Annotated in this window: 58 protein-coding genes and 2 pseudogenes; 44 read left to right on the top strand and 16 right to left on the bottom strand. The window is 70.9% G+C overall.

Annotation, left to right across the window (positions count from 1 at the left end; all coding sequences use genetic code 11):
• Positions 1-220, bottom strand: a pseudogene (locus F5972_RS24535) (Fe-S oxidoreductase); the annotation flags it as partial.
• Between the two features lie 330 nt (positions 221-550).
• On the opposite strand from F5972_RS24535, the gene F5972_RS24540 reads away from it, so the two are divergent.
• The 19 genes from F5972_RS24540 to F5972_RS24630 all read left to right on the top strand — a co-directional run bounded on the left by F5972_RS24540 (position 551) and on the right by F5972_RS24630 (position 20,588).
• Positions 551-1,567, top strand: coding sequence for an acyl-CoA dehydrogenase family protein (locus F5972_RS24540; protein ID WP_225311818.1), 1,017 nt, complete (start codon positions 551-553; stop codon positions 1,565-1,567).
• Between the two features lie 2 nt (positions 1,568-1,569).
• A complete protein-coding gene (locus F5972_RS24545; protein ID WP_150936326.1) occupies positions 1,570-2,697 on the top strand; it encodes an acyl-CoA dehydrogenase family protein in 1,128 nt (375 codons plus the stop codon).
• A gap of 164 nt (positions 2,698-2,861) precedes the next feature.
• The gene (locus F5972_RS24550) at positions 2,862-4,103 is read left to right on the top strand and encodes an ABC transporter substrate-binding protein (protein WP_150936328.1); all 1,242 of its coding nucleotides are present in this window, start codon (positions 2,862-2,864) and stop codon (positions 4,101-4,103) included.
• Between the two features lie 7 nt (positions 4,104-4,110).
• Positions 4,111-4,977 carry a branched-chain amino acid ABC transporter permease gene (locus F5972_RS24555; protein WP_150936330.1) on the top strand — a complete coding sequence of 289 codons (867 nt, stop codon included), beginning with the start codon at positions 4,111-4,113 and terminating at the stop codon, positions 4,975-4,977.
• 2 nt (positions 4,978-4,979) lie between these two features.
• The gene (locus tag F5972_RS24560) at positions 4,980-6,854 is read left to right on the top strand and encodes a branched-chain amino acid ABC transporter ATP-binding protein/permease (protein ID WP_150936332.1); all 1,875 of its coding nucleotides are present in this window, start codon (positions 4,980-4,982) and stop codon (positions 6,852-6,854) included.
• Positions 6,854-7,615: an ABC transporter ATP-binding protein gene (locus tag F5972_RS24565; RefSeq protein ID WP_150936333.1), complete on the top strand. Its 762-nt coding sequence runs from the start codon at positions 6,854-6,856 to the stop codon at positions 7,613-7,615. Before F5972_RS24560 ends, F5972_RS24565 begins: the two co-directional genes overlap by 1 nt.
• A gap of 5 nt (positions 7,616-7,620) precedes the next feature.
• Positions 7,621-8,367: an SDR family NAD(P)-dependent oxidoreductase gene (locus F5972_RS24570; protein WP_150936335.1), complete on the top strand. Its 747-nt coding sequence runs from the start codon at positions 7,621-7,623 to the stop codon at positions 8,365-8,367.
• 2 nt (positions 8,368-8,369) lie between these two features.
• Positions 8,370-9,518, top strand: a complete 1,149-nt coding sequence (locus F5972_RS24575) for a CaiB/BaiF CoA transferase family protein (protein WP_225311820.1) — start codon at positions 8,370-8,372, stop codon at positions 9,516-9,518.
• Positions 9,515-11,623 carry an acetate--CoA ligase family protein gene (locus tag F5972_RS24580; RefSeq protein ID WP_150936339.1) on the top strand — a complete coding sequence of 703 codons (2,109 nt, stop codon included), beginning with the start codon at positions 9,515-9,517 and terminating at the stop codon, positions 11,621-11,623. Before F5972_RS24575 ends, F5972_RS24580 begins: the two co-directional genes overlap by 4 nt.
• The gene (locus F5972_RS24585; protein WP_150936342.1) at positions 11,616-12,062 is read left to right on the top strand and encodes an FAS1-like dehydratase domain-containing protein; all 447 of its coding nucleotides are present in this window, start codon (positions 11,616-11,618) and stop codon (positions 12,060-12,062) included. Before F5972_RS24580 ends, F5972_RS24585 begins: the two co-directional genes overlap by 8 nt.
• Complete coding sequence (locus F5972_RS24590) at positions 12,059-12,520, top strand: MaoC/PaaZ C-terminal domain-containing protein (RefSeq protein ID WP_150936344.1); 462 nt, start codon at positions 12,059-12,061, stop codon at positions 12,518-12,520. Before F5972_RS24585 ends, F5972_RS24590 begins: the two co-directional genes overlap by 4 nt.
• The gene (locus tag F5972_RS24595; protein WP_150936345.1) at positions 12,517-12,909 is read left to right on the top strand and encodes a Zn-ribbon domain-containing OB-fold protein; all 393 of its coding nucleotides are present in this window, start codon (positions 12,517-12,519) and stop codon (positions 12,907-12,909) included. Before F5972_RS24590 ends, F5972_RS24595 begins: the two co-directional genes overlap by 4 nt.
• The gene (locus F5972_RS24600; protein ID WP_150936347.1) at positions 12,896-14,062 is read left to right on the top strand and encodes an acetyl-CoA acetyltransferase; all 1,167 of its coding nucleotides are present in this window, start codon (positions 12,896-12,898) and stop codon (positions 14,060-14,062) included. The genes F5972_RS24595 and F5972_RS24600 overlap by 14 nt, the downstream gene beginning before the upstream one ends.
• Positions 14,059-14,838: an enoyl-CoA hydratase/isomerase family protein gene (locus tag F5972_RS24605; protein ID WP_150936349.1), complete on the top strand. Its 780-nt coding sequence runs from the start codon at positions 14,059-14,061 to the stop codon at positions 14,836-14,838. Before F5972_RS24600 ends, F5972_RS24605 begins: the two co-directional genes overlap by 4 nt.
• A complete protein-coding gene (locus F5972_RS24610; protein WP_150936351.1) occupies positions 14,835-15,638 on the top strand; it encodes an enoyl-CoA hydratase/isomerase family protein in 804 nt (267 codons plus the stop codon). Before F5972_RS24605 ends, F5972_RS24610 begins: the two co-directional genes overlap by 4 nt.
• Positions 15,639-15,642: 4 nt before the next feature.
• On the top strand, positions 15,643-16,416 hold the full coding sequence (locus tag F5972_RS24615; protein ID WP_150936353.1) for an electron transfer flavoprotein subunit beta/FixA family protein: 774 nt from the start codon (positions 15,643-15,645) through the stop codon (positions 16,414-16,416).
• 13 nt (positions 16,417-16,429) lie between these two features.
• Positions 16,430-17,389 carry an electron transfer flavoprotein subunit alpha/FixB family protein gene (locus F5972_RS24620; protein WP_150936355.1) on the top strand — a complete coding sequence of 320 codons (960 nt, stop codon included), beginning with the start codon at positions 16,430-16,432 and terminating at the stop codon, positions 17,387-17,389.
• Positions 17,390-18,565 carry an MFS transporter gene (locus F5972_RS24625; RefSeq protein ID WP_150936357.1) on the top strand — a complete coding sequence of 392 codons (1,176 nt, stop codon included), beginning with the start codon at positions 17,390-17,392 and terminating at the stop codon, positions 18,563-18,565. It begins immediately after the preceding gene.
• 193 nt (positions 18,566-18,758) lie between these two features.
• A complete protein-coding gene (locus F5972_RS24630) occupies positions 18,759-20,588 on the top strand; it encodes an ABC transporter ATP-binding protein (protein WP_150936359.1) in 1,830 nt (609 codons plus the stop codon).
• Positions 20,589-20,628: 40 nt separating this feature from the next.
• Here the strand turns inward: F5972_RS24630 and F5972_RS24635 are convergent, their stop codons facing one another.
• Both F5972_RS24635 and dnaE read right to left on the bottom strand, forming a co-directional pair.
• The gene (locus F5972_RS24635; protein ID WP_150936361.1) at positions 20,629-22,119 is read right to left on the bottom strand and encodes a cobyric acid synthase; all 1,491 of its coding nucleotides are present in this window, start codon (positions 22,117-22,119) and stop codon (positions 20,629-20,631) included.
• Between the two features lie 43 nt (positions 22,120-22,162).
• Entirely contained in the window at positions 22,163-25,747 is a 3,585-nt protein-coding gene (gene dnaE / locus F5972_RS24640; protein ID WP_150936363.1) for a DNA polymerase III subunit alpha, read from the bottom strand.
• A gap of 273 nt (positions 25,748-26,020) precedes the next feature.
• Here dnaE and F5972_RS24645 point away from each other — a divergent pair, with 273 nt between their 5' ends.
• From F5972_RS24645 to F5972_RS24655, 3 genes are all read left to right on the top strand, one after another.
• Entirely contained in the window at positions 26,021-26,680 is a 660-nt protein-coding gene (locus F5972_RS24645) for a DUF998 domain-containing protein (RefSeq protein ID WP_150936365.1), read from the top strand.
• 37 nt (positions 26,681-26,717) lie between these two features.
• Positions 26,718-27,092 (top strand): YciI family protein, encoded by a 375-nt coding sequence (locus F5972_RS24650; RefSeq protein WP_150936367.1) that lies wholly within the window; start codon positions 26,718-26,720, stop codon positions 27,090-27,092.
• An 82-nt stretch (positions 27,093-27,174) separates the two neighbouring features.
• Positions 27,175-28,434 carry an RNA polymerase sigma factor gene (locus tag F5972_RS24655; RefSeq protein ID WP_150936369.1) on the top strand — a complete coding sequence of 420 codons (1,260 nt, stop codon included), beginning with the start codon at positions 27,175-27,177 and terminating at the stop codon, positions 28,432-28,434.
• A 62-nt stretch (positions 28,435-28,496) separates the two neighbouring features.
• Here the strand turns inward: F5972_RS24655 and F5972_RS24660 are convergent, their stop codons facing one another.
• The 8 genes from F5972_RS24660 to F5972_RS24690 form a co-directional block, all read right to left on the bottom strand.
• Positions 28,497-28,985: a GNAT family N-acetyltransferase gene (locus F5972_RS24660; protein WP_150936371.1), complete on the bottom strand. Its 489-nt coding sequence runs from the start codon at positions 28,983-28,985 to the stop codon at positions 28,497-28,499.
• A 273-nt stretch (positions 28,986-29,258) separates the two neighbouring features.
• Entirely contained in the window at positions 29,259-29,495 is a 237-nt protein-coding gene (locus F5972_RS24665; RefSeq protein ID WP_225311821.1) for an NmrA family NAD(P)-binding protein, read from the bottom strand.
• The gene (locus F5972_RS24670) at positions 29,438-29,953 is read right to left on the bottom strand and encodes a hypothetical protein (RefSeq protein WP_150936373.1); all 516 of its coding nucleotides are present in this window, start codon (positions 29,951-29,953) and stop codon (positions 29,438-29,440) included. The genes F5972_RS24665 and F5972_RS24670 overlap by 58 nt, the downstream gene beginning before the upstream one ends.
• Before the next feature lie 23 nt (positions 29,954-29,976).
• Positions 29,977-30,618, bottom strand: a complete 642-nt coding sequence (locus F5972_RS24675; protein ID WP_150936375.1) for a response regulator — start codon at positions 30,616-30,618, stop codon at positions 29,977-29,979.
• Complete coding sequence (locus tag F5972_RS38350; protein ID WP_225311862.1) at positions 30,609-31,169, bottom strand: sensor histidine kinase; 561 nt, start codon at positions 31,167-31,169, stop codon at positions 30,609-30,611. The genes F5972_RS24675 and F5972_RS38350 overlap by 10 nt, the downstream gene beginning before the upstream one ends.
• 24 nt (positions 31,170-31,193) lie before the next feature.
• Positions 31,194-31,835: a sensor domain-containing protein gene (locus tag F5972_RS38355; protein WP_225311822.1), complete on the bottom strand. Its 642-nt coding sequence runs from the start codon at positions 31,833-31,835 to the stop codon at positions 31,194-31,196.
• 136 nt (positions 31,836-31,971) lie between these two features.
• Positions 31,972-32,349 carry a hypothetical protein gene (locus tag F5972_RS24685; protein ID WP_150936377.1) on the bottom strand — a complete coding sequence of 126 codons (378 nt, stop codon included), beginning with the start codon at positions 32,347-32,349 and terminating at the stop codon, positions 31,972-31,974.
• Positions 32,350-32,528: 179 nt separating this feature from the next.
• Complete coding sequence (locus tag F5972_RS24690) at positions 32,529-33,236, bottom strand: helix-turn-helix transcriptional regulator (protein WP_225311823.1); 708 nt, start codon at positions 33,234-33,236, stop codon at positions 32,529-32,531.
• Positions 33,237-33,403: 167 nt separating this feature from the next.
• Between F5972_RS24690 and F5972_RS38940 the strand changes: the two genes are divergently transcribed.
• The 4 genes from F5972_RS38940 to F5972_RS24705 are packed head-to-tail and all read left to right on the top strand — an operon-like array spanning position 33,404 to position 35,862.
• On the top strand, positions 33,404-33,538 hold the full coding sequence (locus F5972_RS38940; protein ID WP_263641860.1) for a hypothetical protein: 135 nt from the start codon (positions 33,404-33,406) through the stop codon (positions 33,536-33,538).
• Between the two features lies 1 nt (position 33,539).
• Complete coding sequence (gene folE, locus F5972_RS24695; protein ID WP_150936382.1) at positions 33,540-34,139, top strand: GTP cyclohydrolase I FolE; 600 nt, start codon at positions 33,540-33,542, stop codon at positions 34,137-34,139.
• Between the two features lie 17 nt (positions 34,140-34,156).
• Positions 34,157-35,425: an NAD(P)/FAD-dependent oxidoreductase gene (locus F5972_RS24700; RefSeq protein WP_225311825.1), complete on the top strand. Its 1,269-nt coding sequence runs from the start codon at positions 34,157-34,159 to the stop codon at positions 35,423-35,425.
• On the top strand, positions 35,425-35,862 hold the full coding sequence (locus tag F5972_RS24705) for a YkvA family protein (RefSeq protein ID WP_150936384.1): 438 nt from the start codon (positions 35,425-35,427) through the stop codon (positions 35,860-35,862). Before F5972_RS24700 ends, F5972_RS24705 begins: the two co-directional genes overlap by 1 nt.
• 32 nt (positions 35,863-35,894) lie before the next feature.
• Here the strand turns inward: F5972_RS24705 and F5972_RS24710 are convergent, their stop codons facing one another.
• Positions 35,895-36,260, bottom strand: a complete 366-nt coding sequence (locus tag F5972_RS24710; protein WP_150936386.1) for a DUF5997 family protein — start codon at positions 36,258-36,260, stop codon at positions 35,895-35,897.
• Between the two features lie 54 nt (positions 36,261-36,314).
• Here F5972_RS24710 and F5972_RS24715 point away from each other — a divergent pair, with 54 nt between their 5' ends.
• The 13 genes from F5972_RS24715 (at position 36,315) to F5972_RS24775 (ending at position 47,033) form a co-directional block, all read left to right on the top strand.
• Positions 36,315-37,028, top strand: coding sequence for a LysR family substrate-binding domain-containing protein (locus tag F5972_RS24715; protein WP_225311826.1), 714 nt, complete (start codon positions 36,315-36,317; stop codon positions 37,026-37,028).
• A gap of 599 nt (positions 37,029-37,627) precedes the next feature.
• A complete protein-coding gene (locus tag F5972_RS24720) occupies positions 37,628-37,867 on the top strand; it encodes a hypothetical protein (protein ID WP_150936390.1) in 240 nt (79 codons plus the stop codon).
• The gene (locus F5972_RS24725; RefSeq protein ID WP_150936392.1) at positions 37,857-39,359 is read left to right on the top strand and encodes an AMP-binding protein; all 1,503 of its coding nucleotides are present in this window, start codon (positions 37,857-37,859) and stop codon (positions 39,357-39,359) included. Before F5972_RS24720 ends, F5972_RS24725 begins: the two co-directional genes overlap by 11 nt.
• Positions 39,356-39,586, top strand: coding sequence for an acyl carrier protein (locus F5972_RS24730; RefSeq protein WP_191910301.1), 231 nt, complete (start codon positions 39,356-39,358; stop codon positions 39,584-39,586). Before F5972_RS24725 ends, F5972_RS24730 begins: the two co-directional genes overlap by 4 nt.
• Positions 39,583-40,506 carry an amidohydrolase family protein gene (locus F5972_RS24735; protein ID WP_150936397.1) on the top strand — a complete coding sequence of 308 codons (924 nt, stop codon included), beginning with the start codon at positions 39,583-39,585 and terminating at the stop codon, positions 40,504-40,506. Before F5972_RS24730 ends, F5972_RS24735 begins: the two co-directional genes overlap by 4 nt.
• A complete protein-coding gene (locus F5972_RS24740; protein WP_150936399.1) occupies positions 40,503-41,411 on the top strand; it encodes a chlorinating enzyme in 909 nt (302 codons plus the stop codon). The genes F5972_RS24735 and F5972_RS24740 overlap by 4 nt, the downstream gene beginning before the upstream one ends.
• Positions 41,404-41,682 carry a hypothetical protein gene (locus F5972_RS24745; protein ID WP_150936401.1) on the top strand — a complete coding sequence of 93 codons (279 nt, stop codon included), beginning with the start codon at positions 41,404-41,406 and terminating at the stop codon, positions 41,680-41,682. The genes F5972_RS24740 and F5972_RS24745 overlap by 8 nt, the downstream gene beginning before the upstream one ends.
• Entirely contained in the window at positions 41,683-42,588 is a 906-nt protein-coding gene (locus F5972_RS24750) for a beta-ketoacyl-[acyl-carrier-protein] synthase family protein (protein WP_150936404.1), read from the top strand. It begins immediately after the preceding gene.
• Positions 42,585-43,040 carry a GNAT family N-acetyltransferase gene (locus tag F5972_RS24755; protein ID WP_150936406.1) on the top strand — a complete coding sequence of 152 codons (456 nt, stop codon included), beginning with the start codon at positions 42,585-42,587 and terminating at the stop codon, positions 43,038-43,040. Before F5972_RS24750 ends, F5972_RS24755 begins: the two co-directional genes overlap by 4 nt.
• A 4-nt stretch (positions 43,041-43,044) precedes the next feature.
• Positions 43,045-43,983, top strand: a complete 939-nt coding sequence (locus F5972_RS24760) for a hypothetical protein (protein WP_150936408.1) — start codon at positions 43,045-43,047, stop codon at positions 43,981-43,983.
• Positions 43,983-44,534 carry a cupin domain-containing protein gene (locus F5972_RS24765; RefSeq protein WP_150936410.1) on the top strand — a complete coding sequence of 184 codons (552 nt, stop codon included), beginning with the start codon at positions 43,983-43,985 and terminating at the stop codon, positions 44,532-44,534. The genes F5972_RS24760 and F5972_RS24765 overlap by 1 nt, the downstream gene beginning before the upstream one ends.
• The gene (locus tag F5972_RS24770) at positions 44,531-45,754 is read left to right on the top strand and encodes an ATP-grasp domain-containing protein (protein WP_150936414.1); all 1,224 of its coding nucleotides are present in this window, start codon (positions 44,531-44,533) and stop codon (positions 45,752-45,754) included. Before F5972_RS24765 ends, F5972_RS24770 begins: the two co-directional genes overlap by 4 nt.
• A gap of 25 nt (positions 45,755-45,779) precedes the next feature.
• Positions 45,780-47,033, top strand: a complete 1,254-nt coding sequence (locus F5972_RS24775; RefSeq protein WP_150936416.1) for an MFS transporter — start codon at positions 45,780-45,782, stop codon at positions 47,031-47,033.
• Between the two features lie 11 nt (positions 47,034-47,044).
• Here the strand turns inward: F5972_RS24775 and F5972_RS24780 are convergent, their stop codons facing one another.
• Together F5972_RS24780 and F5972_RS24785 are read right to left on the bottom strand one after the other, a co-directional pair.
• The gene (locus F5972_RS24780; RefSeq protein WP_150936419.1) at positions 47,045-48,094 is read right to left on the bottom strand and encodes a CU044_5270 family protein; all 1,050 of its coding nucleotides are present in this window, start codon (positions 48,092-48,094) and stop codon (positions 47,045-47,047) included.
• The gene (locus F5972_RS24785; RefSeq protein ID WP_150936420.1) at positions 48,091-48,729 is read right to left on the bottom strand and encodes an RNA polymerase sigma factor; all 639 of its coding nucleotides are present in this window, start codon (positions 48,727-48,729) and stop codon (positions 48,091-48,093) included. The genes F5972_RS24780 and F5972_RS24785 overlap by 4 nt, the downstream gene beginning before the upstream one ends.
• Positions 48,730-48,847: 118 nt before the next feature.
• Between F5972_RS24785 and F5972_RS24790 the strand changes: the two genes are divergently transcribed.
• Positions 48,848-49,369 carry an ATP-binding protein gene (locus tag F5972_RS24790; protein ID WP_150936422.1) on the top strand — a complete coding sequence of 174 codons (522 nt, stop codon included), beginning with the start codon at positions 48,848-48,850 and terminating at the stop codon, positions 49,367-49,369.
• A 94-nt stretch (positions 49,370-49,463) separates the two neighbouring features.
• Complete coding sequence (locus tag F5972_RS24795) at positions 49,464-50,144, top strand: histidine kinase (protein ID WP_150936424.1); 681 nt, start codon at positions 49,464-49,466, stop codon at positions 50,142-50,144.
• 44 nt (positions 50,145-50,188) lie between these two features.
• On the opposite strand, the pseudogene F5972_RS39460 reads toward F5972_RS24795, so the two are convergent.
• Positions 50,189-50,611, bottom strand: a pseudogene (locus tag F5972_RS39460) (hypothetical protein); the annotation flags it as partial.
• A gap of 176 nt (positions 50,612-50,787) precedes the next feature.
• Entirely contained in the window at positions 50,788-51,972 is a 1,185-nt protein-coding gene (locus F5972_RS24805) for an alpha/beta hydrolase family protein (protein ID WP_191910302.1), read from the bottom strand.
• A 219-nt stretch (positions 51,973-52,191) separates the two neighbouring features.
• On the opposite strand from F5972_RS24805, the gene F5972_RS24810 reads away from it, so the two are divergent.
• From F5972_RS24810 to F5972_RS24820, 3 genes are all read left to right on the top strand, one after another.
• Positions 52,192-54,177: a sensor histidine kinase gene (locus F5972_RS24810; RefSeq protein ID WP_150936429.1), complete on the top strand. Its 1,986-nt coding sequence runs from the start codon at positions 52,192-52,194 to the stop codon at positions 54,175-54,177.
• On the top strand, positions 54,174-54,827 hold the full coding sequence (locus tag F5972_RS24815) for a response regulator (RefSeq protein ID WP_225311828.1): 654 nt from the start codon (positions 54,174-54,176) through the stop codon (positions 54,825-54,827). Before F5972_RS24810 ends, F5972_RS24815 begins: the two co-directional genes overlap by 4 nt.
• A 77-nt stretch (positions 54,828-54,904) precedes the next feature.
• Positions 54,905-56,164, top strand: a complete 1,260-nt coding sequence (locus F5972_RS24820) for an alpha/beta hydrolase (RefSeq protein WP_150936431.1) — start codon at positions 54,905-54,907, stop codon at positions 56,162-56,164.
• The last annotated feature ends 173 nt before the right edge of the window (positions 56,165-56,337 follow it).

The following is a 56,337-nucleotide window of genomic DNA, read 5'->3' on the forward strand; positions in this document are numbered from 1 at the left end:
TGCCCGACGGCGTCCACTTCAACAGCTTCCGCTGCCCGAACACCTCCACAAGCTGCGCCCTGACCTCCGCGCCGGCGTTCTCCCTGGCGTACTCGACACGCTCCGGGGCCGGCTGACCACTGGTCGCGAGCCGGTAAAGGAACAGCACACGCCGGACCGCCAACGCGACCGCCACGGCGGTTGCGACGAGGCCGGCTATCGCTATCGCTACCCAGAGCACGAGCCCTCCTCACCCTGGCGTCCTGGCCGGTGACGCCACCTATCTGAACGTCATTCATTGCCGTCAAGAGTGACGGTAGTCGTGTATCGGACCACCCCTAATGCTCCCGATCACTCGCGAAAAGAGCTAAACACGCTGTTGGGCGGTGGTCAACCAGTGCAGGTCACGTGCTGCCGGGTTGCGGAAATGTAACAGCCATGTGTCCGTTGACGCCCTTCTCGGCCACGTGCTAGACATCCTACTGAATGACATTCAGTCATGTTCCGCCCCTGGTCGCGCAGGGGCTTGGGAGGTGCAGTAGTGCTCGCTCTACTCAGTGACGAGCAACAGATGCTCAAAGAGGTGGCCGCGCAGATCGCCGGCTCCGCCGGCCCGGCGAATCCCGGAGACCTCCGTACCCTCGACCGGGCCGCGGCCTGGCGGTCCCTGGCCCAGTCGGGCCTGCTGGCGCTGCGGACGCGTGACGGCGGGAGCCCGGCCGGTTCCGGCGTCGAGGTCGCGGTGGTGGCCGAGGCGCTGGGCGCGGGCCTGGTCCCGGTGCCCTATCTCGGCTCGGCCGTGCTGGCCACGGAGCTGCTCGCCCTGGCCGGCGCGCACGACGAGGCCGAGGTCCTGGCCGAGGGCGGGTCGCGCACCGGCGTCCTGCTCGACGGCGACCTGTCCGCCCTGGCCGTGCTTCCCGGCGACGAGACCGTGTACGGCTGGGACGTGGACGGAGCGGACGGCGCGCTGGCGCTGACCGGCGTGCGCGGCGGCTACCAGGTGGTGCGGGTCTCGCTGGAGACCGGGTTCGTCCCGGTGCCGGGGGCCGACCTCACCCGGACGCTGCTCCGCTCCGACGGCCCGGTCGGCGCGGCCTCGCCGACCCCGGTGGGCAGCCCTCTGTCCGCGGAGGACCTGTGGCGCTGGGAGGCGCTCGCGCTCACCGCGATCGCCGCCGACACGGTCGGCGTCATGCGCGCCGCGGTCGCCCGGGCGGTGGCCTACAGCAAGGAGCGCGTGCAGTACGGCGTGCTCATCGGTTCCTTCCAGGCGGTGCAGCACATGTGCGCCGAGGCGTACGTGCAGGCGGAGGCGTCGGCGAGCGCGGTGAACTACGCGGCCTGGGCGGTCGACGAGCTGGAGCCGGCCGAGGCGCTGCTGGCCGCCCGCACCGCGAAGGCGCAGTGCGCGTCCGTGGCCCGCGAGGTGACCGAGACCGTCATGCAGGTGTTCGGCGGCATCGGCCAGACGTACGAGCACATCGCCCACGTGCACACCCGGCGGGCGCTGACCGACCGGCAGGTCCTCGGCGACGAGGGCGTCCAGCTGCTGCGCATCGCCGACGTCCGACTGACGGGAGAGTAGCCATGGACTACCGCGACACCCCCGAGGAGGCGGAGTTCCGCGCGTCCCTGCGTGAGTGGCTCGCCGCCGCCATTCCGGCCGGCTGGGACAAGATCGACGACGAGGAGGCGGCCGTACGGCTCCGCAAGGAGTGGCACCGCACCCTCTACCGGGCCGGATACGTCGGGATGAGCTGGCCGGAGGAGTACGGCGGGCGCGGGCTGAGCCCGGTCTACGACGCCATACTCAACGAGGAGTGCGGCAACCTGAACGCCCCGCCGCTGCCCTCGGTCGGCTACATCGGGCGGGCCATTTTCACGTACGCCACGGAGGAGCAGAAGCGGCGCTTCCTGCCGCCGCTGCTGTCCGGGGAGGCGAGCTGGTGCCAGGGCTTCAGCGAGCCGGAGGCGGGATCCGACCTCGCCTCGCTCCGCACGACCGCGCGGCTCGACGGAGACCACTACGTGGTCAACGGGCAGAAGATGTGGACGAGCGGCGGCCAGTACGCGGACTGGTGCCTGCTGCTGGCCAGGACCGACCCGGACGCCCCCAAGCACAAGGGCATCTCGGCGTTCCTGGTGTCGATGACCGAGCCGGGGGTCACCTGCCGGCCCATCGTGATCGCCAGCGGTGAGGCGGAGACCAGCGAGGTCTTCTGGGACGACGTGCGGATCCCGGTGGACCAGCGGCTCGGCGCGCCCGGCGAGGGATGGCGGATCGCGATGACCACGGTCACCTACGAGCGTGGTCCCGCCGACATCGGCTTCATCGCGAACTACCGGCGCACCCTCCGCAAGGTCGAGGCGATCGCGGCCGAGCGGGGGTTGCTCGACCGGCCCGAGACCCGGAAGGCGCTGGCCCGGGCGTACGTACGCGGCGAGGTGCTGCGCCTCAACTGCATGGAGCAGCTCTCGCTGCGTGTCTCCGGCCGGCCGCCGGGCCCCGAGGGCTCGGTCGCCAAGCTGCTGTGGGCCGACGCGGAACAGTCACTCCAGCACCTCGCCATGGACCTCCTCGGCGCCGACGAGATGACCGGGGTCGCCGGCGACTGGCTCAGTTCCTACTTCACGTCCCGCCCGGTCAGCGTCTACGGCGGGTCGGCGCAGATCCAGAAGAACATCATCGCGCGCATGCTCGACATGCCGCGCTGACCGCAGAAGCACCCACCCACGCGTGATCCCCAGGTGGTCGGCTGCCACGCAGATCGCCGATCACTTCGTCCCATCACCCCGACCCGCGTGCCGGTTCAGCGGACGCGCGTGTCCTCACCTCCTGAACACCATTCAGTCGCATCGCTCGGCTGAGGAGGCCCCCCATGAGATCACGAACCATCCGTCTTTCCGTGCTCCCGGTCACCGCGCTGCTCGCGCTCTCCCTGGCCGCGTGCGGCGCGTCCGGGAGCGACGGCGCTTCCGGCGACGCCGCGGACAAACCCTTCATCGTCTACTTCTCCGGGGACTATTCCGGGGCGGTCTCCACCAACAACGCCAGCATCGACGCCGGTATCAAGATCGCCGCGGAGGAGTTCAACGCCGCCGGAGGCGTCGAGGGTCGCAAGATCGTCGTCGAGACGGCCAACGACCAGAACGACCCCACCAAGGCGGTCAGCCTGCTCCAGCAGCGGCTGTCCTCCGGGACCAAGCCGGACCTCGTCTACCCCGGCAGTTCGAGCGCGGTCTCCCTGTCGCTGCTGCCCATCCTCACCAGGCAGAAGATCCTTTCCGTCGGCGGCACCGTGAGCACCCTGCTCAACGACCCGGCCAAGTACCCGTACCACTTCGGCATCTCCTCGCCCGGCAAGGACTACGCCCCCGCGCTCATCTCGGAGGCGAAGGCCAAGGGCTACAAGAAGATCGCCATGCTGTACTCCAACGACGCCACCGGCCAGAGCTCGGCGGAGATCTACAAGGCGGCCGTCGAGGGCGCCGGCATGGAGTTCGCCGAGGCCCGCTACGAGGCGACCGCACTCGACATGACCTCGCAGCTCAACCAGCTCCGCGCGCAGGACCCGGACGCGCTGATCCTCAACGGGTACGGCGCCGCCGCGCTCTACGTGATGCGCAGCCGCGCCCAGATCGGCTGGGACGTCCCGTCCTACTGCGACCAGCTCGCCTCCGGCTTCCCGTACTTGAAGAACCTGGACGCGAACCAGCTCAAGAACGTCAAGGTGGTCGTCTCCACCGCCACCCTGTCGAGCAGCGAGCACCATCCCGGGCTGGCCGGCTTCATCGACAAGATCAAGAAGAGTCCGGCGGCGGACGGGATCTCGAACACCGGCTGGGGCCTCTACTCCACCGGGCACGACGCGCTCGCCCTCATCGTCTACGCGGCACAGCAGGCCAAGTCCAGCGGCTCCGACAAGGTCAAGGCCGAGCTGGAGCAGCTCCCGCAGCCCACCGGCGCCCCCCTCTGGTACGCCGCGGGGCCCGCGGGGCAGTACGTGCAGTACGCCTACTCGGCGAAGGACCACTTCCCGACCGCGGGCGCGGACACCTTCCAGTACGTCCCGCCCGGCGTCTACAACGGCGACGGCTTCTACGCGCCCAGCGAGTCGTGAGGCCGCGATGACGACGGTCTGGGCCGGACTGGCGACCGGCGCGATCTACTCGCTGGTCGCCATCGGGTACAACGTGGTGCTCCTCGCCTCCGGGACGTTCAACTTCGCGCACGCGCAGCTCCTGATGGTCGGCACCTTCCTCGCCTACGCGGGCGCGGTCACCTTCGGGCTTCCCGTGGTGCCGACCGTGCTGCTCGCCGCCGTCGGAGTGGCGGGCATCGCCCTCGTGGAGGAGCGCGTCGCGATCCGCCCGCTGCTCGGCCGCGCCGACCGCCACGGCACGCTCATCACCACGGTCGGCGCCGCCACCATCCTGGACGGCCTGGCCGCGGCGATCTGGGGCAGGCAGCCGCTGACCGTGCCCTCGGTCCTCCCGGACGAGCCGCTCACCCTGCTCGGCGGCACCCTGCGGCCGGTGGACCTGGCGCTGATCGGGCTCACCCTGGTCGTCGGCGTCGGACTGCACCTGTGGTCCCGGCACACGCTGACCGGCCTCGCGTCCCTCGCCTCCGCGGAGGACAGGGACGCCGCCTCGGCGCGCGGCATCAACGTGCGGCTCCTCGGAGTCGGCGCCTTCGCCGTCGCCGGGGCGATCGCCGGAGCGTTCGGGCTGCTGGTCGGCGCGCGCACGTACGCGGTGTTCGACCTCGGGCACTCCCTGGCGCTGTTCGGTTTCGTGGCCATCGCGATCGGCGGCTCGGGCAGCCAGCTCGGGGGCCTCATCGGGGGCTTCGCCACCGGCCTCGTCTACGCGTTCGCCGCCAGGTACATCGGCGCGGCGTACCCGCAACTCGTGGTCTTCGGGGTGTTCCTCCTGATCCTGTTCCTGCGACCGCGCGGGCTGTTCGGCACCGCGCTCGAACGGCGGGTGTAGTCATGAACGCACTCATCCACCGGTTCCGCCCGCTGGGCGCGCTCCTCCTCCTGGTCCTGCTCCTGATCGCCCCCGGCGCGGGCCTGGTCAACGGTTACTGGTCGCGCACCATCATGCTGATCGCGATCCTGAGTCTGCTGGTCAGCGGCCTCAACGTCGTCCTCGGCTACGCCGGGGAACTGGCCATGGGCCAGGTCGCGCTGTACGCCGTGGGCGCCTATGTCGCCGGTTACCTGGGCGTCGCGTTCGGCGTGACGAACGTGCTGGTCGCGCTGGCCGCGGCCACCCTCGCCGCGGTCGTGGTCGGCCTGATCACCGGCATACCCGGGCTCCGCCTGGGCGGCTGGTCCCTGGCCATGGTGACCTTCTTCCTGGTCACCCTCGTGCCGAACCTGGTCGACATCTTCGCCGACTTCACCGGGGGCACGCTCGGCATGGGCACGGCCGTACCGACCCTCTTCGGCATGGAGATCGTCGGCGACCGGCTGTACTGGCTGATCATCCTGGTCGTGGTCGGCTGGTTCGCGGTCGCCCGCAACCTGCTGCTGTCCCGGCACGGCAACATGTTCCTCGTCCTGCGGCAGAGCCCGATCCTCGCCTCGGTGCTCGGCGTCTCGGTGTACCGGCTGAAGCTGCTCGTCTACGTCGTCGGCGCGATCCCGGCGGCGCTGGCCGGGGCGCTCTTCTCGATGCTCGACGGGTTCATCGCCCCCGACACCTTCACCTTCGCGCTGGCGCTCAGCGTGCTCGCCGCCTCGGTCGTCGGCGGCGCGACGTCCGTGTACGGCGCGATCGCCGGCGCGGTGGTGATGCAGCTCGGGCAGCAGACCTTCACCCAGTTCCAGACCTGGCAACTGGTCATCTACGGCGCCTTCCTGCTGATCGCCGGGATCGCCTTCAACCGCGGCCTCGCCGGTCTCGCCCAGGACGGCCTGGCCGCCGCGCGTCGCAGGGGATGGCTGCCCACGCTCCCACCGGCCTCGGCCGCCGCCGCTCCCGTGGACGACGAACCCGCGGCGCGGCTCGAACCGCTGCGCGGCGTGCTGCTGCGCACCGAGGGACTGTCCAAGTCCTTCGGCGGCAACCGGGCACTCGACGACGTCTCCATCGAGGCGCGGCCCGGCGAGGTCACCGCGCTCATCGGCCCCAACGGGTCGGGCAAGACCACCCTGCTCAACCTGATCTGCGGCCTGTACCAGCCGTCCGGCGGCCGGTTGTTCCTCGGCGACGAGCAGATCGGCGGGCAGCCGCCGTACCGGATCGCACGGCACGGGGTGGCGCGCACCTTCCAGACTCCGCTGATCCCCAAGAACATGACGACGCTCGCGTTCGTCGCGACGGGCAGGTACGTCACCCACAAGGTCGGCATCCTGCCGGCGATCCTGCGACTGCCGAAGTTCCGCAGGGGATACGCGGCCGACGACGAGCAGGCGATGGCGCTGCTGCGGCTCGTCGGCATCGGCGACGTCGCCGGCAGGCAGGTCGACGCCCTCGCCCTCGGCACCCGGCGGCTGGTCGAGGTGGCCCGCTCGCTCGCCTCCGGCGCCCGGGTCTTCTGCTTCGACGAGGTCGGCTCCGGCCTGGACGCGAGCGACATCGCCGTGCTCGAACAGGCGATCGGCATGATCCGCGAGGCCGGCGGCACGGTGATCCTCGTCGAGCACAACTTCCCGCTGGTGCTCAAGCTGGCCGACCGGATCCACGTGCTCAGCCAGGGCAGGCTGCTCGCCTCCGGCACCCCGGCGCAGATCCAGGCCGACCGCAGGGTCCTCGCCGAGTACACCGGGGCGGCCGACGGCGGAGACGACGGCGCGGCCGAGTCGGTGACCGACCTGGAGGCGTCCGAGGGCCCGGCCGTACCGAAGGGAGCCAAGTGATGCTGACCGTCGCCGGAGTCACCGGTGGATACGGCGACCTGCGGGTGCTGCGGGACGTGGACGTGACCGTGCGCCCCGGGCGTATCACGGTGGTGCTCGGCCGCAACGGGGCGGGGAAGACCTCGCTGCTGTCCGCCGTCGCGGGACTGCTGCCCACCGTCAGCCAGGGCAGGATCGAACTGGACGGGCAGGACCTCGGCGGCGCGCCCGCGCACCGCCGGGTGCGCGCCGGTCTCGGCCTCGTGCAGGAGAACAAGCGGGTCTTCCACGCCCGCACCGTCGAGGAGAACCTGCTCCTCGGCGGATACACGCTCGGTGGGCTCGGGCTGCGCGGCGGCGCCCGCCGCGAGGCGCTGGAGAAGGCGTACGAACGCTTCCCGATCCTGCTGCAGCGGCGGCGCATGCCGGCCGGGAGCCTGTCCGGCGGGCAGCAGCAGATGCTGGCCATCGGCCAGGCGCTGATGGCCGGGCCGAAGCTGCTGATGCTCGACGAGCCGTCCGCCGGTCTCGCGCCCGCCATCGTCAACGAGGTCCTCTCGATGGTGGCGGCGCTTCGCGACCAGGAAGGGCTGTCGATCCTCCTCGTCGAACAGCGGATCGAGCACGCGCTGGAGATCGCCGACGACGTCGCGGTCATGGAGAACGGGCGCATCATCACCGCCGGCCCCAAGTCCGCCTTCGACGACGGCGCCGTGATCCGCGAGGTGTACCTGGGCCGGTCCGGCGAAGAGCTGACGACCGGCAACCACGGAAAGGAATAGGACGCATGCGTTTGAAGGACAAGGTCGCCGTCGTCACCGGCTCCGCGCAGGGCATCGGCCGCGCCGTCGCCGAGTTGTACGCCCGGGAGGGCGCGCGGGTCGCGGTGGTGGACGTGCAGGCGGAGGCCGCGGAGAAGGTGGCCGCCGGCATCCGTGAGGCCGGCGGCGACGCGATCGCGGTGCTGTGCGACGTGTCGAGCCGGGCGGCGGTGAACGAGGCCGCCGACGCGGTCAGGGCGGCGTACGGGCCGATCGACATCCTGGTGAACAACGCGGGGGTGATCCGTCCCGCGATGCTGCACAAGATGACCGACGAGCAGTGGGAGACGGTCCTCGGGGTCCACCTGCACGGCGCGTTCTACTGGTTGCAGGCCGTGGTCAACGACATGATCGAGCGCGAGCGCGGGTGGATCATCTTCACCTCCTCCTCCACGGCGCAGAACGGCTCGATCGGCCAGATCAACTACGCCGCGGCGAAGTCGGGGGGGCTCGCCATGGTCCGCACGGCCGCGCGTGAGCTGGGCCGCTACAACATCCTGGTCAACGCGGTGGCCCCCGCCGCGGCGACCGAGATGACGCTCAAGGTGCGGACCGATCCGCGCTTCGCCGACGCCGTCAAGCGGATGCCGTTGCGCCGTCACGCCGAGCCAGAGGAGATCGCGCCGACGTTCGTCTACCTGGCCTCCGGCGAGGCCAGCTACGTCACCGGCCAGGTGATCTCGGTGGACGGCGGCGGGATGATGGTGCGTTGACGGTGACGACCAGCCTGCCGGGCCCGCTCGCCGGAACACGGGTGGTCACGTTCGCGGCGATCTACCAGGGGCCGTACGCGACGACGCTGCTCGCCGACCTGGGCGCGGACGTGATCACGGTCGAGCGGCCGGGCACCGGAGACATCGCCCGCGCCCAGGGCGGCATGTTCGAAGCGCTGAACCGGGGCAAGCGTTCGATCGTCCTGGACCTCAAAGATCCCGCGGACCAGGAGACGGCCCGCCGCCTCGCGGGCACGGCCGACGTGCTCGTCGAGGCGTTCCGGCCCGGCGCAATGGAGCGGTTCGGCCTCGGATATCCGCGGCTGAGCGCGGCCAACCCCGGTCTGGTCCACGTGTCGCTGTCCGGTTTCGGCCAGGACGGGCCGTACCGCGACCGGGCCGGGCACGACCTCATGTACCAGGCGGCGGCGGGCCTGCTCGGCGGGCTGCCCGACCGGCCCGGCGCGGTCCATCCGCCTCCGGAGCTGGAAGCCGGGGCGATCGTCGGCGCCCTCTACGCCGCCCTCGGGGCGCTGGCCGGCCTGCTCGGCCGGGCCGTCACCGGCCGGGGCACCCACGTCGACCTCTCCACCCACGAGGCGCTGCTGTCGGTGATGTCCCTGCGGCTCGACCCGGTGCTCAACGGGCCGGGCGACGCCGCCGCGGCGCCCGGCAGGGAGCCCGGCTACGGGTTGTACCGCTGCGCCGACGGGCGGCTCATCGCGCTGGGCATCGGCTTCGAGGACCACTTCTGGGCCCTGCTCTGCCGGGCGACCGGCCTGACGGCGTTCGCCGGGCTGGGACAGGCCGAACGGCTGGCGCGCGGCGACTTCCTCGCCGGCCTGCTGTCCGACGTCCTGGCCACCCGCCCGTACGCGGAGTGGCAGGAGGAGTTCGACCGGATCGGGGTGCCCGCGGGCCCGGTGCACCGGCTCTCGGAGGTTCCGGCCGACCCGCACGTACGCGCCCGTGAGGTGATCCGCACCCTGCGCGGCCATTCGCCGCGGCGGTACGTGCGCCAGCCGCTGCGGCTGAGCGCGTACGCGGAACACGACCCCGGCCCGGCCCCCCGCCTGGGCGAACACACCGCTTCGCTCCTTCGGGAGCTGGACGACACGGCACCGTGCCCGGAGGAGGCAGTCGAGCCATGACCACGACACCAGAGAGACCGGCGCTCGACCGGCTGCTCTCGCCCCGCTCGATCGCCATGGTCGGCGCGTCGAACAGCCCCACCCGCATCGGCGGCACCGTCTTCGGCAACCTGCTCCGCGCCTTCCCCGGCGAGGTGCACCCCATCCACCCGAAGGACGAGGTGGTTCAGGGCCGCACCGCGTTCCGCCGCGTCGGCGACCTGCCCGAGCCCGTCGACCTGGCGGTGATCGCGGTGCCCGCCCCCGCCGTCGTCGACGTGGTCGCCGAGTGCGCGGCCCGCGGCGTCGGCGGCGCGGCGGTCATCACCTCCGGCTTCGCCGAGGCCGGGCCCGAGGGCCGCGCCCTGCAGGACCGGCTCACCGCGGTGTCCCGGGAGACCGGAATCCGTGTCATCGGGCCGAACTGCATCGGCTTCATGAACTCGCACGGCGGGGTCATGGCCAACTTCATGATCACCCCCGACCAGCCGATGCCCGAGGCCGGTCCGGTGGCGCTCGTCTCGCAGAGCGGCGGCTTCGGCTCGTACATCACCAACAAGGCCGTGCTCGCCGGGCTGCGGCTGGGGTGGTTCGTGTCCACCGGCAACGAGGCCGACGTGAACGTCGCCACCGTGCTGCGGCACCTCGTGGAGCGGCCCGAGGTCGGGGTGCTGCTGTCGTTCGTCGAGACGCTGCGCGACCCGGAGGTCTTCGTCGACACCGCCCGCCGCGCCGCCGAACTGGACAAGCCGCTCGTGCTGCTCAAGGCGGGCCGCTCAGAGGAGGCCGCGCGGGCCGCGATGAGCCACACCGCCTCGATCGTGGGATCGGCCCGGGTCCTCGACGCCGTCTGCCGTCAGTACGGCGTGTTCGTCGCCTCCACCATGGAGGAGCTGCTCGACCTGGGCACGATCTTCCAGGACGGCCGCCGGGCGCGGGGCAACCGGGTGATCGTGATGACGTCCTCCGGCGGGGCGGGAGTGCTGCTCGCCGACGAGGCGGGGCAGGCGGGGCTCTCCGTGCCGGAACTCCCCGCCGAGGAGCAGGCCGCGCTGGCCGCGGACATGCCCGTGCCGTTCTACGGCTCCACCGTCAACCCCGTGGACACGACCGCGCAGACCACCGCGATGCCCGGCGCCTACAGCAAGGTGCTCAACGCGGTCGCCGCCAGCCCGTCCGCGGACATGCTGGCCGCGGTCACCTGGGCCGGACCGGGCCCCGCCAACGACGCGATCGTCGAGACGTACCGGACCACCGCCAAGCCGGTCGCGATCCTGTCCACCGCGTGGTCGGAGCAGTTCCAGCGGGCCGGGGTGCCGACCTTCACCGACCCCCGCCGGGCGATGGTCGCGCTCGCGGCCCTGGCCGCGCAGTCGGCCCGGCGCCCGGCGCCCCCCGGCCCGGCCCGGTTCACCGCCGACGCCGCCCGCGTACGACGGGCGCGTGAGCTGATCGCCGAGGCGGGCCGGGAGACGACGCTGCTCGAGTCGACCGGCAAGCGCATCCTGGCGCTGTACGGCGTCCCGGTGACCCGCGAGGAACTGGTGACCGACGCGGAGGCGGCGGTCGAGGCGGCCGAGCGCATCGGCGGCCCGGTGGCGATCAAGGCGATGTCCTACCGGTTGCCGCACAAGTCCGACGCCGGGGCGATCCGGCTCGGCCTGCGCGGCGCGGAGGCCGTGCGCGCCGGATACCGGGAGATGCTCGCCGAGGTCGCGCGCCGGGAACCCGGCGCGGTCGTCGAGGGCGTGCTCGTCCAGCAGATGGCCCCCGCCCGGATCGAACTGACCTGCGGAGTGCAGCGGGACCCGGTCTTCGGGCCCATGGTCGCGATCGGGCTCGGCGGTGTCCTGATCGAGGTGCTGAGCGAGGCCGTGCTGCTGCGTCCTCCGTTCGACGTGGACACCGCGCTCGCGGCGCTGGGCGGTCTGCTCGGCGGGCGCCTGGTCACCGGGCGGCGCGGTCTGTCCGAGGAGGAGCAGCGCGCCGCCGCCCGGGTCATGACCGGTCTCGGAGAGCTCGCGCTGGAGCTGGACGAGGTCGCCGAGGTCGACGTCAACCCGCTGCGCGTCGCCGACGGTGTCGTGCTCGCCGCCGACGCGCTGATCGTGGTGAACCATGAGTGACCGCCGCCACCTCGTCGGGCATGCCTACACGCCGTACACGTTCCCGGTCGAACACGGCAAGGTGCGCGAGTTCGCACTGGCCGTCAAGGACGAGGACCCCGTCTACCGCGACGCCGGGGCGGCCCGGGACGCCGGATACCGGCACCTGCCCGCGCCGCCGACCTTCTCCGCCGTCACCTCGCACTGGGCGGTGCGGGACGCGGACGTGCTCCGGCTCGACCTGCGCCGGGTGCTGGCCGGCGGCGCGGAGTGGGAGTACCTGAGCGAGATCGTCGCCGGTGACGTGCTCACCGTGCGGTCGCGCATCGCCGACGTGCAGGAGAAGACCGGGAGCCGCGGCCCGATGACCCTGATCGTCACCGAGCACGACTTCGTCAACCAACACGAGGAGACCGTGCTGCGGCTGCGCAGCACGGTGATCGAACTGGGGGAACAGTGACAGAGCCGGATACCGTGCCGTCGGCGGTGGCCCCGGAACGCCGGGTCGGGCCGCTCACCCGCACCGACTTCGTCAGGTACGCCGGGGCGGGCGGGGACTTCAACCCCATCCACCACGACGAGATCTTCGCCCGCTCCGCCGGATATCCGTCGGTCTTCGGGCACGGGCTGCTCACCGCCGGGATCCTCGGCGGGTACGCCGCCTCCTGGCTGGGCCGGCGCAACATGCGCCGGTTCGCCGTCCGGTACGTCGGCCAGGTGTGGCCGGGCGACACGCTGGTGCTCGGCGGCGAGGTGCTGCGCACCGGGACGGGCCCGGACGGCGGGACCGAGGTCGAGGTGGGGCTCACGGTGCACAGCGAGGCCGAAGGGCGCGAGCCCAGGCTGGTGCTGCGCGGCGGCGCGACCGCCGTCTACCCCGCCCGGGCGCTCGCCCGGGCGGCGGGGAGCCGGGCATGACCGGGCCCGCGCCGCACCGCGAGTACACCGACCGGGTCGCTGCGGGGAAGGTGCCCTGCCAGACGTGCGACGGATGCCTGTCCGCCGTGTTCCCGCCCCGGATCATCTGCCCGTCGTGCGGCGGCGCCGAACTGCGCTGGAGTGAGAGCGCCGGGCTCGGCACGGTCTACTCGGCCAGCGTCCTGTCACCGCGCGACGCCGACCCCTACTCCGTCGTACTGGTCGATCTCGACGAGAGGTTCCGGATGATGAGCACGGTGGTGGACATCCCCGCGCGGGACGTGCGGATCGGGATGAGGGTCCGCGCCCGGGTCGAACGGGACGGGCCGTCCGGACCGCGGATCGTGTTCACCGCCGAGGAAGGCGAGGGGCGTCATGAGCCCGCGTGATCTCCGGGGCGCCACCGCGATCGTGGGGGTCGCCGAGTCCGATCTCGGCGAGGTCGGCCCCGACAGGTACGCCATCGAGCTGGCCGCGCAGGCCGCGGGCGCCGCGCTCGCCGAGGCGGGCCTGACGACCCGCGACGTGGACGGGCTGTTCTGCGCCATCGCCGGGCGCGGGATGGCGCCGCTCGACGTGGCCGAGTATCTCGGGATCCGGCCCAGGTACACCGACGGCACGATGGTCGGCGGCAGCTCGTTCGTCTCCCACCTGCACCACGCCGCCCTCGCCATCACGTCCGGGGCGTGCGACGTCGCCCTGATCGTCTACGGCAGCACCGCCCGCTCCGACAGCGGGCGCGGCAGGCTCGCGACGGGCCCGCCGGAGCTGCCCACCTACGAGGCCGCCTACCGGCCGCGCATGCCGATCACCGGGTACGCGCTCGCCGCCGCACGGCACATGCACCAGTTCGGCACCACGCGAACACAGCTCGCCGAGGTCGCCGTGGCGGCCCGGCGGTGGGCGCGGCTCAACCCCAGGGCGTTCGCCCGCGACCCGCTGACCGTCGAGGACGTCCTGGCCGCCAGGATGGTGTCGAGCCCGCTGACGTCGCTCGACTGCTGCCTGGTCACCGACGGGGGCGGCGCGGTCGTGGTGACGAGTGCCGCACGGGCCGCGGACCTGCCCCGCCCGCCGGTCTACCTGCTGGGCGCGGGGGAGGCGCACTGGCACCGCGCGATCTCCCAGATGCCCGACCTGACCGTCACCGCCGCGACCGAGTCCTCGGCCCGCGCGTACGCGATGGCGGGTGTGGGGCCGGGGGACGTGGACATGGTGCAGCTCTACGACGCCTTCACCATCAACACGATCCTGTTCCTGGAAGACCTGGGCTTCTGCGCGAAGGGAGAGGGCGGCGACTTCGTCTCCGGCGGGCGGATCGCCCCCGGCGGCGACCTGCCGGTCAACACCAACGGCGGCGGCCTGTCCTACTGCCACCCCGGGATGTACGGCATCTTCCCGCTCATCGAGGCGACCCGGCAGATCCGGGGCGAGGCGGGGATGCGGCAGCAGCCCGGCGTGACGATCGCGGTCGCGCACGGCAACGGCGGGCAGCTCTCCAGCCAGGTGACCGCGGTCCTCGGGGGGCGGGACAGCCTGTGAGCCCGGTCATCACGCACCACGACGGGCCCGTGCTCGTCGTCACGCTGAACCGCCCGCACGTGCTCAACGCGCTGGACGCGGACACCCTGTACGCGCTCGCGGACGCCTGGCACGAGGCGGCCGACCCGAGCGTCCGGGCCGTCGTCGTCACCGGCAGCGGGCGGGGCTTCTGCGCGGGGGCCGACCTGCGCACGCCGCCCGATCCATCCCGGACGGCCCGCCCGGGCAGCTCGGGGCTGCGGCACACCTATCACCCGCACGTGCTCGCGATGGCCGCGCTGGAAAAGCCGGTGATCGCCGCGGTGAACGGCGCCGCCGCCGGGGCGGGGCTGTCCCTGGCCGCCGCCGCGGACGTGCGGATCGCCGCCGACACGGCCAAGTTCGTCCCGGCCTTCGCCGCGGTCGGGCTGGTGCCCGACGCGGGCGGCGCGTACTTCCTGCCGCGCCTGCTCGGCTACGCCCGGGCGTACGAGTGGCTGGCCACCGGCAGGCCGGTGCTCGCGGAGGAGGCGCTCCGCTGGGGGCTCGTGTCGCGGGTCGTCCCGGCCGGCGACCTGCTCGGCGACGCCGTCGAGCTGGCACACCGGATGGCCGCCATGCCCGGCGCCGCGCTCGGGCTCACCAAACGGCTGCTCGACCACGGCCTGACCCACGGGCTCGCCGACCTCCTGAACGAGGAGGCGCGGCTGCAGGCCCTCGCCGTGGCCGATCCCGCGCGGCAGCGGGCCCGCGCCGAGGTGGCACGCCGCCTTTCCGCTGACGAGGAGGACAGATGAGTGAATACAAGACACTGCTGACGACAGTGGACGACGGGCTCGCCGTCATCGCGTTGAACCGTCCCGAGCGGCTGAACGCGATCGGCGGCGGGCTGGAGCGGGAGCTGTCCGAGGCGCTGCGGGACGTCGCCGAGAACCCGGACGTACGGGCCGTGCTGCTGCGCGGCGAGGGACGGGCGTTCTGCGTGGGCGGCGACGTCAAGGACATGGCCGTGCGCGCCGAGGACGAGGAGGGGCCGAGCGCCGGCCAGCAGGTCTACCAGCTCCTGCACGGCCGCCGCATCCTGGAGACCATCCTGTCGGTGCCGCAGCCGGTCGTGGCCGCCGTGCACGGGTACGCGATGGGGCTGGGCGCGACGATCGCGCTGTTCTGCGACGTCGTGGTCGCCGCCGAGGACGCCCAGTTCGCCGACACCCATGTCGCGGTCGGCCTGGTCGCCGGTGACGGAGGGGCGGTCGCGTGGCCGCTGGCGATGCCGCTCGGCGCGGCCAGGTACTACCTCATGACCGGCGATCGGCTCGACGGCGCGGAGGCGGCCCGGCTGGGCCTCGCCCTGCGCGCCGTACCGGCCGGGGACCTGGTCGCCGAGGCGACGGCCGTCGCCCGCAGGCTGGCCGCCGCCGCCCCGCTCGCGGTGCAGGGCACCAAGGCCACGGTCAACAAGATCGTGCGGGAGCGGATGAACCTGGTGCTCGACTTCGGGCTGGCCCTGGAGGGCGGCACGTTCGTCAGCGACGACCACAAGGAGGCGGCCGCGGCGTTCGTCGAGAAGCGCGCCCCCGTCTTCCGGGGACGGTGAAGCGATGAACATCGTGGTCTGTGTGAAGTACGTCCCCGACACGGGCTCCCAGCCCCGCTTCACCGCGGAGCACCGGGTCGACCGTGCGGGCGGCCGGCTCTCCGAGCTGGACGAGTACGCCGTCGAGCAGGCGCTCCGCGTCGTGGACACCGTGCCGGGCACGCGCGTCACCCACCTGACCGTCGGGCCGCCCGCCGCCGCGGAGGCGCTGCGCAGGGCGCTCGCCATGGGCGGGGACGCCGCCGTGCACGTCAGCGACGACGCGATCGCCGGGTCCGACGCGCCCGCCACCGCGCTGATCCTCGCCGCCGCGCTGCGCCGCCTGTCGCCGGACCTCGTGCTGTGCGCGATGGCCTCCACGGACGGCGGCACCTCGCTGGTCCCGGCCATGCTCGCCGAGCACCTGGAGATGCCGCAGCTCACCTTCGCGAGCGAGATGAGTCTCGACGAGGGCGGCACCGTGCGGATCCGGCGGGAGGCGGCGAGCGAGGTGCGGCACCTCGCCGCCGGGCTGCCCGCCGTCGTGTCGGTGACCGACCGGATCGGCGACCCGCGATACCCGTCCTTCAAGGGGATCATGGCGGCGAAGAAGAAGCCGCTGGAGACCTGGAGTCTCGCCGACCTCGCCGTGCCCGCCGGTCGGGTGGGAGCCGCCGCGGCGACGGTGGTCGACCGGATCACGGCCAGGCCGCCGCGCGCCGCGGGGACGATCGTGCCCGACGAAGGCGAGGGAGGACGGCGGCTCGCCGGCTTCCTGTCCGAGCAGAAGTTCATCTGAGGAAGGACGAGTCGTGTCAGGTGTTCTGGTGCTTGTCGGGCACATCGCGGGACAGGTGGGCAAAGCCAGTCTGGAACTGCTCACCCTGGCCCGCCGGCTTGGAGACCCCGTCGTGGTCTGCGCCGGCATGGCCGACGAGGCGGCCGTCGAGACACTCGGCAGGTACGGCGCCAAGCGAATCCACGTCATCGAGTCGGACGAGCCGCAGGAGTATCCGGTGGCCTGGGTGCGAGCCCTGGCCACTCTCGCGGCCGACGTGCGGCCGGTGGCCGTGCTGACGGAGGCCACCCCGGACGGCCGGGAGATCGCGGCCCGCCTCTCGGTGCGGCTGGACGGCGGCGTGCTCACCGACGCCGTCGACGTCCAGGCCGGGCCCGACGGCCCGGTCGTCACCCAGTGGGCCTTCGCGGCGGGCTACACCGTCACCTCCAGGGTGGTCCGCGGGGTGCCGGTCATCGCGGTCAAGCCCAACGCCGTCGTGCCCTCCGAGGCTCCGGTCACGCCCTCGGTCACCCGGAGCGCGCTCGTGCTGGAGGAGGCGGACCGCCGCACCCGGGTCGTGTCGCGTACGGCGAGGGAGAGCACCGGCCGGCCGCAGCTCACCGAGGCGGACATCGTCGTGTCCGGCGGCCGCGGTCTGGGCGGAGCCGAGCAGTTCGCCCTGGTCGAGCGCCTCGCGGACGCCCTGGGCGGTGCGGTCGGAGCCTCCAGGGCGGCGGTCGACTCGGGCTGGTATTCGCACACCCACCAGGTGGGGCAGACGGGTGTCACGGTCTCGCCCCAGCTCTACCTCGCCATCGGCATCTCCGGGGCGATTCAGCACCGCGCCGGAATGCAGACCAGCAAGACCATCGTGGCGGTGAACAAGGACGCCGAGGCGCCCATCTTCGAGCTCGCCGACTACGGCGTGGTCGGCGACCTGTTCGAGGTGGTGCCGCAGCTTCTCGACGAGGTCGCCAGGCGGCGGGCCTAGATGGGCCTGCGGGAGCTGCCGCGCGAGGTCAAGATCCTGACCGCCGTCGCCTTCACGGTGGCGGTCGGGTTCGGCATCCAGTCGCCCGCGATCCCCGTCTTCGCGGGGGAGTTCGGGGTGGGCAGCGCGGCGGTCGGCGCGGTGGTCTCGGCGTTCGCGTTCATGCGCCTGGCCACCGGCCTGCCCGGCGGCCGGCTGGTCAACCGGTTCGGCGAGCGCACGGTGCTGACCACGGGCATGGCGCTGCTCGCCGTGACCAGCGTCCTCGCCGGTCTCTCCTCGAACTACCAGCAACTGTTGATCTTCCGGGGCCTCTGCGGTGTCGGGTCGGCGCTGTACACCGTGTCGGCCATGAACATGCTGTTGCGGGTGACCCCGGCGTCCCACCGCGGGCGGGCCACCGGGTACTTCCAGGGTGGCTACTACCTCGGCACGGTGACCGGCCCGGCGCTGGGCGGAGGGCTGCTCGGCGTCTCCCCCCGGCTGCCGTTCTTCGTGTACGGCGTGGCCGTCACCGTCGCGGGTGTCATCGCGACCGTCGCGCTGGCGCGGGCCGCGCTGGTCACACCGCCGCCGTCCCGCGCGGGGAGCGCGGGGCCGGGCATCTCGCTGGCGCGGGCGCTGCGGAGCCGGTCGTACCTGGCGGCGCTGACCACGAACTTCGGTCTCGGCTGGGCGGTCTTCGGGGTCCGCGTCTCGGTGCTGCCGCTCTACCTGCTCGTGGTGATCAAGGCGAGCGCCACCTGGATCGGCGTCGGCCTCGCGGTCGGCGCGGTGCTGCAGGCGGCCTGCCTGCCCGTCGCCGGACGGGTGGCCGACCTGTGGGGCCGCCGCCCGTCGCTGCTGCTGGGGCAGGGGCTCATCCTCGGCTGCCTCGTCATGGTCACGGCCTGGCAGACGCTCCCGGTGTACCTCGCCGCCTTCGCGCTGATGGGACTCGGCACGGCCTTCTGCACCACGGGCGGTGCGGCCACCGTGGGCGACGTCACCCAGGGGCGGGGCGGGACCGTGGTGGCGGGATACCAGATGACCGCTGATCTCGGCATGACCGTGGGTCCGCTGGTGGCGGGGCAGATAGCGGCGTCGTACTCGTACGAGGTCGCCTTCCTGTCCACGGGTGCGGTCGTGCTGGTCGGATGGATCATGGCCCTCGTCATGCCGTCCCGCCCGACCTGAGCGGCTGATCTCGTGGCGCGATTCGCACGCCTTCCGGCTTTAAGTCGCAGCAGATATGACCGTTTATAAATATTTCGGCCATTGTGTGAGGTCGGTCCTCGCTCCTATTGGCCGGGGCGGCGGAAAATCGCTCGCTCTTCCCGTATGAGCTGCGGCAGCATGGCCACGGCGATATCGGCATTCGGGAGGGCTGATGGCTGTGCTCGGATCGACGAAGGACGCCGAAGACGGCCAATCCACGCGGAGATCGGCGCTTCTGCTGGCATTGCGGTATTACTGCGGCGAGCTGAGGCGGCAGTGGCCGATGGCGGTTCCCGCGCTGGTGCTCCCGGCGATCGGGAACATCTGCCTGTTCTATCTGGCGCCGCTGGCCGTGGCGGGCCTCGTGGGGCACCTGTCCGGCGGCCGGGACGGCTCTTTCGACGCGCTGCTGCCCTACGTGCTCGGCTTCGGCGCGTTGCTGCTCACGGGTGAGGCGTTCTGGCGGGTGGGGATGCACTTCCTCAACCGCGCCGACGCCCGGGGCATCGAACGGCTCGGCGTGCTGGGCATGGACGAACTGCTGGCCAAGGACGTCGCGTTCTTCCACGACAACTTCGCCGGTTCGCTCACCAAGAGGGTGCTCGGATTCTCCTCCAGGTTCGAGGAGTTCATGGACACCCTCACGTTCTCCATCATGGCGAAGGTGGTGCCCCTGGCCTTCGCCTCGGTGGTGCTGTGGCGATATCACCCGTTGCTGGTGCTCGTCCTCGTCGGCCTGATCGTCGTCACCGGCGTTCTGGTGGCCCCGCTCATCCGCCGTCGCCAGGCCCTGGTCGACGCGCGGGAGGCCGCCAAGGTGCTGGTGTCGGGTCACGTCGCCGACGTGCTGACCAACATGGAGACGGTCCGCGCGTTCGCGGCCGAGACGCGCGAGGCCGTCGAGCACCAGGCCAGGATCGCCGAGCAGCGCCGGCTGTCCGTCCGTTCCTGGGACTACAGCAACCTCAGGGTGGACATGGTCGTCGCCCCCCTGTCGGTGCTCACCAGTGCCCTGGGCCTGCTCCTCGCCGCGGCGCTCCGGGGCGGCCTCGGCGTGGAGGCCATCGTCGTGACGTTCACCTACTACTCGAACGCGATCGGCATCATGTTCGAGTTCAACCAGACGTACCGGCGCATGGAGAGCACGCTCACCGAAGCCGCCCAGTTCACCGAGCTGCTCCTCACGCCGCCGACCGTGGTGGACCCGGCCGACCCGCAGCCCCTGCGCCCGGCCGACGCGAGCGTCCGCTTCGAGCGGGTGAGGTTCGCGTACGCCGACGGCGCGCCGCTGTTCGACGGCCTGGACCTGGACGTTCCCGGCGGCACCAAGATCGGGCTGGTCGGCCGGTCCGGCGGTGGCAAGAGCACCCTCACCCGGCTGCTGCTGCGTCTCATGGACGTGGACGGGGGCAGGATCCTGATCGGCGGTCAGGACATCTCCCGGCTGCGTCAGGCCGACCTGCGCGGTCTCATCGCCTATGTCCCGCAGGAACCGGCGATGTTCCACCGGTCCGTACGGGAGAACCTCGCCTTCGCCCGGCCGGGCGCCACCGACGCCGAGATCCTCCGGGCCGCGCGAGCGGCCCACGTCACGGAGTTCGTCGAGTCGCTGCCGCACGGATTCGACACCCTGATCGGCGAGCGCGGCGTCAAGCTCTCCGGCGGCCAGCGGCAACGCGTCGCGCTGGCGCGCGCCATCCTGCGCGACGCCCCCGTCCTGCTGCTGGACGAGGCGACCAGCGCCCTCGACTCCGAGAGCGAGATCCTCATCCAGGAAGCCCTGTGGCGCCTGATGCAGGACCGTACGGCACTCGTGGTGGCGCACCGGCTCAGCACCGTCGTCCGCATGGACCGGCTCGTCGTGCTCGACCGGGGACGCGTCGTCGAGCAGGGCACCCACGGCGAGCTGCTCCGGGCCCAGGGCTCCTACGCCCGGCTCTGGCACCACCAGTCCGGCGGCTTCCTCGTCGAGGACGACGCCTCCGACGCGCTCCACGCGTGACGGGAACGGGCGGCGGCGGGGAGGACTCATGGCAGGAGGCTCAGGCCGCGCCGGGCGGCAGGACGCGAAGTCCCGGGGGCGGCCCGGCCTCGATGAGCGCGAGCAGGGCGCCGGTGTCGACGTTCCGCTCGACGAGGTCGCCGAGCGCGTCCAGCCGTGCCTCCCGCAGCGCGGCGAAGGAGAGGCCGGGGTCGGCGTGGAACTCCCGTCCCGCCGCCCGCGCCACCTCCGCGAGGAACGCCCGCCGGAACCCGTCGTTCTCCAGCGCTCCGTGCCAGGTCGTGCCCCACACGTTCCCGATCCGGCAGCCGTCGAGGAACCCCTCGCCGGCGTCGCGCGTCACGATCCCGTGGTGGATCTCGTACGCCTCCACGGGATGCCCGTAGGCCTCGCCGCTGGGGCGCCCGAGGGTCTTCTCGGCGGCGAACACGACGTCGGCGGGTAACAGCCCCAGTCCGGCGACCCGACCGGCGCCCGACTCGACCTGGTCAGTGATGGTACGGGCGAGCATCTGGTAGCCCCCGCAGATGCCGAGCACCGGCCCCGTCCTCCGGGTCACGAGATCGGCGATCCCGGTCTCGCGCAACCAGGCGAGGTCGCTGACGGTGGCCCGCGAACCGGGCAGGACCAGCAGGTCGGCGTCCGCGCACCCGTCCGGGGACGTGGCGAACGTGACCACGACCCCCGGCTCGGCGGCCAGCGCGTCCACGTCGGTGAAGTTCGAGATCCGCGGATAGCGCACGACCGTCACCCGCAGCGCCCCGCCGGCCGCCTCCGCGCCCCGTGGGCGGGTGCCGAGCGGCCGGGTGTCGAGCGACAGGGAGTCCTCGACGTCCATCCAGAGCCCGTCGAGCCAGGGCAGCACGCCGTAGACGCGCCGCCCGGTCAGCCCCTCGATCATGTCCAGCCCGGGAGCGAGCAGCTCGCGGGCCCCCCGGAACTTGTTCACGATGAAACCGGAGACGTGGGCCTGGTCGGCGGCGTCCAGCAGCGCGACCGTGCCGTACAGGTGCGCGAAGACCCCGCCGCGGTCGATGTCTCCCACCACGACCACCGGCAGCCCGGCCGCCCGGGCCAGGCCCATGTTCGCGATGTCGCCGGCCCGCAGGTTGATCTCGGCCGGGGAGCCCGCCCCTTCGCAGACCACCACGTCGAACTCGGCGGCCAGCCGCCGGTACGACTCGACCGCCACGGCCCGCAGCTCGTCCCGCCGGGCGCCGTACTCCATGGCGTCGACGTCGGCGACGGGCCGGCCGCGTACGACGACCTGGCTGCGGCGGTCGCTGCCCGGCTTGAGCAGGATCGGGTTCATGTCGGCCGTCGGCTCCAGCCCGCAGGCCGCCGCCTGCACGGCCTGCGCCCGCCCGATCTCCGCGCCGTCGGCGGTCACGTAGGAGTTGAGCGACATGTTCTGCGCCTTGAAGGGCGCGACCCGCACGCCCTCCCGGGCCAGCCAGCGGCAGATCCCGGCGGTGACCACGCTCTTCCCGGCGTCCGACGTGGTCCCCGCGACCAGCAGCCCGCCCTTCACGAGCCGGGCCGCATCCGGCCGGGGACCACGCGGGAGACGCCGGTCAGGGGACGACGAGCGCGTTCGCGCCCAGGAGGACCTTGATGTCTCCGGCGAACGCGCCGTTGTTGATGTTCACCGCGTAGTCGGGCAGCTCCACGACATTGATCTTCCGGTTGAGCCGCTCCACGCGCAGCCGTACGGGGGTCTCACCGGGGTGGACGGTCAGGATCCGCTTGAGCTCGTGGACGAGCTCTCTGTTGACGCGCTCCTCGCGGAGGGCGATCACGATCGGTTCGCGGCCGTCGGCCTGGATGCCGGAGATGTCGAGGAACGTGATGTCGGTGGCGTTGAAGGAGATGGTCGCCTCGTCGCCGTCGCCGCGTGAGCGGATCCGGCCGGTGACGGCGACGACCAGGTCGGGGGCGAGGTTGCTGCCGTACAGCTGGTAGGTCTGCGGGAAGCAGGGCACCTCGATGGAGCCGTCGTGGTCCTCGATCTTGAGGATGGCCCAGACGTCGCCCTTCTTGGTGACCTTCTTGTCGACGCCGGAGATGATGCCGGCGATACGGACGTTGCCCTGCCCGGCCTGGCCGTCCAGCACCTGGGCGATGCTGAGGTCCCGGTTGCGTTCGAGGATGCGTTCGGCGCCGTTGAGGGGGTGGTCGGAGACGTAGAGGCCGAGCATCTCCCGTTCGAAGGACAGCTTCGTCTTCTTGTCCCATTCCCCTTCGGGAACGGAGATGTGGAAGACGCTGCCCGCCCCGCTGTCGTCGTCGAACGCGCCGAACAGCGAGTCCTGGCCGAGGGCCTCCTTGCGCTTCACGTCGATCACGGCGTCGACGGCCTGGTCGTGGATCTGGATCAGCCCCTGGCGGGTGTGCCCGAGGCCGTCGAACGCGCCGGCCTTGATCAGAGATTCGATGGTGCGCTTGTTGCAGACGACCTGGGGGACCTTGGTCAGGAAGTCGTTGAAGTCGGTGTAGGGGCCCTTCTCGCGGCGCGCGGAGATGATGCCCTTGATGGCGTTCTCCCCGACGTTCTGGATCGCGCCCAGGCCGAAGCGGACGTCCTCCCCGACGGCGGAGAACCGCAGGCCCGACTCGTTGACGTCGGGCGGCAGGACCTTGAGCTTCATCCGGCGGCACTCGGCGAGGTAGAGCGCCATGCGGTCCTTGTTCGTGCCGACCGAGGTCAGCAGGGCGGCCATGTACTCGGCCGGGTAGTTGGCCTTGAGGTAGGCCGTCCAGTAGGAGACGAGTCCGTAGCCGGCGGTGTGGGACTTGTTGAAGCCGTAGGAGCTGAACGGCTCAAGGACGTCCCAGACGGCCTTCGCCGATTCCTCGGTGTAGCCCTTGGCGACCATGCCGGAGGAGAAGGTGGCCCATTGCTTGTCCATCTCCTCCTTCTTCTTCTTGCCCATCGCCCGGCGCAGGATGTCGGCGCCACCGAGGGTGTAGCCGGCCAGCTGCTGGGCGATGGCCATGACCTGCTCCTGGTAGACCACCAGGTGGTAGGTGGTGCCGAGGATCGGGTCGAGCACTTCCTTGAGCGAGGGGTGGATCGGGGTGATCTCCTGCTGCCCGGCCTTGCGCAGCGCGTAGTTGACGTGCGCGTTCGCCCCCATCGGGCCGGGACGGCCCAGGGCCAGGATGGACGAGATGTCCTCGAACCGGGTCGGGGCGATCAGCTTGGTGAGGTCCCGCATCATCGAGCTGTCGAGCTGGAACACGCCGAGCGTGTCGCCGCGCGCCAGCAGCTCGTAGGTCTTCTTGTCGTCCAGCGCGAGACTGAGCATGTCGAGGTCGAGGCCGCGGTTGTCCTTCACGTTCTGCACCGCGTCGCCGATGACGGTCAGGTTCCGCAGGCCCAGGAAGTCCATCTTCAGGGCGCCCATGGACTCGGAGCTGGGCCCGTCGAAGCCGGTGATGCGGGCGCCGTCGTCGGGCCGCTTGAAGATCGGCATGACGTCGAGCAGCGGCTGCGACGACAGGATGACGCCCGCGGCGTGGACGCCGGTGCCCCGGGTCAGTCCTTCGAGGCCGAGCGCGGTGTCGATGACCCGCTTGACGTCGGAGTCTTCCTCGTAGAGCTTGCGCAGCTCGGTCGCCTCGGCGTACCGGGGGTGCTTCTCGTCGAAGATGCCGGTAAGCGGGATCTCCTTGCCCATGACGGCCGGCGGGAACGCCTTGGTGATCTTCTCACCCACCGGGAAGGGGTAGCCGAGGACGCGGGCCGCGTCCTTGACCGCCGCCTTCGATTTGATCGTCATGTACGTGATGATCAGCGAGACGTTGTCCTCGCCATACTTCTCCGTGACATAACGGATCATGTCACCGCGCCTACGCTCGTCGAAGTCCAGGTCGACGTCGGGCATGGAGATGCGTTCGGGGTTCAGGAACCGCTCGAACAGCAGGGAGTGCTCGATGGGGTCGAGCTCGGTGATCCCGGTGACGTAGGCCACCATCGACCCGGTGGCCGATCCTCGGCCCGGGCCGAGCCAGATGCCGCTCTCCCGGGCGTAACGGCAGATGTCCGCGACGACGAGGAAGTAGCCGGGGAAGCCCATGCCCTCGATGACGCCGAGCTCGTACTCGATGCGCTCCAGCACCTCGGCCGGCACGGGGTCGCCGTAGCGTCGCACCGCGCCGCTGTGGGCCTCCTTGCGCAGCCAGCTCATCTCGGTCTCCCCTTCGGGGACCGGGAACTTGGCGGCGAGGTCGCGGTGGGCGAACACCTCGTCGTACGGCTCGACCCGCTCGGCGATCAGCAGGGTGTTCTTGCAGCCCTCGGCCCACAGGTCGGAACCGGGGTCGAGTGCCCACATCTCCTCGGCGGTGCGCACGTAGTAGCCGTTGCCGGAGAAGCGGAACCGGTTGGGATCGCTGAGCAGGGAGTTCGTGCCGACGCAGAGCAGCGCGTCGTGGGCGGTGGACTGGTCCTCGGTCACGTAGTGGGAGTCGTTGGTGACCAGAGGCGGGATGCCGAGGGTCTTGCCGATCCGCAGCAGGTCCTCGCGGACCCCCGTCTCGATCGGGATCCCCCCGTGGTCCATGATCTCCAGGAAGTAGTTGTCCCGCCCGAAGATCTCCTGGTACTTCGCGGCGTGCTCCAGCGCCTTGTCGTACTGCCCGAGCCGGAGCCGCGTCTGCACCGCGCCGGACGGGCAGCCCGTGGTGGCGACGATCCCCTCGTGGTACTGCTCGAACAGGTCGTCGTCCATGCGGGGGTACTTCTTCATGTGGCCTTCGAGGGAGGCCAGCGACGAGATCCTGAACAGGTTCCGCAGACCCTGGGCGTTCATCGCCCACATGGTCTTGTGCAGATAGGTGCCGCTCGCCGACACGTCGCCGCCGAGGCCGGTGCGCTCGTCGGACTTGCGCTGGTGGGGTTCGCCCCAGAACACCGGCTGCTTGTAGTGGCGGGACTCGGGGCTGACGTACCCCTCGATGCCGATGATCGGCTTGACCCCGGCCGCCTTCATCTTCGACTGGAACTCGTAGGCGCCGAACATGTTGCCGTGGTCGCTCATCGCGATCGCGGGCATGCCCAGCTCGGCCGCCCGCTGGGCCAGCTTGCCGATCTTCGCCGCTCCGTCCAGCATGGAGTATTCGGTGTGAACATGCAGGTGAACGAACGAATCAGCCACTGGTGATCTCTGGCCTTTCGTGGAGGGGCGAGCAGAGCTCCAACTCTATCGAGAGCCCGGAGGGGCCGTCGTGGCTCATCGGGAGACGCGTGATTCGCGGTGCTGGAGAAACCTCAGACGCCTGCGGCGAGTCCTGCGCCACACCTGCGACGTACGGGCGCGGAAAAAATCTTGGAAAAAGTTCTGGGCGCGTGTCGAAACCGGCCCGGCTCGTTCGCAGCGTGTCCAGAGGGCCGGACGGGCCGGCCCCGCCGACACGAGGTGACGACCACCATGACCCAGCAGATCGCCTACTCCCGACCGATCTCCGCCCAGCGTCTGCTCCTCGGCTGCGGCGTCGTCGCCGGTCCCGCGTACGTGACCGTCGCCATGGCCCAGGCGCTCACCCGGGAGGGCTTCGACCTGGCCCGCCATCCGTGGAGCTACCTCGCCAACGGCGATCTCGGCTGGATCCAGACCGCGAACTTCGTCCTCACCGGCCTGGCCACGATCGCCGCCGCCGTCGGCCTGCGCCACGCCCTGACGCCCGGACGGGGAGCCCGGTGGGCGCCGATCCTGGTCGGCGTCTTCGGCGCGAGCATGATAGGAGCGGCGATCTTCCCCGCCGACCCCGCCATGGGCTTCCCCGCCGGCACCCCGGAGGGGCCGGGAGCCGTCACCCTTTCGGGAACCCTGCACATGGCGGTCGGGGGCGTCGGGTTCCTGTGCATGGCGACGGCCTGCTACGTCGTCGCCTCGCGGCAGGCCCGTGAGGGCCGCAGCGGCGGCGCCCTGCACTCCCGTGTCACGGGCACGCTGTTCCTCGGCTCGTTCGCCGGCATCGCGGCCGGCGGCGGCGCCGCCTGGACGAACCTGATGTTCGTCGCCGGCATCGTGGCGGTCTGGACCTGGCTGTCGCTGGTGTCGCTGAACCTGTCCCGTCAGGCCGCCTGACCTTCCCCACCGATTCCACAGAGAAAGGCAGTTCACGATGCGATACCTGGTCACCCTCAAGGTCGCCGCCCAGCCCGACGGGCCGCCGCCGGCCGACCTCATGGAGGCCATCGTCAAGCTCGGCCAGGAGGCCACCGAGGCCGGAACCCTGCTCGACACCAGCGGCCTCGCGGGCAGCGCCGAGGGGGCGAGAGTCGAGGTCGCCGGCGGCCGGCTGATCGTCAGCGACGGGCCGTTCGCCGAGGCCAAGGAGCTGATCAGCTACGCGCTGTACGAGGTGAGGAGCAAGGAGGAGGCGGTGGAATGGGCCGCCCGCTTCCTCAGGCTGCACCGCGACCTGTGGCCGGGATGGGAGGGCGAGGCGGACGTACTGCGGCTCTTCGGGCCCGAGGACTTCGCCGCACCGGCCTGAGCTGTCACCCACTGACCGCTCCACCGGCTAGCTCTACCGGCCGCGGACGTCGCTCCGCGGCCGGATGCGGTATGCAGGACGCATGACGTCACCTGATCCGCACCGGGCGGTGGAGACGGTGTGGCGGATCGAGTCGGCCCGCGTCATCGCCGCCCTGGCCCGCATGGTGAACGACATCGGGCTGGCCGAGGAGCTGGCGCAGGACGCGCTGGTGGCCGCCCTCGAAGAGTGGCCCCGCAAGGGGGTGCCGGACAACCCGGGGGCCTGGCTGACGCTCACCGCGAGGCATCGGGCCCTCGACCGGTTCCGCCGTCGCGACACCTACCAGCGCAAGCTGCAGGAGATCGGCCGGGACATGGAGCTCCGCCAGGAGTCTGCGGAAGCCGAGCTCGACGACGCCCTCGACGACCACATCGGCGACGACCTGCTCCGCCTGATCTTCACCGCCTGCCATCCCGCGCTCCCCGCCGAAGGGCGGCTCGCGCTCACCCTCCGTCTGCTCGGCGGCCTGTCCACCGCCGAGATCGCGCGCGCCTTCCTCGTGCCCGAGCCCACGGTCGGGCAGCGCATCTCCCGTGCCAAGCGCACGCTCGCCGACAGGAAGATCCCGATCGAGCTGCCGCCGCCCGCGGAGCTCCCGGTGCGGCTGGCCTCCCTCCTGGAGGTCGTCTACCTGATCTTCAACGAGGGGTACGCCGCGACCTCCGGCGACGACTGGATCCGCCCGTCGCTGTGCCAGGAGGCCATGCGTCTCGGGCGGGTCCTGGCCGGCCTCATGCCCGCCGAACCCGAGGTGCACGGCCTGCTCGCGCTCATGGAACTCCAGGCCTCACGCATTCCGGCCAGAACCGCCCCCGACGGCACGCCCGTCCTCCTGCTCGACCAGGACCGCGGCCGCTGGGACCGGCTCCTGGTGCGCCGCGGCCTGGAGGCGCTGCGCCGCGCCGAGGAACTGGGCACGCTCGGGCCGTACGGGCTGCAGGCGGCCATCGCCGCGTGTCACGCCCGCGCGCTCACCCCGCAGGCCACCGACTGGGAACGCATCGCCGCCCTCTATCGGCTGCTGGCCCACCTCACCCCGTCGCCCGTCGTCGAGCTGAACCGGGCGGTCGCGGTCGGCATGGCGTACGGGCCCGCGCGCGGGCTGGAGATCGCCGACGGCCTGCGGGACGAGCACGCCCTGCGCGGGTACGCGCACCTGCCCGCCGTACGCGGGGATCTGCTGGCCAGGCTCGGCCGGTCCGAGGAGGCCGCCGCCGAGTTCCGCCGCGCCGCCGGGTTGACCCGGAACGCACGCGAACGCGACCTCTTCCTCGCCCGCGCCACCGCCCTCTCGGCCTGACCCGCCCCACAGAGCCGTTCCGAGGCCCGGTCGAGACCTGGCGACGTCGTGATGGGACGGACTCACAGGGCGCGGTGCATGATGTGCAGACCCACGTAGCCGCGCACGGGGTGGCGGAAACCCTCCGGCAAGGTGCCCAGCACCTCGAATCCGAGCGAACGGTACAGTCCCACCGCGCGCACGTTGGTCTCCACGACTGCGTTGAACTGCATGGCCCGGAAGCCGGCCTCCCGCGCCCACTTCACCGCGTACTCGCCGAGCGCCCGGCCCACTCCCCGCCCTTCGTGAGCCGGGTCGACCATGAAACTGGCACTGGCGATGTGTCCGGCGTTGCCCATGTGGTTGCGGTTCATCTTGGCCGTGCCCAGAATCGTGCCGGAGTCGTCCACGGCGACCACCGTGCGGTCCGGCTCGGGCAACAGCCACCAGTCGCGCCCCTCTTCCCTTCCCAGATCCACGGGATAGGTGAAGGTTTCCCCCGCGGCCACGATGCGGTGGAAGAAGGGCCAGATGGCAGGCCAGTCGGACGTGTGGGCTTCTTTGATCAGCATTCTCCGTGATTCCCCTTGATTTCAAGCAAGCTCTGGAAAAGGAGTGGGGGCGCCAGTATGGGACCGGGTCGATTCCCGGCGGCTTTCCGCCGGGAATCGACCCGGTCGGCGGTGACTCAGTTCCAGAGGGACGCGTTGCCGAAGTCGGCGGGTTCGGTCTCGCCCGCCGCTCCGGCCGTGTCGGCAGTCGTGATCGTGATGGTGGCGTCGGGCAGGCCCGAGGACTTCGCCGTGATGGTGGTCGTGCCGGCGAGTACTTCCCGGTTTCCAGCGTCATCCGGGCCGCCGTCCCGCTCGTGGCCTGTTCGCGGGCCACCTGCGTGGAGTCGGCGCCTCCCCGCCGTACGGCAGGACGGCCCGGCCGGGGTCGCGGGTCAGCGCCCGCACCTTCCGGCCGCGCTCCAGTAGATGCCGGACGACCTGCCGGCCGATGGTGCCGGTGGCTCCGGTTCCTATGACGGATCGTGTGAAGCGGGGCCGCAGACAACCTCCGCCGGGGTTGGCGAGCACGGCATGGTCCAGTTGGGTGTCGTCACGAGCACGCCGATGACGGATGGCACGCTCAAGGTGTAGACGGTGTGGCACTCAGGGTCTACCCGTCCTGGGCCCCGCGAGCAGGTCACCTCGACACGCAGCGTCTTCCCCGACTCCCAGGTCTCGCTCATCGAGGGCGGCCCCCCGCCGTGCCAGGTGGTCTCCCGTTTGACGGTGATGCGTCCGGGGACGCCCGCAACGACCCGCACGTCGACCCTACCCCGCAGGTCCACAATGATCTGGGGCGTGGTTATGGCGTACGTCACGGTCCTCGTCTCGGTCGACCTCTCATCGAGGACCGACGACTCGAAGGAGCCGGGGAAGGTGAAGTCGTAGCTGTGGGGAACGCGGATCTCCGTCCACGCCGCCAACGCCATCGCCACCACCGCGGACACGGTCAGCACCGCGCCGGCGGTGATCCATCTGGTCCGCACCGCTCTTCGCATCATGTAGCCTCTCAAATTCTCAGGAATCGCAGTACGGCCAGCACCCGCCGGTGATCCTTCTCGGCGCCGGAGAGCCCTAGCTTGGCGAAGATGTTGTTGATGTGCTTGCCGACCGCACTTTCGGAGACCACGAGGGCCTCGGCGATCCCGGCATTGGACCGTCCCTCCGCGATCAGCGCGAGCACCTCCTTCTCCCTGCGGGTCAGCAGGTCCAGCGGATCGCTGTGTCGGCGCACCAGAAGCTGGGCGATCACCTCGGGGTCCAGGGCCGTGCCGCCCGCGGCAACCCGCCGCAGCGAGTCCAGGAACTCGGCGACGTCGGCCACCCGGTCCTTGAGCAGATATCCGATGCCGGTCGTCGCCGTGGACAGCAATCGGGTCGCGTAGCGTTCCTCGACGTACTGCGAGAGCACGAGGACGGGCAGTTTCGGCCGCCGGTGCCGCAGCAGCAGCGCCGCGCGCAGACCCTCGTCAGTGTGCGTCGGCGGCATTCGCACGTCCGTGACGACGAGATCGGGCTCGTGGTCGTCCACCGCCCGTAGCAGCCCCTCGGCGTCGGACACCGCGGCCACGACCTCGACGCCGGCGGATCCGAGGACCCAGACGAGGCCCTCCCTGAGGAGGACGGAGTCCTCGGCGAGCACTACGCGCACGGTAGCTCCACCTCTATCGTCGTCGGGCCACCGCTCGGGCTGTCGATGCGCAGGGTCCCGTCCACCGATCCAGCACGCTGCGCGAGGCCGCGCAGGCCCGACCCCTTGGCGGGCTCGGCGCCCCCTTGGCCGTTGTCGCGTACAAGGAGGTGGAGCACGTCACCGTCGCGGCGCACGGTGACGTCGGCCTCGGAGGCTCGTGCGTGCTTTGCGACGTTGGTCAGCGCTTCGGAGACGACGAAGAACGCCACCGCCTCGATCACGGCAGAGGCGCGTTCCGGCACGTCGACGCTGAGTCGCACGGGGAAGGGGGCGCGCGCGGCGAGGCCGGACAGCGCCGCGTCCAGGCCCTGGTCGTTGAGCACGGCCGGGTGCAGCCCGCGAACGACGTCGCGCAGTTCCTTCAACGCCTGCTTGGCTTCCTCATGAGAGCGCACGATCACCTGACGAGCGGGATCGGGCAGATCGGTGAAGGCGGTGCGTGCCATGCCGAGGTTCAGGGCGAGGGACACGAGCCGCTGCTGCGTGCCGTCGTGCAGGTCGCGTTCGATCCGGCGGCGTTCCGCGTCGGCGGCCTAGACGACCTCAGCCCGGCTTTCCCGCAGGATCTCCACTCGCCGGGCCAGGTCGTCGTTGAGGCTGGCACCGAGCAGTGCCCGCGCCGCGACCGTGTCGAGAGCGGTGATCCCTCGAAGCAGCCAGGGCACCACCACGAACAGCGCGAGCGCGGCCGCTGCGGGCGGTGCGGTGGTCCAGCCGCCTCCGGCGATCAGGAGTTGCACGGTGATGATGGCCGCGACCAGGCACGCCGACCACGCCGCGACCCCGCTCAGGAAGCCCACCGCGCCGATCAGGGGCCCGATCACCAGGTGATAGGCGATCTGACGCCACACGCTGCCCGACCGCGCCTGCAGGAGAAGCCGTCTGAGCGGGCTCCCGTCCCGGGGGAGAGGCGGTGCAGGGGGGATGTCCAGGTCGAGGAAGGCGGCGAACCGGGAGCGCTGCAGCCAGGTGAGCAGCGGCACCATCCGGGTGAGGATCAGCAGCGCGACCAAGGGGACGAAGACCGTCCACGCCAGTGCTATCGACAGCGCGCCCAGCCCCAAGATCGCCACCATCGAGATGAGCGCGATCGGGACGCCCGTCGTCACATGGATGGTACGGAGCCAGGTCCGCGACGACCAGTGGCCGCGAATTCGGTCCCAGGGAGTGGTCATGCGCCAACCGTAGAGAGCGGCAGGGCTCGACGACATGACCCGCATATCCCAGAAAAAGGTGAGGTAAGCCCCACCTTTCCTCGAGCCGCGACCGGAACGGGAGCAGCGTATGAGCGTCTTCTCTGCCGTGTCATCACTACCGGGGCGAGCAGAGGGTGCCTGTGGGGGCCGACGTCAGAATCGTCAGATACCGGTCGGCGTACCCCGTCACGCATGGGTCAAGGGGACGTGACGGGTTCACGGGGCGGTGCCGCCAGCCGGAGCAGGTCAGGGCCTCCAGCCCGATACCGACCCCGCCGCCGAAGTCGTGGGAGATCCGCTCGCTGTAACGGCGGTCGCTGACGAGCGCCTCGTACCCCAGCCTGACCAGGCCACCCGGGCACCGGGCCGCCACCGCGCCCGGCGAGTTCCAGCTCGCGGAGACGCCCAGGATCTGCTCGCCGAACCAGGCGAAGTCGCCCTTGCTCGCCTTAGCAGCGCGTCGGCGAACTCCGGTGCCTTCTCCGGCGCGCAAACCTCGGATGTACGGTTCAGGCATGATCGACTGTCTGAAGCGGGACGGCACCAGGCCGACGGCCTGCCCAGCCGTCTGAGACATCGGGCCGATCGGTTCCGACCAGTCACATGCCGCCCAGGCGTGCGACCGCCGACTCGGGGATCGGCGTCGAGAGACGGTACGGCGGCCGCCGCCGGTCAGGGTTTGTCGCCTTGGGGGGAGGAGCGCAGTTCGACGCAGCACTCTCCCTGCCGCGGCGCCAGGACGGCCCGCACCCTGGTGGCCTCCAGGCCGGTGAGCATGCCGTCGAGGAAGGCGTGGTTGATTCCGCAGACCAGTTCGGGGGCCCGCGCCGCGAGCGGGTGGAACGGGCAGTTGCGCAGCCGTACGCAGGTTGGGGACTCGCGGCCGGGCTCGAAGCCGTGCCGCGACAGCAGGCCTTCGATCAGCGTGAGGGCGCGTTCCGCGCCGAGCCGGCCGGGCTTGGCCCGGGCGCGTTCCGAGGCGCCGATCTCTTCGCCGCGCCGACCGGCAACCCGGACCGCCGCCTGGCGGGCGCTTCCGTCCTCGCCCTCCGCGAGGACGGCGTCCATCAGTATGTCGGCCAGCACCTCGTGCCGCCGTTCGGGGATCGTGACGCGGATGTCGGTCTCGGCCGGCTCGTAGACCTTCGGCGTGCGGCCGACCTTGCGGATGCCGCCCACCGGCTCGTAGCGGGCGCGCAGCAGCCCGGCGTCCACCAGTTTGTCCAGGTGGAAGGCGGCCAGCTTGCGCGAGATCCCGACCGAGGCGGCGGCCTCGTCACGGGTCACCGGACGGCGCGCCCTGCGGATGTGGGCGTACATGCCCTGGCGCAGCACGTCGTCGAGCGCGGCCACCGCACTGATCGCTGGATCGGTCGTCACGCTGTCACGATAACGCCTGCGACCGCGGCCGAAAAACCTCCAAGCCGTCGATATGCCCAGCCCCTTGACCACCGGGCTGAATAAGACCAACATCTATTGGCGTAACTACTGGGCGCAGGCGGAGGTCGACGATGGCCGGCGGAGCACCACACGAGACGAGACGACCGGTGAGTGCGGCGCATCCGTTCCACCCGATGCCGGTCACGGTCACGGTGCCCATCGGGGCGTCGGCTCCCAGCAGGGTCGTCGACCTCGCGGTGCCACTGGTGCCACCGGCCGCGCCCGGCACGAGGGGCCGCTGACATGCGCTCCTGTTCCGCCCTGCGGGCGATCGACGAGCCGTGCGACGGCGTGGACCTGGCCGCGGCCGAGCGGGCGGCCGGCGAGTTCCTCAAGGCGCTGGGCATCTCGACGGACTCCGAGAGCCTGCGGGAGACTCCGGCGCGGATGGCCCGGGCGTACGCCGAGCTGTTCACGCCCCGCCCTTTCGACCTGACCACCTTCCCCAACGAGGAGGGCTACGACGAACTCGTGCTGGCCCGGGCGATCCCGGTCCGCTCTATCTGCGAGCACCACCTGCTGCCCTTCGCCGGAGTCGCCCACGTCGGCTACCTCCCCGGCGACCGCATCCTCGGGCTGTCCAAGCTGGCCCGGGTCGTCGAGCACTTCGCCCACCGGCCGCAGGTGCAGGAGCGGCTCACGAAACAGGTGGCCGACTGGCTCGCCGAGAGGTTGCGACCCGCGGGGGTCGGCGTCGTGATCGAGGCCGAGCACACCTGCATGACCCTGCGGGGAGTGCGGGCCGTCGGCTCGACCACCGTCACCTCGGCACTGCTGGGCATCCTGAGAGAGGACGCGCGATCCCGTCAGGAGTTCTTCGCCCTCACCGGCACCCGCGCCTGAACAAGGAGACCATCGCCGTGGCACAGCAGAGGTTCGTGATCGTCGGAGCCGGCCTGGCCGGCGCCAAAGCCGCCGAAGCGCTGCGCGAGCAGGGATTCGACGGGCGGATCACCCTGATCGGAGCCGAGCCGCACCGCCCGTATGAGCGGCCCCCGCTGTCCAAGGGCTACCTGACGGGCGGGACCGACCGGGCCGGGGTCTTCGTCCACCAGGAAGGCTGGTACGCCGACCACGACGTCGAGTTGCGGCTCGGCGTCGCCGCGGCCGGCCTCGACCGCGGCGCTCACCACGTCGAACTGGCCGACGGCGACGTGATCGAGTACGACAGGCTGCTGCTCGCCACCGGGGCCCGCCCGCGAAGGCCGCCGATCCCCGGCGCGGACGCGCCCCACGTGCGCTACCTGCGCGTGATCGAGGACTGCGAGGCGCTCAAGGACGTCCTCGGGAGCGTGTCCCGGCTTGCGGTGATCGGGGCCGGCTGGATCGGGCTGGAGGTCGCCGCCGCCGCCCGGCAGGCCGGCGTCGCGGTCACGGTGCTGGAGGCGGCGCGACTGCCCCTGCTGCGGGTGCTCGGGCCCGAGGCCGCCCAGGTCTTCGCCGCCCTGCACCGCGACCACGGCGTCGACCTCCGGCTCGGGGTCACCGTCAGCGAGATCACAGCCGGCGGCGTACGGCTGGGCGACGGAGACGAGATCACCGCCGACGCCGTCCTCGTCGGCGTCGGCGCCGAACCCGACGTACGGCTCGCCCTGCGCGCCGGGCTGCCCGTGGACGACGGCATCGTGGTGGACGCGGCCCTGCGTACCGGCGACCCGGACATCGTCGCGGCCGGAGACGTCGCCAACGCCTTCCACCCTCTGCTGGGCAGGCACGTACGGGTCGAACACTGGGCCAACGCGCTCAAGCAGCCCGCGGTCGCCGCCGCCACCATGCTCGGCCGGGAGGCGGTTTACGACGACCTGCCCTACTTCTACACCGACCAGTACGATCTCGGCATGGAGTACGTCGGCCACGTCGAGCCGGGCGGTTACGACCAGGTCGTCTTCCGGGGGGACGTGGCGGCGCGGGAGTTCGTCGCCTTCTGGCTCAGGGGTGGTCGTGTCCTGGCCGGCATGAACGTCAACGTCTGGGACGTCGTCGAGCCGATCAAGGCGTTGATCCGCACCGGAACACCCGTCGACCCCCATGCGCTGGCCGACCCAAACCGGCCACTGGCCGCGCTCGGCGCCGAAGCGTCGAAGCCGGCAGAACGTGAGTCGCTCCGGCTTCACCCGGAGGAGGAGTGATGACCGGCTCCTTCTGGTGGGACCTGGCGATCGGCGTGATGGGCGCGCTGCTGCTCGCCTGGCTCGCTCTGGTCCTGGTGCTGGCGGCCCTGCGGCCCCGGGGCGGGTTGCTCCGTGAGGCACTGCGAGTGCTGCCCGACGTGCTGCGCCTGGTCCGCCGCCTCGCCGCCGACAGCACGCTGCCCCGGGGCATCCGCATCCGGCTGGGCCTGCTGCTTGCCTACCTGGCGATGCCGATCGACGTGATCCCCGACTTCATCCCGGTCCTGGGCTACGCCGACGACGCCATCATCGTCACCGCGGTGCTTCGTTCGGTCGTACGCCGTGCGGGCCTGCCGGCCGTACGCGCTCACTGGCCCGGGACGGAGGACGGCTTCGTCGCGCTGGCCCGGCTGACCGGCCTGGGCACGGCGACCGACTCCGGCCGATCGGAGTAACACGTCCGGCGTCAGGCGAAGCGTGGCGCAGACTAGCGTTGCTTGAGGCGCTGCGCCTCCTTGCGCACCTCGGCCTGAATCTCGCGCTCGCGCTGCAGCCACTCGGGGTTCTCCGCCTTGATGGCGTCGATCTCGGCGGTGGTGAGCGGCCCGGTGATGCCGCCCCTGGCCAGGCCCGAGTTGGAGACGCCCAGCTTCACGGCGACGACCTGCCGGGGGTGCGGCCCGTTGCGCCGCAGGTCGGCCAGCCAGGCCGGCGGGTCGGCCTGCAGCGCGTTCAGCTCGTCCCTGGAGACGACTCCCTCCTGGAACTCGGCGGGAGTGGCCGAGAGGAGCACACCCAGCTTCTTGGCCGCGGTCGCGGGCTTCATCGTCTGAGTGGCCTTGAGCTTGGTCATGGTGTCAAGGGTATGACGCGGAGCCGCTTTCCCTGGCATCGGTACGCTGGGGAGGTGACCGACAGGGAGTTCCGGCTGGCGTACGTGCCCGGGGTGACGCCCGCCAAATGGGTCGGCGTCTGGGCCGAGCGGGTGCCCGACGTGCCGCTCACCCTGGTCTCCGTCGCCGCCGCCGAGGTGGTGAAGCTCCTGCACGACGGCGGCGCCGATGCCGGGTTCGTACGGCTGCCCGTGGACCGTGAAGGGCTCAGCGTGATCCCTCTCTACGTCGAGACCACCATGGTCGTGGTGCCGAAGGATCATGCGGTGGCCGCCGCCGACGAGGTCACCGTCGCCGACCTCGCCGACGACGAGGTGTTCCATCCGATGGACGACACCCTGGAGTGGACGGCCCTGCCGGGGCGGCCGGCGCTCACGCGTCCGGACACGACGGCGCAGGCGATCGAGCTGGTGGCGGCGGGGACCGGGCTGCTGCTGGTGCCGCAGTCGCTGGCGCGCCTGTACCACCGCAAGGACCTGACCTACCGGCCGGTCGTGGAGACGCCGCAGTCGCAGGTCGCGCTGGCCTGGCCCACGGAGGCGACGACCGAGCTGGTGGAGGACTTCATCGGCATCGTCCGGGGGCGTACGGCGAACAGTTCGCGGGGCCGTGCCCCCGCGCCCGCTCAGGAGAAGGCGCGGAAGCAGCCACGGAATCCCGCTCCGGGCGGATCGGGCCGCCGGAGCGCGCAAACCGGCCGGGGCAGAAAGGGCCACCGCCCCCGCTGAACCCGCGCGACCGGAGACGCCTGTGCCGCCGATGCCGCATCAGCGCGCCGGTGTCGCGCGCCGTCCTGTATTCGGGGGGTAAGGCGTTCACCGCAGAATACTGCCGGTAGGTATTCAACCGAACGCGCGGGCCGGCGCCTTGTGTGTGGGCGCGATTCCGCGTGCGTGGTGAATGCGGAACGGTGTGCCGTGATTCGCGACGATCTCGGGAAGCCGCAACAGCGGTCACTCCGCGATTCAGCCGACATCGACAGGGCGGGATCCGATCGTCCTGGTACGGGCGCGACGCATACTCGCTTTTACGTTTCTCAGCCATTGGACACGCGGCAGGAGTGTAACACGCGGCCGGTGGCCGGCAAAGGGGCGTTTCGATCGCTGGGCCGATCGCGATTGCAATTCGCCGCTCGTATAGAAGTGAGAAGTTCGTAACATGTAAACCGCCTGGTCAGTATCGATGAGCGGGTTTCGGCGCCACACTAAACGCGGCCGGTTGCGCGGCCGATATCGGTTGGTGAAAGTTTCTCGCTATCTTGCGTGCCGCTGTGACGGTGTCGTATGCTCCGGCCGTTGCCGCTACGGTTTCTATGCGAGGTTCAGCTTTGCCCGAGTTGATTCCCATTACGGAAAACATTGGCACTGAAGTCCGCGGAATCGATGTCACAGGCCGTATTTCGGATAACGAATTCGAGCGCATCTATCGGGTTGTCGACAAGGCCGGCGCGCTCGATGGTCCCGTTCTCGTCGCGGAGCCGGACGTGGCGATCGCCGGGCTCGAGGAGCTACGCCTCGCGTCCATGAGGCCCGTCGAGTTCGTCCAGGAACACATCCGTGTTCGTTGACTCCTTGGTGGACAAGCTCGCCGAGCATCCCGCGCAGCGGATGCGGTTCGTGGCGCGCGACAGGACCACGCTGGTCAAGACGTACGGCGAGATCCACGACGACGCCGTCCGGCTGATGGACGAGCTGCGCGACAGCGGCCTCGGCCCGGGTGACCTCGTCGGCGTGTTCGGCCCGAACTCCTACGAGTGGATTCTCGCCGACCTCGCGCTGCTCGCGCTCGGCTGCGTCCCCGTCGCCATCCCCGCGGAGAACCGTCACGAATCGGCGGACATCGGCGCGTTCGTCGAGCGTTTCCGTCTGGCCGCGCTGCTGGTGACCCGGCCGCTCCCCGGCGAGGCCGGCCTGCCGGCGGCCACCGCGGTCCTGTCCGAACGGCCGGTCAAGCTCGGCCCGGCCCGGCACGACGACGTTCCGGCGCTGCCGCCTGGAGTGCGCACGATCGCGTTCTCCTCGGGGACCGCCGGGACGCAGAAGGGCCTGATGCTCACCGACGACGGCATCGCCAACACCGTCGAGCTGTCGGCCCGCGCGTGGCGGGTCACGACGGACGACGACATCTTGATCGTGATGCCGTACTCGAACTTCCAGCAGCGCTACCTCACCTACCTCGCGATCTCGACGGGCTGCGCGGCCACCGTCGTACCGCCGGAGATCATGTTCCAGGCGCTCAAGGTCGTGGAACCCACGATCATCCTCGGCCCGCCGTCCTTCTTCGAGGTGCTCTACAACCGGGTCATGGCCGCCGACCCGGCCGAGCGCATGGACAAGGGCCGCGGATGGCTGTCGATGTACGGGTCGCGGGTGCGGCTCATGTACACCGGGTCCGCGCCGGTGCCACCGGCCATGGTCGCCCTGTTCCAGGAGCTCGGGGCGCCGCTGTACGAGATCTACGGCAGCACCGAGATCGGCTGGATCGCCATGAACGTGCCCGGTGCGGCCAGAGCCGGCACGGCGGGACGGCCCGTGGACGGCGTCACCGTCGAACTCGGCGACGGCGGCGAGGTCGTCGTGCGCGCCGAACGGCCGCAGGTCGCCGGGTACGTGTACGAGGGCGTCGAGACGCAGGACGCCGTCTTCCGTCCCGACGGCAGGATCGTCACCGGCGACCTCGGGGTCCTTGAGGACGGCTTCCTGCGGCTCGCCGGCCGCAAGAACAACGTGATCATCACCCGGAGCGGTGTGAAGATCAATCCGGCCGAGCTTGAGGCCGGCATCGAACGCGCCTTTCCCGGCGTCCGCGCCATGGTGGCCCTGCCGGACGGCGCCGCGCTGCTCGCCTGCGTCGTCTGGCTGGACGACCCGGGCAAGGCGGCCGAGGTCGAGGCGCACATCACACGGATGAACGCGGACCACGAGCCGTCGCACCGCATCGCGACGACTCTCGTCCGCCCGGCGGAGGAGCTCACCGTTGAGAGCGGCCTGCTGACCAGGAACTTCAAGATCGACCGTAGCGCGGTCAGGCGCACCGTCTGGACGAGTGGAGACAGGTGACCGAGGACGAGATCTGCCGGATCATCGCCGGTGTCCTGCCGGGAAAGGACGTCGCACCGCACATGAGCCTCAGGAACGACCTCGGCGTCGACTCGATCGGGCTCATGAGCATCGTGTTCGTCCTTGAGGAACAGACCGGCATCGACACCATGAGCCACATCATGGAGTTCACCGAGGCCGAATACGTGCACGAGATCGTCGGCATCTGCCTGAAGGCGGCCTCATGAAGATCATTGACTTTCACTGCCACGTCGCGGCCGAGATGTGCTTCCCGCCGTCGTTCCGCGACGGGGTCATCGACAACATGGCCGCGGCCATGCACGCGCGCGGACTGCCGGCGCGCAAGGAACACCTGCGCCGCATGCACGACGCGACCCTCCAGGATCCGCTGTGCGACCAGCTCGTCAAGGAGATGGACGAGGCAGGGATCGACGAGGCCGTGCTGCTGATGCCGGACTTCACCTACGCGCTGAAGGACGGCACGCACACCATCGAGGAGATCGTCGACCACCACAAGGTGGTGACCGACCGGCACCCCGGCCGCTTCCGCGTCCTGGTCGGCGTCGACCCGCGGTGGGGAGCCGACGGGATCGCGCTCTTCGAACGGGCCATCGTCGAGTACGGCTTCGACGGGATGAAGCTCTACCCGCCGTGCGGCTACCGCCTCGACGACAAGGCGCTCTACCCGTTCTACGAGATCTGCGCGCAGCACCGGCTGCCGGTGCTGTCGCACATCGGCGCGACCTCCCCGGCCCTCGACTTCGAGATCGCGCTGCCGATCTACGTGGACCGGCCCGCGCGGGACTTCCCCGGCGTGGACTTCGTGCTCGCGCACGGCAGTGTCCACTACCCCGACGAGTGCGCGATGCTCTGCAACAACCGGCCGAACGTCTACATCGACGCCAGCGGTTACGAGGCCCCCGACGGGGTGGCCGGGCTCAACCGGTTCTTCCGCCGCAACATCAACCACAAGGTGCTGTTCGGAACCGACTGGCCGATCTTCCGGTTGCAGGGCAAGCAGACCAGCTTCGTGGAACGACTCACAGCCGAAGGAGCCTTCCCGGCCGAGATGACCCAGGCCGACCGCGACCTGTTCATGTGGAAAAACGCACAACGGCTTCTCGACAAGAAGGGCACGGGCAAATGACATCGTTGACCGACGGTCTCACCGCCGAGCAGGTCCAGTTCTTCAAGGACAACGGCTACGTCGGCCCCTTCGATCTGTACGAGCCCGGCGAGGCTCAGAAGATCTGGAGCAAGGCCATGATCGAGATGGCGCTGTCGAAGAACAAGCCGCACAACTCGACGATCATCAACTACGACCGGCACCTGGACTGCGACACGCTCTCCGAGCACATCTCACGGCCTGAGATCGTGAACAAGCTGCGTTCACTCCTCGGCGACGACATCATCTGCTGGAAGTCCAACATCTTCCAGAAGCAGCCGGGTGACGCCGGCACCGGCTGGCACCAGGTCGAGAAGTACATCGTCGGCGAGACCACGACCGCCGCCACGCCCTCGTTGAACTTCGCCTACAGCCGCGACGACGACACGGTCCTCCAGGACGTCAGCGTCTGGACCGCCTTCTCCCCGGCCAAGCGCGAGAACGGCTGCCTGCGCTTCATCCGCGGCAGTCAGAAGCGCTGGTTCTACGACGAGACCAAACGACTCACCAAGAGCCCGGAGCGCAAGACCGACTTCTTCGGCTACGACTACTCCGAGCTCCAGATCGACCCGAGCTGGGACCCGGAGAAGGACGACGTCGTCGACATGGAGATGGAACCCGGCCAGTTCGTCCTGTTCGTCGAGAAATGCGTCCACGGGTCCCTGCCGAACATCAGCGACCAGACCCGCCTCGGCTACGCGTCCAGGTACGTGATCCCGCAGACCAAGGTGTACGAGCACGTGGACAAGCTGGTCGAGTTCGGCGACGAGATCAGCCTCGACTACCACGGCTGCGTCCTGGTCTCCGGCGAGGACAGGTACGGCTACAACCGGATCTACACCGAGAACCTCAACGGCTACGAGTTCAGGCGGGTGGCCAATGCCTGAGATCGACGACCGGCTGAGGAACTTCGTCGACTTCCTCGGCACGCAGCCGATGGCGCCGGACCTCACCTACGAGGAGGTCGCGCAGAGCACGTCACGCGCCGAACTGGGCATCAGCTCGCTCAACATCCTCATCCTCGTCAACAACTACATCGAGGAGAAGGCCGGCGGGAAGATCGCGCTGCGTCCCGAGTGGGTGCCGATGCTCGACGAGGTCGAAGGCATCCTGTCGGTGATCGAGGAGATCGACGCCGGCGCGCCGGTCGAGGTCTGAGTGGCGGCCATCGGGTCCTTCACCTGGGTCACCGGTCACGCCGAAGGCCGTCCTGAGGACATCCCCGGATTCGAGGACCTGTGGCACGCGGTGTCGCCGGACACCGCGTTCGCCGCGATGGGGACAGGCACGTACCGGAAGATGACCGGGCCGGTGACCCCCTACATCGTGGACTGTGTGGCGAAGGTGCTGAGCGGGCACGGCGTCCGCGCGGCCGAGGTGGACCGGCTTGTGCTCGCGACCTCGGACGGCGTGCTCGGCCTGCTCGGCAGGGACGTCGCCGTCGACGTCATGCGCGCCGCCGGGCTCACCGCGTGCGTTCCCACGATCGTGTCGCTCCAGCAGTGCTGCAGCTCCATCGAGGCTCTGCGGTACGCCTGGGGCCTGGCCGTCGCGGGCGCGCGCAACGTCGTACTGGTGGCGCTGGACTTCACACCGGACGACCGCGACCGGGTGAGGTCCTTCGCGGTCTTCGGTGACGCCGTGGCCGGCTGCCTCATCAGCCGTGACCACGCCGGCCTCACGCTCGTGGGGACCGGTGTCGCCACCGACTTCTCCGGCATGGTCGGGGAGGACACGTTCGCGACCCGGCAGTCGGTGGCGCGGGCCGCGCTCGGCCAGGCGTTCGGCCAGGCCGGACGCACGCCGGAGGACGTCGCGAAGATCTTCACTTCGAGCCTGTTCGCACCCATCGCGACCTTCAACGCGATGGCCGCCGGACAGGCCCGCGAGAAGCTCCATTTCCAGGAGCCGATGACTCGGTACGGCCACTGCGGCAACGCCGACTGGCTGATCAATCTGACGGACTACCACGACAAGACCGGCCTGGAGCCAGGAGCTCTCTACCTCGCGCAGGCCTCCGCGCCGGGCTTCTTCGCGTGCGCACTACTGGAGGCAGGTACATGAAGATCGTGCTCGACGATCTCCGCAGCCCGGAGATCGCCGCGTTCCTGGAGGACCACCTGCGGGAGATGCACGCCATCACCCCCTCCGAGAGCGTGTACGCACTCGACCTCGACAGGCTCCGGGTCCCGGAGGTCACGTTCTGGTCGGTGTACGACGGCGACCAGCTCGTCGGCTGCGGCGCGATCAAGCGCATCGACGACACGCACGCCGAGATCAAATCCATGCGCACCGCCCGCGAGCGCCGGCGCGACGGCATCGCGAGCCTGCTCCTCACCCACATACTGGCGGAGGCCAAGGCGATGGGCATCGAACGGCTCAGCCTGGAGACCGGCGCGACCGAGCCCTTCGAGCAGGCCAGGAAACTGTACGAGAAGTTCGGCTTCGAAGCCTGCGGCCCGTTCGACGGCTACGGCCCCGACCCGCACAGCTACTTCATGACCCGGACGGTCTGACGACATGAAGGACGTCGTCCACGACTACGACCAGCAGTTGTACGACCGGTCGTTCCTCAACTGCTACCAGCGGCAGGCCATGGTCATGCTCGCCGAGCGCGTCCCCGACCTGCCGCTGGCCTTCTACAACTGCCTGGTCGCCGGCGACGACATCGCCGACCAGGTCATCCGCCTCGGCCGGCCGAAGTACGACTTCCAGAGCGACCTGCTCGACCCCGCAGCACTCGCACGCGTCGGGATCACCCGTGAGTACGTGCCGTTCGACACCTACGCGCAGGCACGCGAGCTCGTCTTCGACACCGTCGAGCGCACCGGATACGTGATCCTGTTCATCGACGTCTACTACCTCCCGCACACTCCCGAGTACCGCGGCGAGCACGTCGTCCACACGATCACCCTCACCTCCCACGCCGACGGCCTCTGGTCGATCCTCGACGACAACCAGGCCAGTGTGCTGTGCCGGTACGCCTATCCCGAGGACGTCGTCGCCGCGGCGTTCGACAACGGCAAACTGCGGCACGTCAGCTGGTTCCCCGTCGGCCCGTACGACGCCGCCGCCGCGACGGCCGGGTCGTCGGCGGCGTTCACCGAGGTCCTGCGGACCTACGACGACACCTACGCCCTGCTCGACGGGGTCGCGGACCTGCTGGGGACACCGTGGATCAGCCCGGCGCGCACCATCGCCCTGCTGTACGACGCCTTCTCGGTGTACGAGGGGTCACGGGCCTGCCTGCGGGAGTTCGCGAAGAGGCAACCGGCGTACGCGGACGCCGATCCGGCGCTCGCCGACCTCGTCGGCCGGTGCAGGGACATCAGGAACCAGCTGATGATCGGCAAGGCGATCGGCCGGGTGGACGCGTCCCGCGTGGCCGCCGCGTGCGCGGAACTCCGCACGGCCGAGGAGGACACGCTGAAGCGGCTGCGCGGGCTGGGAGGACTCTGATGCCGATCGATCCACGCCTGGTCGTGACCGGCTACGGCGCAGACGGCGAAGCGGTCGTCGTACGCGACACGCCCGTCCCGCCGATCACGGCACGCGCGTTCCCCGGCCAGGAGATGTACCTGCTGTGGGGCAGCCCCGACGGCGGCGCGACCGTCGGCCCGAAGGCCCCCGGCCCGATCACGCTGCCGTTCTTCGCCGGAGCCGGCGGCACGCGGCTCCTGCTCGTGCGCTTCCCGCCCGCGTCCGCGCTCACCGGACCACCGTCCCCCGACGACCAGGCCGAGATCGACGCGGAGGTCCAGGAACGCCTCCCCGGCCTGATGGACGTCTTCGAACCCGGCGACACCTCGGGGATGCACACCACCGACACCCTCGACTACGGCATATGCCTCGAAGGCGAGCTGTGGCTCGAACTCGACTCCGGTGACGAGGTGCGGCTCACCCCCGGTGCCTGCGTCGTCCAGCAGGGGACCCCGCACGCCTGGCACAACCGCTCCGAGACCCCGGCACTGATGGCGTTCGTCGGCATCGGCGCCGAGCGGCCGACATGACGAGGCTGGTCGTCGTCGGGACAGGGCCCCGCCTGTACCGCGAGTTCATGCTGCGCGGCATCGGTGAGCGCCACGACGTCCACATCGTCATCGGCAGACCGGCCGAATGGGAGACGCCGTACGTCACCGGCGTCAGCGTCGTGCCCGGCATGACACCGGACGGCATCGCGGCCGCCGTCCAGGAGATCGTCGCAGAAGGCGGCGTAGACGGCGTCATGACGTGGGCCGAGGACCACGTCGTCGACACCGCGCTCGCCGCGGCCGCCGCGGGCCTGCCGGGCCCCGGTCCCGACGCCGCACGCGCCTGCCGCGACAAGCACCTCACCCGCTCGGCCCTCGCCGCACGCGGCGTCCCTCAGCCCCAATCCGTCCTGGTGGGCGACCTCACCGAGGCGCGCGCCGTGGCCGACAAGTTCGGCTATCCCATCGTCGTCAAGCCGAGAGGCGGCGTCGCGAGCCAAGCCGTCGCGCTCATTCACGACGCCGGGGAACTAGCCGGTCACTTCCCCTCCGCGCACCGCCTCCCGGCCGCCGGCCTGCGCTCCCCGGACCGCTCCGTCCTGATCGAGGAGTACCTCACCGGCGAGGAGATCGCCGTCGACTCGGTCGTGCGGAACGGCCAGGTCATGCCGATCTTCGTCTCGCACAAGGAGATGGGTTACGCGCCGTACTTCGAGGAGACCGGCCACTGGACACGGGCCGCCGACCCGCTACTGGCAGACCCCGCGATCATCGGGTTCCTCACCCAGGTCCACACCGCCATCGGCTACTCGACCGGCGCCACGCACACCGAACTCAAACTCACCGGCGACGGCCCGAAACTCATCGAGATCAACGGCCGGCTGGGCGGCGACCTCATCTCCTACCTGTGCGGCAACGCCTCCGGCGTGGCCCCCGGCCTGGCCCTCGCCGCCGTGTCCTGCGGTGCCGACCCCGACCTGACACCGGTACGCACGTCATGCGCCGGAATCAGGTTCGCCTACCCCCCGTGGCCCGAGACCCGCGTAGAGCGGATCGCCTTCGACGAGGCGGCTCTCCCCCCGGAGACGGACCTCGCCGTTCCCCTGGTCGGCCCGGGCGAGGTCGTCCAACTGCCGAACAAGGACCTCATGGAAGCCCGCGTCGCCTTCGCCACCGCCACCGCGTCCACCCGCGAGGAGGTCTCCGCCGCACTGGACCAGTCCCTGGCGGCACTGCGCTGCACGTGGAGCCCCGCATGACCAAGCCGCGCACGTGGAGTCCCCCATGACCAACCCGCCGCAGACACCCGCCGCCGAAGCCCCTGCGGGGGTGATCCGCACGCTGCGCGAACTGCCGCGATCGGCCGTCGTCCTGTTGTTCGGCATCGCGCTGAACCGCGCGGGAAGCTTCGTCGCGCTCTTCCTGATCCTGTACCTCACGGGCCTCGGCTACAGCCCCGGGCAGGCGGGCCTGATCGTCACCGGTTTCGGCGTGGGCTCGATCGTGGGAACGTTCGCCGGCGGCAGCGCCACCGGAAAGTACGGCGCACGAACCGTGATCATCTGGGCGATGCTGTCGTCCAGCCTCGCCATCGCGGCCCTGACCCTCGTGACATCGCTCGTCCTGCTGCTGGCCGTGAGCTTCGCCGCAGGCGCCTTCGGCCAGATGTACCGCCCCGCCGCCATGACGATGCTCGCCGACCTGACCCCGCCGCGACGCCTCGTCACGACCTCGGCCGCGGGCCGTTTCGGCCTCAACCTCGGCGCCGCCGTCGGCCCCCTGCTGGGCGTATGGCTGGCCGCCGCGTTCTCCTACCAGGTCGTTTTCCTCGTCAACGCATTGGTGGACCTGCTCTTCGCCGTGGTCGTCCTGCTGGTCATCCCGGCCGCGACCGCTGACCGCGTGAGCGACCACACCACCACCGGGAACCGAGCCGCCGAGGCCCCGGCCCCCGAGGGCACCGCGCGTTACAAGGACCTGCTGGGGGACCGACGCTACCTGCTGTTCCTCGCCGGCATGTTCATCACGGCCGTCGCCGAGGCGCAGTACCACTCGACGCTCCCGCTCGAAGTGCAGCAACGCGGCTACCCCACCGTCCTCTACGGCGCACTGGTAGCGATCAACGGCGCGTTGGTCATCCTCGTGGAACTCCCCCTGACCCCCTTCGTCCAGCGCTTCCCCATGCGAACCACCGTCGCCACCGGCTGCCTCCTCCTGGGCGTAGGCCTGAGCCTGTTCGGCCTCCCCTTCGGCCCATGGATCTTCGTCCTGGGAGCCGTCGTCTGGACCCTGGGAGAGATCATCAGCGCTCCCAGCATCGGCGCCTACCCGGCCCTGGCCGCGCCGACCCCCACCATCCGCAGCCGCTACATAGGCGCACTCTCGACCTGCCAAGCGGCGGGCTGGGCCATCGGCCCCACCATCGGCACGGCCCTGTTCGAGCACGTGGGCGGCGCTGTCTGGGTGATGTGCGCGGCCCTTGGCCTCCTCGCCTACCTCGGCATGCGCGCAGGCGTCCGCGAGCCCGTCCTGCCCTAGCGTCCGACCGGCTACGGACGCGCGCCGAGCGTGTCCACCATGGCACGCTCGAGGACCGCCGTGGTGGCGAGCAGCATGCCCTTCTTCAGCCACCGCGTGTCCTCGGTCTGCACCTTGCGCCGGCCCAGGTACTCCAGCGTCGTCCGGTCGAAGATCCACTCGGTGCGTGCGCCCTTGTCCTCCCGGGCCACGGCGATCCCCTCGCGACCCGCGGCGTCCTGGGACCTGTCCACGATCGTCACGCCGGGGATCCTCGCCACCGCCCGGTACAGTGCCGCGCCGAGCGCGGGCGGCAGCACCTCCTGCTCAAGCAGTGTGCCGATGGTGTCGAACGCCCGCTGCTGCCTGGTCGTGCCGTCACCCTCCTTCGTCTCGGGATCGGCGTAGATCGCCTTCAGCAGGTCGTCCGGGTTTGTCGGCAGCTTGGCGAGTTCCTCGTACCGGTGGCGATACTCCACGTCGCCCTGGTCGTACTCCTCCTGCCGGCCGTTGTCGATGATCAGCCCCTTGCCGTTGAACCGTCGCTGCTCGACCCAGATCTCTCGCCTGACCATGGGCTGCATCTCCATCGGGCCCTCACCCGGCATGGTCTGCTCCCGCACCGGGACGGCGAAGGCGTACAGGGTCCTGCGGTAGGAGTACCGGCCCCCCTCCGCCGAGGACCTGGCCGCGACCAGCGAGATGCGTTCCAGCTGCCCGCTCACGTCGTCGGAGCTGGCCGTGCCCAGCGGCACCACGGCCAGCCGGCTCGCCGCCACCGACGTGCCGGCGGGCCGCCGTCCGGGCTCCGGGGTCGCCGCCGGCCCGGCTCCCGCCAGGAGCACGGCCGCACCGACGGCCAGCGCCGCCGCGCCCGCCAGCCCCGCCAGGAGGGGCCGGGGTCGCGTACGGAACGCACGCCGGGTGCGGGAGGTCCTGTGCTCGTCGTTGGCGATCTCGGCCATGAAGTGCTCCCTGAGGATCCGGAGACGGTCGGCGTCGAGATTCGAAGTCGCGGGCACCGGGAGCTGGTCCCTCCGGTCCGCCGGCTGATCGGTGCCGCGGTGCTGGTGCGCGTTCATCGGATCGTCTCCTGTGTCGACCGGGCCGTCTGGAGACGGCTCACCAGGTGCTGTCCGCCGGGCAGGGGCCGTTCGGGTTTCGCACGCATCTTTCTCAGTTCCTCGTCGGTCAGCTTCGCGAGGCGGGTACGCGCGCGGGACAGGCGAGAGCGCACCGTGCCCTCCGGAATGCCCAGCGCCTCGGCCGCGGCGGCATGGCTCAGCCCGGCCCAGACACACAGCGTGAACACCTCACGGTCGACCCGGCGCAGCCTCGCCAGGGCCGCCCGTACGGCATGCAGTTTCTCGGCGTCGCCCATCCGATCGACCGTCTCGTCGGAGAAGTCGCTTACGACCTCTCGCGGAGGCAGCCTGGCCAGCGCCTCGCGGTGCCGCCGGGCGGAGCGGGCCACGTTGCGGTGGACATTGCCGGCGATCCCCAGCAGCCAGGGCAGCAGGCTGTCCCCTTCGGGAAGCAGCCGGTGACGCCCCTGCCAGGCCTCCAGGAACGTCACCGAGACCACCTCCTCGGCGACCTGCGGGTTCCCCGACAACCGCAGGGCGTGCCGATAGACGGCCTGGGCTTCCCGGTCGAACAGCTCACCGAAAGCGGCGCGGTCGCCCTGCCGCACTCTCTGGCGCAGTGAATGGTCCACACAGCGTCCTGTCCGCCATCCGCCGGCCGTTCGAGTGATCCATCTCACACCGGTCCGCCACGCCTGTTTCTCGGCGTCCGGTCTACGGCCGTCACAGCGCTGCGTAGCATCGGGCTCCGTGATCGTATGGCTCAACGGCACCCACGGCGCGGGCAAGACGACGACCGCTGCCCTCGTGCAGCCACTGATCCCGGACTCACGGGTGTTCGACGCCGAGAAGGTGGGCGAGACGCTCATGGACATCACGCCGGGGCTGCCGGCGACCGACAACTTCCAGCACTGGCCGCCGTGGCGGCCACTCGTGGTCGAGACCGCCCGCCGCGTACTCGACTACGCCGGCGGCACTCTGGTGATGCCCATGACCGTCCTGGTCGAGCAGTACTGGCGCGAGATCAGCGCGGGCCTCACCCGGCATGCCATCCCGGTACGGCACTTCGTCCTCCACGCCGACCAGGACACCCTTCGCGGGCGCATCGAGGGGGACACGCTTCTCGGCCCTTCGCCCTTCCGTCTCAGATACCTCGAGCCCTACGCCGAGGCGGCCCGCACGTGGCTACACGACGAGGCCGAGGTCGTCGACACCACGCACCTGACGCCCGCCCAGGTAGCACTGCAGATCGCAGAGGCCGTCAAAAGTTGAGGTTCGCCCCCACGCGGAAACCGTGCAAGCCGTAGGCGGTTGCATCGCCCGGCCGCAGCGGCGGCTGCTGGTCGGCCCCGCCTAGGGTGGGCGCATGGCCGAACGGCGTCCCCTGATCACGCGCAGGCTGCGACCGGGACACTGGGTCGCCGTCGACGCGTTGGCGGCCGTTGCCCTCGCCGCCGGATTCTCGGTGGCGGCGGTGCTGGCGCCGGAGTCCGCCGGAGTGCCGCCGTATGCGGCTGTGCCCATGATCGCGCTGGCCTGCCTGCCGCTGGCAGGGCGGCGCCGGTGGCCGGTGCTGGTCTGGGCGCTGGTTCTGGTGGCGGCGGTGTTCGCGCCGTTCGCCGGGTGGGAGGAGGCGTTCGTGCCCTTGGCGGTCGCGCTGCACGCGGTGGCGCTCCTGGAAGCGCGCCGGACGGTGGTAGCGGCGCTGACGGCCACGCTGGCGGTGACCGCCGCCGGTGCCGCGATCGGCTCGCCCTCGTGGATGGAGGCGGTGTCGGCGTGCGGATTCGCCTGGCTGGTGCTCGGACTGGCATGGACGATCGGGCTCGCCGTACGGGAGCAGCGCGCGTACGCCGCGCAGGCCGTCGCACGGTCGGCGCAGGTCGCGACCACGGCGGAACGGCTGCGCATGGCTCGTGACGTGCACGACGTCGTCGCCCACAGCATGAGCCTGATTTCCATGCGGGCCGGCATCGCCAACCACGTCGCCACCACGCACCCCGAGGAGACGGGCGAGGCCTTGTCGATCACCATCGCCGCGTCGTAGGGGTGATCGACGGTGACCACCGCGTACCCCCGGCTGGCCAGCTCCTCGACGACGCCGGTCCCGTACGCGCGCGAGGCGTTGGCGCCCGGCGAGTACAGGACGACAGGCATCCTGCCCAGGCTCGTGTCGACGGGCGCTCCCTCGTGACCGTCGGTCCTGTCCAGCAGCACCGAGCCCGGCTCCAGGTCGTTCATCTTCAAGTACCGATCCGCCGCCGCCTTCGGCATCCAGGGGGCGACCGGGTAGGCCTCCACGTCCCGGGCCGGGTACGACAGGCTGACCATCAGCTCCCGTTTCCTGCCGGAGCCGCTCCAGGGATCCGGGCGGGACTGGTCGACCAGATGGACCGAGACGGTCCCCAGCGGATGCGGGCCCGTCGGCTTCGGGACCGTCAGGCGCTGCGGTGGGATGGAGCCACATCCGGCCAGCGTGAGGGCCAGGGCGGTGATGATGAGTGTCCGTTTCACCCCATTGACGATGCCGGTCGTGTACGGCTGCCGCCTCTGGCGTGGGGAGGATCTCCGGCTCAACCCAGGAGGGTAAAGCTCGACGACAATCGTTTTTGGGGATGATGCTTATTGCGCCGGCCTCTACTTACGAGGTGCCACTTTGTGGATCCGAACCCCGTACGAGCCCGGGCACCCTAACGGGCGATCACCTGCACCTCGGGAAACCGCGAGGAATGTCTGTCGAGCAGGTCGCCTTTGCGCCGTAGATGGAGATCGAAGAAGGCCATGGTGTAGGCGCGGGTGACGGCCACGGAACGCGCCGCCGACAGTGTCCCGTTTATCGCTCGCAACTGCTCCTTTGACAGGCCGATCACCGGGGCCGCCTGCTCGTACAGCAGCGGCAGGTCGGTATAGGAATTGTGCTTGGCCCCCTTGGTCTTCACGTGCAGCCGCCAGCCCTTCAGCCGGGACCAGAATGCCTTCTGCCCGGGGATGGACTTGTCGAAGATCTCGGCCTCCATGAGCATGTACGGCTTTGCCAACCCTTTGGCGGCCACCTTGCCGAGGGCGGGTCCGTCCAGGTTGAGAACCGCCTTGACCCGCCGATCCTCCAGCATCGTCGCGGCGGCCGTCGCGCCTCCCGCGGAATGGCCGAACATGCCGACCCTGCTCAGGTCGAACGCGCCATGCAGCCCCTCCGGCAGTTTCCGGCCTTCAGCATCGGGGTTCCGCCCCTTGTTCAGCTCCTTGAGCCGGTCCAGCACGAAGCGCGTGTCAGCCACCCGCACCTTGATCTCTTCGGCCTTCTCGTCCAGCCGGCTCACCGGGACCGGCTTCAGGACACGGTCGGTGACCGTGCCGTCGGGGAACTCCACCTCGCCGGCATCGCCCGGATGATCGATCGTGACCACCATGTAGCCCCAGCTGGCCAGTTCTTCGACCGTGGTGGTGTTCATGGAACGGTCGGCGCCGTTGCCGGGCGAGAACAGTACGACGGGCAGCCCTCGGCCCGCCACACGGGCCCCTTCGCGGCCATGGGTCGAAGGCAGGCTGACAGCCGCAGGCGAGAGGCTGTTGTCGCGATAGAAGGCCTCGGCGGCGCCAGGCGGCAGCCAAGGTGCGGCGGGGTGGCCGTCCGGACGACGCGTGGGGTACCACAGGCTGATCATCAGCTCACGCCGGTCATGTGCCTTGATCCACGGGTCGGCCCTGGAGCCGTCACGCAGGTGCAGCGCGACAGTGCCGATCTCGCGTGGACCTGTCGGCTGGGGCAGGGCCACAGTGACGGGCTTTGACACGGCCTGTACGGCGGGCCCGGTGAGCAGAAGGCCGACCGTCGCGGCTGAGGCCACGCCCCCTCTGAGCAGTGCGCAATTCATAACGGCCACGCTAGGGAGGCTCGCTGTCCGGAAACTCCCCACCGGAGATGATTTTGGCACTCGTACGAATGAAGGAAGCACCCGCCCACCCGGAGGGGAGGTCAAGGCCAACTTGAGCTTGACACTGAGGGCACTCCCCGCTAAGCCCTGCCATCCCCGCCGCGACGCGGAGACCATCGCACTGTGCTGTCACGTACGGAATCACTAGGCTTGCTCGGCGTGCTGTCGGGCTGGCTGTGGTGGGTTGTGCCGCTCATCGTGACCGTGGCGCTGTACGGCCTGGCCCTGCGGCAGACGGCAGGGGTGGCCGCCGGGGGCGTCGTGGTCGCGTTGGTGCTGACCGCGGGGACGGCGAGCGCCCTGGGGGAGTCGCCCAGGTCCGTCACCGGCGTGACCCTGCTGGCCGCCGGACTCGCCGCGGTTACCTGGGCCCTGGGCAGGGCGCGGCGGCGCGGCCGGGCGACACGCCGGGCCGTGGCCGTCTTCCGCGCGGCCGCGCCCGATGTGCCGGGCGTGGCCGCCGAGGCCGAGCGGCACCGGATCGCCGCCGAACTTCACGACACCGCCGCCCACAGACTCACCGGCATCGCGGTCGGTGCCGCCTCCGCCTTGCGTCTCGCCGACCCGGCTCTCGTGGCGGAGGCGGCCCGGTACGCCGCCGAGACCGGCCGCCTGGCCGCCCAGGAACTGGAGCGGCTGACCACCGGTGGCACCGGTAGCGGCTCGGCCGATCTCTCCGACGTGGACGCGCTGGCCGCCACGTGGCCAGAGCCGCGTCTCACCTACGTCAGAACAGCCGGGAGCGCCCCGTCTGAGATCGCCGCCATCGCGTACCGGGTGGTTCGCGAGGCGCTGACCAACGCCCTGCGATACGCGCCGGGAGGCGCCGTACGGGTCGGCGTCGACCGTGAACCCGGCCGCCTGGTCGTCACGGTCGTCAACGATCCTGGGGAGCCGGTCGTGGACAACGCGGACGTGGCACGCGGAATGGGCGGCGGATACGGGCTCGCCGGGCTCAGGACGGCGGTGGCCGCCTGCGGAGGGTTCCTGTCCGCGGGCCCGGATGACCGGGGATGGGCCGTGCGCGCCGAATTCCCGCTCACCTCTGACGAGGGCCCGGCATCGACGTCGTACGAGTGGCGTGGCCGGCAGGCGTCGGACGCCGCGCTCGCGATCCTCGCGGTGGCGCTGTCCATCGGTACGAGCCTGTTGACGACCGACACGCCGGAGAGTCTCCCCGGAGAGGCCGCCCTGCTGGTGCCGCTCTTCTTCGCGCACGCCCTGCCGCTCGGCCTGCGCAGGCGGGCGCCGCTTTCCAGCCTGGCGGCGGCGTTGTCGGTCTATCCGGTCCTGCTCGGCGCCGGACTCCTCGGCTGGACGAAGCAGCCCGCAGGGGACGTGTTCCTGTGGTGCCTGTGGGTTGAGCTGGCGCTGCTCTACTCGCTGGGCGCGTACGGCCCTCGCGCACGCCGGCGGTGGGGGGCTCTCGCCACGGCGGCTGTGGGGGCGACAGGCGGGCTTGCTCTGGCGTGCGGGCCGGGGATCGTGGGAGACCGGGCAGCCGCGTGGGCGGTGCTGGCCCTGGGCGTCTCGGTCCCGTCGGCGGTGGCGTGGGGGCTCGGCCTGGCGGTGGGGTCAAGGCGTGCGCGGCGCCATGCGGCCGTGGCCTGGGAGCGGGATCTGCTCGGCCGCCAGACGGCGACGGTCGTGCTGGCGGAGCGGAACCGGCTGGCGGCGGGCCTGCGCCGTTCGGCCCTGCGACATGCCAGGGCCATCGTGGTCGCGGCGGACGCGGGGCGGCTGGACACCGTGCTGGCCGAGGCCAGGGCCGGGCTGGCCGCGCTCAGGGAGTCGCTCAGCGAACTGCGTCGCCAGAGCGGCGACGACCCGCCCCCGACCATCGCCGGAATCGCCCTGCTCGCCGTGCGGCACCAGGGCACCGTCCGGTACGCCGGAGCCCGCCGCGAAGCGTCCCCCAGCCTGGAGGTCGCCGCGTTCAGGGTGGCCGAGTTGATGCTGCGCGGCGGCACACGGGATGAGCGGGAGATCACCGTGGCCTGCCGCGCCGACGGCGTCGCGGTCTCGGGGCCTTCCGCCACGAGCGAGGATCGGCGGGTTCGGGCACTGGCCGACGCGGCCGGAGGTAGCGTCTCGGACGCCGGGGACGGGATGGTGAGGGTGTGGCTTCCGGAGGTGCTCCCTTGATCAGGGTGACGGTCGCCGATGACCAGGCGGTGGTGCGGGCGGGCATCGCGGCGGTCCTGGACGCCGAACCCGATCTGAGCGTCGTGGGCCAGGCCGCGGACGGAGAGGCCGCCGTGGCGCTGGCTGTCTCGCTGCGGCCCGATGTGGCCCTCATGGACATCCGGATGCCGGGCCTGGACGGGTTGCGGGCGACCGCCCGGATCGGAGCAGAAGCGCCGGGCACGCGGGTGGTGGTGCTGACGACATTCGGCCTCGACGAGTACGTGTTCTCGGCGCTGAGGGCCGGCGCCGGCGGATTCCTGCTCAAGGATGCCGAACCGGAGAGAGTCGCCGACGCGGTCAGGGTGGTGGCCTCGGGAGACGCCCTCCTCGATCCGGGGGTCACCCGGCGCCTCATCGATCGGTTCTCGTCCGAGCCGGAACCTCGTGACGCCGCCGTCCTCGGCACGCTCACCCGGCGCGAGACCGAGGTGCTGACGCACGTCGCCCGCGGTCTCACCAACGCCGAGATCGGCGAGGTTCTCCGGATCAGCCCCTCGACCGTCAAGGACCACGTCGCGGTGATCCTCGCCAAGCTCGGCGTCCGTGACCGCCTCCAGGCGACCATCACGGCGTACGAGACCGGCCTGATCCTCCCGGGCAGGCGCTGACCCCCGCCGTACGGCGGGGGTGACGACGGTTCCACGGGAGGAGGTCGACGCGTGTTCGGCTTCCTAGCGTGGCTCGCATGAGATCCAAACTGTTGTCCGGCGGCGCGTTGTCGCTCGCCGGGGTGATCGCGGCCGCCGTGGCCGGGATGGCGGCCTTCGTCGGGACGGCCGCCGCCGTCCCGGCCGTGAAGGTGTTCTCCGCGGCCGGCCTCGTCGCGGCGGCGGGAACCGCCTGGGTGTTCGGGCGGGCCGCGACAAGGCGGTTCGGCAGCCCGCGGGCGCTGTGGCCGTACGTCGCCGGCGTCGTGCTTGTGACGGCCGGACCCGCGGCTCTCACGGCGATGCGCCCCTTCCCCGTGCCGCCGACGGCCGCGGCCCCGCCCGGCGTCTCCCACTGGGACCTGCCCACGGGATCCCGCATCGACTATGTGAAGATCGCCGCGTCCGGTAAACCGCGCCCAGCGCCTGTGATCTTCCTGCACGGCGGCCCCGGGACCCCCGGAGAGGGCGTACCGGAGGGCGGGCGGGAGCTGGCCGCGGCCGGTTTCGACGTTTACGCCTACGACCAGGTGGGCGCCGGCCGCTCCACCCGGCTGGCCGACGTGAGCGGCTACACCGTCGCCCGGCACGTCGCCGATCTGGAGGCGATCCGCCGCGCGATAAAAGCCGAGAAGGTCATCCTCGTCGGCAGGTCATGGGGCGGGACCCTGTCGGCGGCGTACATGGCCGCCTATCCCAGCCACGTCGCCAAAACCGTGCTCACCTCACCGGGCGCGATCTGGGAACCGGCCTTCCCCGGTGGACCGGGCAGTCCCTGGGATCGTCTCCCCCCGGCCCAGGCCGAACGCGCCGACGAGCTGACCTCCAATCCCCGGTTCCTCCTCCAAGCGCTCCTGCTCCAGGTCAACCCGGCTGCCGCGCACGCGCTCGTGCCCGACGCCGAGGCCGACGCGTACTTCCGCGAATTGCTGATCACCGCCAAGGACGCCACCGGATGCCCCGGAAGCCCGCCCGCCCCCGTCCACGACAACCCGCCCGGCTTCTACACCAATCAGATGACGTCCGCCGACGCCGCCACCGTCCCCGACCCGCGTCCGAAGCTGCGGACCGTCCATGTGCCCACGCTCATCGTGCGTGGCGAGTGCGACTACCTGAAATGGGCGGTCACCTACGAGTACCGGCGCACGCTTCCCGAGTCGACCCTCGTCTACGTGCGCGGCGCGGGGCATTCGATCGCCAACGGCCGCCCTGACCTCTACCGCGATCTGCTCATGACGTTCCTTCTCGACCGCCCGCTGCCCCTCCCGCCGGTCACGTCGGCGGACGAACCCGCCTGACCCGCGCGACGGCGACGACCTGAAACAGCCCCGGAGCCCTTGCGAGGTAACTCGAAATCCCGCTCGCTCAGCGAGGTGCGCGCACGAATGACGTGCGCCCGGAGAGCCGGAGAACCCTTCTCCGAAGCTCTGGTGCGCCCCGAACTGCCCTAACGTCAGCGGCTCGACCTGCT

The organism is Microbispora cellulosiformans, assembly GCF_008728085.1.
Taxonomy (GTDB): Bacteria; Actinomycetota; Actinomycetes; order Streptosporangiales; family Streptosporangiaceae; genus Microbispora; species Microbispora amethystogenes.

Excerpts from the sequence above, each read along its gene's own strand:
- F5972_RS24540 (WP_225311818.1), top strand. The coding sequence starts at position 551 with ATGCTCAAAGAGGTGGCCGCGCAGATCGCCGGCTCCGCCGGCCCGGCG.
- F5972_RS24545 (WP_150936326.1), top strand. The coding sequence starts at position 1,570 with ATGGACTACCGCGACACCCCCGAGGAGGCGGAGTTCCGCGCGTCCCTG.
- F5972_RS24550 (WP_150936328.1), top strand. The coding sequence starts at position 2,862 with ATGAGATCACGAACCATCCGTCTTTCCGTGCTCCCGGTCACCGCGCTG.
- F5972_RS24555 (WP_150936330.1), top strand. The coding sequence starts at position 4,111 with ATGACGACGGTCTGGGCCGGACTGGCGACCGGCGCGATCTACTCGCTG.
- F5972_RS24560 (WP_150936332.1), top strand. The coding sequence starts at position 4,980 with ATGAACGCACTCATCCACCGGTTCCGCCCGCTGGGCGCGCTCCTCCTC.
- F5972_RS24565 (WP_150936333.1), top strand. The coding sequence starts at position 6,854 with ATGCTGACCGTCGCCGGAGTCACCGGTGGATACGGCGACCTGCGGGTG.
- F5972_RS24570 (WP_150936335.1), top strand. The coding sequence starts at position 7,621 with ATGCGTTTGAAGGACAAGGTCGCCGTCGTCACCGGCTCCGCGCAGGGC.
- F5972_RS24580 (WP_150936339.1), top strand. The coding sequence starts at position 9,515 with ATGACCACGACACCAGAGAGACCGGCGCTCGACCGGCTGCTCTCGCCC.
- F5972_RS24585 (WP_150936342.1), top strand. The coding sequence starts at position 11,616 with ATGAGTGACCGCCGCCACCTCGTCGGGCATGCCTACACGCCGTACACG.
- F5972_RS24595 (WP_150936345.1), top strand. The coding sequence starts at position 12,517 with ATGACCGGGCCCGCGCCGCACCGCGAGTACACCGACCGGGTCGCTGCG.
- F5972_RS24600 (WP_150936347.1), top strand. The coding sequence starts at position 12,896 with ATGAGCCCGCGTGATCTCCGGGGCGCCACCGCGATCGTGGGGGTCGCC.
- F5972_RS24610 (WP_150936351.1), top strand. The coding sequence starts at position 14,835 with ATGAGTGAATACAAGACACTGCTGACGACAGTGGACGACGGGCTCGCC.
- F5972_RS24615 (WP_150936353.1), top strand. The coding sequence starts at position 15,643 with ATGAACATCGTGGTCTGTGTGAAGTACGTCCCCGACACGGGCTCCCAG.
- F5972_RS24625 (WP_150936357.1), top strand. The coding sequence starts at position 17,390 with ATGGGCCTGCGGGAGCTGCCGCGCGAGGTCAAGATCCTGACCGCCGTC.
- F5972_RS24630 (WP_150936359.1), top strand. The coding sequence starts at position 18,759 with ATGGCTGTGCTCGGATCGACGAAGGACGCCGAAGACGGCCAATCCACG.
- F5972_RS24645 (WP_150936365.1), top strand. The coding sequence starts at position 26,021 with ATGACCCAGCAGATCGCCTACTCCCGACCGATCTCCGCCCAGCGTCTG.
- F5972_RS24650 (WP_150936367.1), top strand. The coding sequence starts at position 26,718 with ATGCGATACCTGGTCACCCTCAAGGTCGCCGCCCAGCCCGACGGGCCG.
- F5972_RS24655 (WP_150936369.1), top strand. The coding sequence starts at position 27,175 with ATGACGTCACCTGATCCGCACCGGGCGGTGGAGACGGTGTGGCGGATC.
- F5972_RS24660 (WP_150936371.1), bottom strand. The coding sequence starts at position 28,985 with ATGCTGATCAAAGAAGCCCACACGTCCGACTGGCCTGCCATCTGGCCC.
- F5972_RS38355 (WP_225311822.1), bottom strand. The coding sequence starts at position 31,835 with ATGACCACTCCCTGGGACCGAATTCGCGGCCACTGGTCGTCGCGGACC.
- folE (WP_150936382.1), top strand. The coding sequence starts at position 33,540 with ATGCGCTCCTGTTCCGCCCTGCGGGCGATCGACGAGCCGTGCGACGGC.
- F5972_RS24705 (WP_150936384.1), top strand. The coding sequence starts at position 35,425 with ATGACCGGCTCCTTCTGGTGGGACCTGGCGATCGGCGTGATGGGCGCG.
- F5972_RS24710 (WP_150936386.1), bottom strand. The coding sequence starts at position 36,260 with ATGACCAAGCTCAAGGCCACTCAGACGATGAAGCCCGCGACCGCGGCC.
- F5972_RS24735 (WP_150936397.1), top strand. The coding sequence starts at position 39,583 with ATGAAGATCATTGACTTTCACTGCCACGTCGCGGCCGAGATGTGCTTC.
- F5972_RS24740 (WP_150936399.1), top strand. The coding sequence starts at position 40,503 with ATGACATCGTTGACCGACGGTCTCACCGCCGAGCAGGTCCAGTTCTTC.
- F5972_RS24745 (WP_150936401.1), top strand. The coding sequence starts at position 41,404 with ATGCCTGAGATCGACGACCGGCTGAGGAACTTCGTCGACTTCCTCGGC.
- F5972_RS24755 (WP_150936406.1), top strand. The coding sequence starts at position 42,585 with ATGAAGATCGTGCTCGACGATCTCCGCAGCCCGGAGATCGCCGCGTTC.
- F5972_RS24760 (WP_150936408.1), top strand. The coding sequence starts at position 43,045 with ATGAAGGACGTCGTCCACGACTACGACCAGCAGTTGTACGACCGGTCG.
- F5972_RS24765 (WP_150936410.1), top strand. The coding sequence starts at position 43,983 with ATGCCGATCGATCCACGCCTGGTCGTGACCGGCTACGGCGCAGACGGC.
- F5972_RS24770 (WP_150936414.1), top strand. The coding sequence starts at position 44,531 with ATGACGAGGCTGGTCGTCGTCGGGACAGGGCCCCGCCTGTACCGCGAG.
- F5972_RS24775 (WP_150936416.1), top strand. The coding sequence starts at position 45,780 with ATGACCAACCCGCCGCAGACACCCGCCGCCGAAGCCCCTGCGGGGGTG.
- F5972_RS24780 (WP_150936419.1), bottom strand. The coding sequence starts at position 48,094 with ATGAACGCGCACCAGCACCGCGGCACCGATCAGCCGGCGGACCGGAGG.
- F5972_RS24795 (WP_150936424.1), top strand. The coding sequence starts at position 49,464 with ATGGCCGAACGGCGTCCCCTGATCACGCGCAGGCTGCGACCGGGACAC.
- F5972_RS24805 (WP_191910302.1), bottom strand. The coding sequence starts at position 51,972 with ATGAATTGCGCACTGCTCAGAGGGGGCGTGGCCTCAGCCGCGACGGTC.
- F5972_RS24820 (WP_150936431.1), top strand. The coding sequence starts at position 54,905 with ATGAGATCCAAACTGTTGTCCGGCGGCGCGTTGTCGCTCGCCGGGGTG.